We start from the raw sequence: 57,671 nt of genomic DNA, 5'->3' as shown, positions 1-57,671 counted from the left end.
ACGAAATGCGCTCTGCCATGGAGCTACTGGGTGGTATACTCTCTGCACAACTGGAATCTAAGCAGAAAGAAGAGTATATGTCGGTTAGGGTGCAGCTGCGCAGCATTCATGTTAAACTGGTAGAGCAATTATATGCTACCGCTCACTTTGCTGAAGGACTACTGAAAGGAGCCACAAGTATACAGGATCTGCTCTCTCTAAACGGAGCCGCAGTAGTATATGAGGGTAGTATCTGGACGAGTGGAAGCACGCCAGCCAAACAGGAGATAAAGGAACTTGTTTCGTGGCTCCGCCGAAATAAAGGCAGCGGAGTATTTGCCACGGACATGCTACCGCTTGTTTACCCGAACAGCAAGGCTTACAAAGAGACAGCCAGTGGCCTGGTCTCGATGCCTGTAAATGCCAATCAGGAAGAATTTATACTTGGTTTCAGACAAGAAGCTTTACAAACCGTAAACTGGGGAGGAAATCCGGACAACGCCATTCAAATGGAGTCTGACGGTAAGACTTATCATCCGAGAAACTCGTTTGCGACTTACAAAGAAATAGTGAAAAATACAGCGATGCCCTGGCAGCAGGAAGAGATAGAAGCTGCAGAGACTTTGCGGAACGCAGTTCTGGAAAAGATAATTAAAGCAGGATACTAGCTTGTTTTTGGATAGAGAAAAGCACCATAAGATTCAAAGAAAGCAGGCAGATCAGTAATATTACCAATGGCATCATCTAAAGCAGAACCCAGGAAGGAAAACATAAAACCCGTAGCAGATCATTATCTGGTTGCTATTGGCGCCTCAGCAGGTGGTTTAGAGGCTATTCACAAGTTGTTCGATCATTTTCCGAATAACTCCAGCTTTTCCTTTGTCATCATACAGCACTTATCCCCGGATCATAAAAGCCTGATGGCTGAACTTCTGTCTAAGCATACGCAGATGCAGGTTCGGGAGGCAGAAGACAACATGTTTACAAGGCCTAATTGTGTGTATGTGCTTCCGAGCGGTAAACAGCTTACCATAGAGCATGGTCGCCTGCGCCTCGAGGACAAGACCCGTAGCCGTGAGCCTAATTTTGCCATTGATCTGTTCTTTGAGTCAATGGCAAAAAACCGTGGTAAGTATGCAATCGGCATCGTGCTTTCCGGTACTGGTACAGATGGCACGAAAGGAGCAAGGGCAATTAAAAGAGCCGGTGGAATGGTTGTAGTGCAGGATCCTGCTACAGCTAAATTTGACGGTATGCCGCGTAGCGTGATAGATGCCGGATTTGTTGACTACGTACTGGCTCCACAGCACATGCCGGAAGAGATAATAGAATTCACGCGTAAAATTCCGTTAGTGAAGAGTTTAATAGAGCAAAATGAACAGGGAGAGGATGAAGCGATCTTAAAAGAGATTCTTGACCTGGTGTGTACCCACACACAAACAGATTTTACCAACTATAAAGAGGCAACCATTAACCGCAGGATCCGAAAACGCATGGACCACCTGAAGGTGCCTGACCTGAGAGCTTATCTTAATTATCTGCACGAAAACCCGGCAGAGATCAAAAAGCTTTGTCAGGAGTTTTTTATCAACGTCACCAGCTTTTTTCGCGACCCGGAAGCATTTGAGTATCTGGAGAAGGAAGTAATTCCTAATATAATATCCGAAAAGAAAGGAGACGAACCTGTTAAAGTATGGACAGCAGCCTGCAGCACAGGGGAAGAAGTATACTCCCTTGCCATACTTTTTAAAGAAGCATTTGAAAAGCTGGGTCTCGAACCATATGTAAAGTTGTTTGCCACCGACGTCGATCAGCAGGCTATAACACAGGCTTCTAAAGGCAGTTATCCGCTTTCAATAGCCAAGCAGGTTTCGCCTGAAAGACTTAAGCGCTTTTTCTACCAGCAAGGAAACCGGTACATTGTAAATGAGGAAATTCGCAAAATGGTGGTGTTTGCGCAGCACGACTTGCAGAAAGACCCGCCTTATAGCCGTATTGACCTTGTGTCGTGCCGCAACATGCTCATTTACTTAAATGCTGACCTTCAGAACAGAGTGTTGTCTCTGTTTCCGTATGCTCTGAAACAGAATGGCTATCTTTTCCTAGGGCCAAGCGAGCATATCGGGGAAATGAAATCCTATTTTACCGAGGAAAACCGCAAGTGGAAGATATTCAGGAAGGTAAAGGAAAGCAAAGGCATCAAGAAAAGCTATGGGATTACGGACTACACCCAACAGGCAAATTATAGTAACCATCAGGCTGTGACACATAAGAATACACCTGCAGGCCTTTACAATGAATCCTTTATGGACGCCGTTTCGGAGGATTTTAAAGTAACAGGCCTTTATGTAGATGAGAACTACCAGTTGCTGCACGGCATCGGTGATATAGACCGTTTCCTGAAATTCCCGGACAAGCGCCTGCATTTTAACCTGATTAAAATGGTGCCCGAGGAACTTGCGGTAACACTGAGTGTAGGCATCCGGAAAGCCATTAAGCAGGACCGTAAAGTTGTGGCCAGGCAGGTAACCTTAAAGCTTGGTAAAAAAGAGCAGTTGGTACACGTGTCTATACGCCCAATCACTCTGGATAAAGAGCAACCTAAAGTTATACTTGTGCTGCTGCAGGAGATGGGGGAGGTAACTCCTATACCAAAAGTATCAGATCTTACATTTGTTTCGGATTCAGACTATTACCAGCAACTGGCCACCCTTGAGTCTGAGCTTAAAGAGGCACGGGAAGGGCTGCAGCTTACGGTACAGGACCTGAGCACAGCCAACGAGGAACTGCAATCTACAAACGAAGAGCTCATGTCGTCTAATGAGGAACTACAGAGCTCTAACGAGGAGATGCAATCGCTGAACGAGGAGCTGCACACGGTTAACTCCGAGCATCAGCTAAAGATAAAGGAACTGCAGGAGCTTAACGAAGACCTGGACAACTATTTCAGAAGCTCTAACATCGGGCAGCTTTTTGTGGACCACAACCTGGTTATCCGCAAGTTCACGCCTTCCATTAACGGTCTGATCAATATTATCGAGGGAGACACAGGCCGGCCTATTCATCACCTGTCTCATAACTTAAAATACTCCCGCCTGATAGAAGACATACAGCACGTGAACAATACCTCTGCTGAAATCGAACAGGAAGTAGAAGCAAATGGAGGCAAGTTCTACCTGATGCGCATTATCCCATACCTCAAACACGATGGTAACAAGGATGGTGTAGTAGTGAGCTTTGTAGATGTAACTACCCTTAAAACCCTGAGCAACGTGGTGCAGGGAGTACTTAATAGCTCGCTAAACAGCATAATGGCTTTCAGGGCAGTGAGGGACGATAAGCATCAAATAAAAGATTTTACCTGGACACTATTAAACAAGAGGTCAGAAAGCCTGATTGGCCATTCGCAGGCTGAGTTACTTAATTCAAGTGTGCTTTCCACTTCGCCGTTTATGAAGAAAAGCGGGCTGCTTAAAAAGTTTATAAATGTTGTGGAGGGCGGACATTCAATACACATTGAACAGCAGCTGGAGCTTGACGGCAATAAAGTATGGTACGAGATAGCTGCCGTTAAAATGGGTGATGGCGTAACCGTAACCATGGCCGACATCACAGAGAAAAAGGAAAGCGAAGATAAGGTACTGATGGCTTATGAAGACCTGAAAATAGCCGAGGAAAACCTAATAAAACTGAATAATGAGCTTGAGAAACGGGTAACCGAGCGCACCCGCGAACTGGCCTCCAGTGAAGAACGCTTCAGGATGGTGTCGATGGCTACCAACGATGTGATCTGGGACTGGAACCTGGTAACTAACCATGTGTGGTGGAGCGACAGTTTGGAGACAATGCTAGGCTATTCAGCAGCTGAAATGAGCAATGGAGTTGATGGCTGGTTTAAACTGATACACCCCGACGACAAAGAAAGAATAGAGAAAAGCATTGGCAAGGCCATAAACGATGGGAAAGAGCAATGGTCCGGTGAATACAGGCTTTTAAAGTCTGATGGTACGTATGCTTATGTCTCTAACAGGGCGCACATTATGCACAATGAGTATAAGATGCCTTACCGGGTGCTGGGCTCATTTATCGACCTGACAGACCTTAAGTTAACCCAGGAAAAACTTCAGGAGACAAACGAGCACCTGCTTCGCGTTATCGAAGACCTGGACACGTTTGTTTATACTGCCTCACATGACCTGAAATTGCCGATAGCTAACATTGAAGGCCTTATGCTGTTGCTGGAAGAGCAGATCGCCGCTGCCGGGCCTATACCAGGAGAACCTACTCAGCCTGTTTTCGAAATGATGAAAGGGGCTATCAACAGGTTTAAAAACGTGATAAAAGACCTGACAGACATAGCAAAGGTACAGCGCAATATAGACGGTGAGCCTGAGCAGGTGGATTTTCAGGAAGTCTTTAATGATGTAGTAGAAAGTGTAAAGGAATTAGCGGGAAGTGAAGACGCAATAATCAATGCAGATTTTGCTGAAGCTCCGGAAGTAAACTTCTCCAAAAAGAACCTGTACAGTGTGCTTTACAACCTGGTAAGCAATGCTATAAAGTATAAATCTAAAGACAGAACACCTGAAATAACTATAACTACAAAGCGGGTTGATGGCCATGTGTTACTAACCATTTCAGACAACGGGCTAGGTATCAGCAAAGATAATGTATCGAAGTTATTTACGCTGTTTAAGCGTTTCCATACACATGTGGATGGCACTGGCATGGGATTATACATTGTAAAAAGGTTAGTAGACAACGCAAACGGGTATATTAAAGTTAACAGCACTGAAGGTAAAGGCACTGCGTTTGAACTGTACTTTAAGGATTAGCTTCCCGGAGCTACAGTAAAATTGCCGGACAACATAGGCGGAGATTTTACTGTAGCTTATGCTGTTATTATGTTATTCTGACCAGGGCACAGCTCTGCTTAGTAACTCCGGACCTATAGGTTAAGTAGGAGCAGAAGTACCTGGCAGTTTAATGTTGCTAACAGCATTTGTACTGCTTAATATGCCAGATTGGCTATACTTTTAAAATTACTATAAAAGAAGCGGATGAATAAAGTATGCAGTGTATACCTTATGAGCTTAAGACCTGTCTGAGTCGTACTTTATTACAATTTTTTTTCCTGGCTCTCACTCGAAAACATCTGATTAATTGAAAGATGTTTAAGTTGTTGTATATAAGAGTTTTATGTGTTTTTTGTTTTCGCTGTAACTGTTTGCCTGCTGGTAGTGCCGGCTTACCCTTTAACATACACTTTTTTGTATGTTAAGGCCACCAAATAGCTTAAGTACACGTAACAAATAGTGAAACACATTTACGAACTCTAAAAATAATCCAGCGATGGTAGTCAATAATTACCGTCCGGACCTTCAGGATAATATCCAAGAAAAGGCGAAACGTAAACCCGGCAGGGTCTTTAAATGGATACTGCTATGCTTACTGCTCCTCATAATAAGTATTGCCACTACTGTTGTGATCTATGAGGTCCGAACTTCCCGCATTCAGGCAAGCGAGATCTCCGGTTTTGCTGCTACTTTAACTTATAATTTAGAAGCAGGGCCAAGTAATTCCATTGTATACCCCAAAGGCGGCCCCTTTGATAAGCGGTTGGGCTATGCGCATTTGCCAAAGCTTCTGGATCGGGTGCAGGCACATGGCATGAACATCGAATACCAGACTAGGTTTTCTCCGGATCTTTTAAATTATGCTTCACGGGGGTACTTTATCCCTTATAAGGAGAAGACCCAAACAGGCCTTTATATTAAAGACAGTAATGGCACCTCTGTATACAAGTACACTTATCCGGGCCGCATTTATACTTCTTTTGACTCAGTACCAGCATTAATGGTACAGTCACTGTTGTTTATTGAGAACCGTGACTTGCTGGATTCCGGAAAGCATTTTATGAATCCTGCTGTAGATTGGGTGCGGTTTTCAAAAGCCTCACTGCACGAAGCTGGTAACCTAATAGGGCTGGAATATAAAACTATAGGAGGTAGCACACTTGCTACCCAAATGGAGAAATTCAGGCATTCACCTGGTGGAATAACAGTAGATGCCCGTGAAAAGATGAGACAAATGGTATCTGCCAGCGTACGGGCTTACCAGGCAGGCCCGAAAACGCTGCCAGCCAGGAAAGATATCGTTCTTTCCTATCTAAATTCTGTACCGCTATCCGGAGCACCGGGTTACGGGGAAGTTCATGGCATTGGAGATGGATTAAAAGTTTGGTTCGACTCCGACATGGATCAGGTAAACATGCTGCTAAATCAGACCAATGCTTCTGGTGATACCCTATTGGCCAAAGGCCAGGCCCTGCGCCAGGTGCTTTCACTTATGATAGCCCAAAGGAGACCAACCTACTACCTTGGCCCTAATGGACGAGATGAATTAAATGAGCTTACCGGAAGTTATCTTCGTCTCCTGGCGGGCAATGGCTACATCAGCCCGCAACTCCGGGATGCAGGCCTTGCACAGCATGTTAACTTCAGAGACTTTAGCAGCAACCCGGCTTTTGCACCAAGAAGCACCGATAAAGGGTCCTTAGTTGCACGCACTCATCTCTCAGAATTGCTCGGAAAACCACTCTACGACCTGGACCGGATGGACCTGGCTGCCACTACTACACTGCAGAACGACTTGCAGGAGCAGATCACAAATTACCTTAGCAGCCTGAATGACCCGGAGTTTGCCAGCTCGGCAGGCGTGCTTGGTAAAAGAATGCTTTCCCCGGGGCGAACACAGGCCGTGCTTTACAGCTTTACCTTGTTTGAGCGCACACCATACGGTAACCTCGTTCGGGTGCAAACCGACAATACCGATCAGCCATTCGATATAAACGAGGGCAGCAAACTGGAACTTGGGTCAACAGCAAAGTTAAGGGTACTCATCACCTACCTCGAGATCATAGCAGAGATCCATAAACGCTACGCAGAAGCAGCTCCGGATGAGGTACGAAAAGCGCTTAGAGAGCCGCAGGATAACCTTAGCCGCTGGGTATTGCAGCACGTAAGCAGGGCAAAGGACAAGAGCCTGGGAGGTACACTAACAGCTGCACTGGAGCGCCGGTACTCTGCAAACCCCGGAGAATCTTTTTTTACCGGAGGGGGCAGGCATTACTTTCACAACTTTAGCAACGATAATAACCATGAAAGGCCCACTGTGCGCGAAGCCTTCCAGAAATCCATTAATTTGTCTTTTGTTCGGTTGATGCGCGATATCGTGAGCTACACCATGAATCAGCAGGTTGGCAGTACATCAAAACTGCTTGCTGATGTAAGTGACCCACGCCGCCGGCTTTATCTGGAACGATTTGCAGACAGGGAAGGCAAAATATACTTAAGGCGCTTTTGGAACAAGTATGAAGATAAAACACAGGAAGAGCGTTTCAGTAAACTGCTGGATGGATTGTATCATGATGAAGTGCGCCTGGCTGCTGTGCATCGCTACCTGTACCCTGAAACAGATTATGATACCTTTCATAAATTTCTGCACCAGCGCCTGCCCAACGAGAAAATAAAAGATGACAGGGTGTTAGAGCTGTATGAGCGGTATGGACCAGAGGCCTACAACCTTTCTGATCAGGGGTACATTTCTAAAACGCACCCACTGGAGTTGTGGCTGCTGAGTTACCTTAAGCAATATCCGGATGCAACCTGGTCTGATGCAGTTGCAGCCAGCGAGAAGCAGCGCCAGGAAATTTATACCTGGCTGTTCCGGACAAAGTATAAAAGGGCCCGCGACTCCCGCATTCGTACCATGCTGGAATTGGATGCATACGATGATATACAGAAAAGATGGGCCAGGCTGGGCTACCCTTTTGAACGACTCGTACCTTCACTGGCTACTGCACTTGGCTCTTCCGGAGACCGACCTGAGGCGCTGGCAGAACTCATGGGTATTGTAATGAGTGATGGCGTGCGCCAGCGCACCATCCGGATCGAAGAAATTCACTTTGCCGCTCTAACCCCATACGAAACCTCTCTAAAGTTTAAGCCCCTGGAGAAGGAACAGGTAATGGAGCCCGCAGTGGCAGGTATAGTAAGGGAGGTTTTAACCGAAGTAGTAGATGTTGGAACAGCACGGCGGTTGCAGGGAGGCTTTATGATGGCCAATGGCACAGCTTTAAGTATGGGCGGCAAAACAGGTACTGGCGATAACAGATTTTATACGCTTAGTGCCAGGGGATACAGAATAGCTTCCCGTGCAGTAAATCGTACTGCCACTTTTGTATTTTTCCTGGGCGATAGTCATTTCGGCACGCTTACTGCCTTTGTTCCCGGACATGAGGCAGCAGACTTCCGTTTCACTTCTTCGTTGCCAGTGCAGGTGCTGCGTGGCATGGCGCCTATTCTGGAGCCTTACCTGGAAATGAAGCGTAAAACGAACAACCATCAGGTGCCTGAACAACCCAAGGAGAAAGAGCCTCAAATAATTTTAGCAGAGAATAAAGCAGCTGATAAGTCTGGTGCTGCCGTTAATAAAACCCCGTTGCCAACGAAAGAATAAATAAGGCTGTAGCGCTAGCTACAGCCTTAACAACTATGGTTCTATGCCCCTATTAAGCCAGCCAAACTCTAAGGCGAGATACTAACAGGCAGTTTTATAGGTTTTGTTTAATAGCAGGTACGCATCATCCAGTGTACTGGAGAAGTAAAACAGGTTTTCCAGCTTTAGCAGTTTCAGGAGCCTGGTAACTAAGTTATCACACCTGTACAGAACTATGCTTATGTTGGCAGACTTAAGTTCGAGCAACAGATTTACTATGCCACTTAAGCCGATGCTGCTGTACATTAACTTCTTGAGGCTAACACAATCCAGGATCAGGTGTTTTCTTTAAGTCTTTTTCATCTAAAGAACCCTCTGCCAACAGGAGTGCCATATCATCCCGTGTATCTTGCACCTGCCGATAACCATCTGCTCTTAACAAAAAGACAGATGTTGGTGGTAAGAGGGCCACGCGAAAATCAGTTCAGGCCGGCAATTGACCCCTTGTTCCGTTCAGCCGCTGCCTACCATGGTGCTAACTCCATTGGTGTGATCCTGACGGGCTTTATGAGCGATGGTGTACTTGGTATGGAGTTTATCAGGAGAAGTGGCGGTGTTACTGTTGTACAACACCCTGATGATGCCGAGTTTCCTCCGTTACCGGAGAATGTGATGCGGCAGATAAACATAGACTATGTAGTAGCAATAGATGAGATGCGGCAGTTGCTGGAAGAGTTAAGCAGCAAAACGTCTCATGGTTCATTAACAGTGCCATCCGATATCAGGCAGGAGGCCCAAATGGTAGAACGCATTATGAGTAACAGTACAACAACCAACATCGAAGAATTAGAGAAAGCAGGAAACCGTACTGCCTATTCCTGCCCCGAGTGCGGAGGCGGTTTATGGGAGCTCTCGCAGGAGGGTACGCTTAAACGTTACAGATGCCATTCCGGTCATGCATATTCTCAGGACTCGCTGCTGAATGGCATGTCTGCCTCGTTGGAGGAAACGCTGTGGGTGGCGCTGCGCACACTGGAGGAGCTGCGAAATATTTTACAGCACATATCGCGCGGAGAAACTGTTAAGGGCAATCAACGCTGGGCAAGTATGCAGCAACAGCGTGTCGAGGAAATGAAAGTACATATAGAGCGGCTTCGTGAGTTACTTTCAAAATCAGCTGAAGCCGACGAAGAGCAGATAGAAGAAACAGGCTGATGTGAACTTGACCTCATCAAAATAAATCCAAAATGATCGCTAAGACCTACATGAGCTAAAGTATGCGCAACGACCATGCTCGTCAAAGCGTATGTCTCAGCTAAACATGAATTAAAAGTATAGTATGTCATATATTTTCCAGGACTGGAATGCAAATAAGGGTAACCTTAAAGGCCGCATAGTAATGGTGCTCTTCAGGCTTGCCCGCCCTGCTTCCTACAACAAATTATTTAGAATTATCTGGCTGCCTTACCTGGCCTTTTACAAGTTGCTGGTAGAGTGGTTTATGGGCATTGAGCTACCCCATTGGACAACAGTTGGAGAAGGGTTTTATCTTGGCCATGGCCATGCATTGGTTGTAAACGGTTGTACTGTTATCGGTAAGAACTGCTTCTTCAGGCATTCTACCACCCTTGGTAACGTGCGCCGCGAAGACGGCACTTACACCGGTTCACCTGTTATCGGCGATAATGTGGAGCTTGGCTCCAACGTGTGTATTATCGGCGAGATCAGGATTGGCAATAATGTAAGGATAGGTGCAGGATCAGTGGTAGTAAAGGATATACCCGATAACTCCATTGCTGTCGGCAACCCGGCCAGGGTAATAAAAACGTTACAACCACTACAGCAAAAACCAAATTATGAACTGGATTATGAGCATTGCTAGAATTATTTAAGTTCAGTTTATCAGTCCATACTTTCGGAAGCCTCGTAAAATTGCACTGTAACAAAATAGAACATTTACAGGATTTGTAGTTGTTATGCTTAGTTAAAGGATCCTAATAACCAGATAGCAGAGTTATACTCATCATCCTTTAACCTGTGCCAGTCTATTTTTGATTACTTTTGAATTTCATACTGTGCCAAATTCTTTTTAGGCATATTACGAGTATGATGACTTTCTAACTACATCTGATGCATTTACAGGAAATCCTCGATACAATAAAACTGATATCCAAAACTACGGTGGCTGAAGAAGCATATCAGATAGATGAAAAAGGGAAGTGGCCGGAGAATAGTTTACGGGCATTGCAGAAAGCCGGCCTGGGAGGTTTGGTGGTTGCAAAGGAGTTTGGAGGCCAGGGGCAGGGATTATTAGGACTTGCACGAGCCTGTGAGATATTAGGAGAAGTATCCGGCTCGGCAGCGCTTTGTTACGGGATGCACTGTGTGGGTGCCGCCGTAATTGGCGCGAAGGCAACCAAACAACAGCAGGAAGACTTTCTTAAACCAATTGCCGCAGGCGAGCACCTCACAACACTCGCCCTGAGCGAACCCGGAACCGGCGCACATTTTTACTTTCCGCAAACACAACTGCTGGCCCTTTCGGAAAATGAGTTTCTGCTGAACGGAAGCAAGAGCTTTGTAACCAATGGCAGTAAAGCAGATTCTTATGTTATCTCAACAGCAGGCGTAGATCCTGAGGCCGCCCGTGAAGAGTTTTCCTGCTTTGTATTGGAAAACACTACATCCGGCCTGCAGTGGGGGCCGGAATGGCATGGCCTTGGTATGCGCGGAAATTCCTCCAGATCGTTACTTTTAAATGATATCAAAGTACCTGCCCAAAATTTGTTAGGCGATGTGGGAGACCAGCTTTGGTACGTTTTCCAGGTAGTGGCGCCATACTTTCTTACTGCCATGTCGGGTACTTACCTGGGCATAGCACAGGCAGCTTTTAACGAGGCACGGCAGCACCTGCTGGAACGAAGCTACCGCCATAGTGGTGCCACCATCGGGCAGAACAATATTATGCAGCACCGCCTAGGTATGCTGTGGTGTAAAATAGAAAGAACACGCCAACTGCTATACCATGCAACCCGCGAAGGAGACATCGGCGATCCGGCTGCAGTGCTTCCCATACTTGCTTCTAAGGCAGAGGTAGGGCATTGCTGTGTGGATGTAGTAAACGAGGCCATGACAATAATGGGAGGTATCGCCTATAGCCAGAACTCGAGGATGGATGTTTTACTGCGTGATGCACGGGCTGCTCATGTAATGTCGCCAACAACAGATATACTTTACACCTGGCTTGGGCGGGCCCTGCTGGAGCAGCCTATACTGGATAGCTAACCATGAGCACGGTTTTACATATTGGTCTGCATCAAAAGGCGTTATTAGAATTAAAGAGCCATATTCAGGATCAGGATGTCATGTTTAAGGAAGTTCCTGGAGAGGCGTTCAGGGAGGTCTGTAAAACCCTCCAGAAGTTCGATGTGCTTTTGGTAGGAGAGAATGTAGAACACCAGATCCAGTTAGCGCAAGAGGCATATTCCCACGATAAAACCATCTCTGTGCTGTTGTTTAATGACAGCAGCAACCATGAGAAGATGAAACAGGCCCTACGTTTTTCTCCTTTTATCGGCCCAACTGTACAGTGTGTTTCCAGCGAAGCACCACAACGTATTGCTCCTATTGTTGAGGATGCACTGCAGCGTACGAAACAGCGCAGAAGCTTTACCAAATTAAAAAACAATGCACTCTCAGGGCAGCACTTTGCCCCTAACGTACTGGAGCGGGTACGAACCGACTTTACCTCAAAAGTGCTTGAGGAAGCTCCTATAGGAGCAGTGCTTTTATCTGACAGTGGTATTGTATTCAGCATGAACAACTATGCTTTGGGGCTATTCGGCAAAATGGAAAAAGAAGTACTGGGCACACCGCTTGCAGGGCATTTCCCGGAGAAAATGCAGGATGAAATAAAGCACTTTTTGCTGGACGGCTATTTGTCTGACCCGAAGCAGGTCTTCGAGATTGTAAAGCCTGGCGAAAAGCAGTACCTGGAATTTTCTGTAGCACCCATAGATAGAACTGGTACTTCCAACTACAAGCTGGTTATCATAAATAACATTACACAAACAGTAGTTGCCCAGCAACACACACAGGCACATTTACATGAGCTGGAAACGCTTAACGCAAACCTGGCGCGTGTAAACGCTGATCTGGACACATTTGTGTATACTGCTTCGCACGACTTAAAGTCTCCGATCCTGAACATAGAAGGTTTGATTTCGTCGCTGGAAGAGGAGCTTGGTCCTGCCAAAGCTGCCGTTGCGATGGAGCTGGAACATATTAAACGCTCCATAAATCGCTTTAAGCAAACCGTAGAAGACCTGACCGAAGTTTCTCGGGTACAGAAGAGTTTTGGGCAGGAGGCTATGTTAGTTGATGTGGCTGAGCTGCTGGAAGATGTAAAGCAACTGCTGGAGCGTGAGATCCGTGAAACCGGTGTTGCAATAGAGCTGCACTGTAGCGAAAGTATAGCAGTGCTTTTTCCGAAACACAACTTAACCAGTATCCTATACAACCTCCTGAACAATGCCATTAAATACCGCTCACCCGATCGTTCTCCGCATATTCAGGTAAAAGCCTGGCGCGATGGCAAAGTTTTCTACATCTCCGTGAAAGACAACGGGCTTGGTATTCCGAAAGATAAGCGTGATCGTGTGTTTCAACTCTTTAAACGCATGCACTCCCATGTAGTGGGTAGTGGGGTAGGCCTATACCTTGTAAAACGCATTGTAGAGTATAACGGCGGAAATATAACCGTGGAGAGCGAAGAAGGGGTAGGTTCTGTTTTTGAAGTACAGCTAAAAGAGGTATAAGAGGACTCGTCTAAAGAGTGCTTCCTTATTATGATGGTAAAGTATAACCAGAAAATGAAGACTTATACTTTCAGATCATGAAAAGAGAAGTATAAGGGCATGACTTTAAAACCTGCGGTAAGTAGTAATACGATGAGACTTATGAATCAGGTGGGATAGGAGCCATTATGTGAGCATCATTATAAACTCTAAGAGAAATTATAAAAAGAGGGATGGAAATTAAGAAAGCAAACCCTACCTTTGCAGCCACAATGACTACAACAACGCTACATACAGGCAATACTCCGGATTGATTTAATCTGATGTAAGGTGGTTTGTATTTCCCTACTTACCTGCCTGATTTTTATTTCTGCCAGGAATAGAAGATGTGCCTACCATTCTGGTACGCACTAAAATACCCTTTTGAATTTTTTTAATAAAACGATACCAAGCTCTGCTACTCAGCATGAGATGAGTTTAGTATAATCCTGACAACATTTGTGCTGTTGCAGGCAAGTAGTTTAAAAGTATAAAAGCAAGGTTTCAAAGCCGTAAGAGGCATTTTTTGTCTGCTGTTTGTGTCGTTGCTTTGCTCAACAAAGAATCAATTTCTCAATAATAATAAACTTATAATGGAAAAGAATGAATTAAGGGGGGCTTCCGAAATAAAAAGCGGCCTCTTTTCACATGTTAAAACTGACCTTCCGTCGGGGTTAGTAGTGTTTCTGATCGCGCTGCCGCTGTGCCTTGGCATTTCACTTGCTTCGGGTGCGCCTTTGTTCTCAGGTATCATTGCCGGAATAGTGGGTGGTATTGTGGTTGGTTTTGTCAGCGGATCGAAGATCAACGTAAGCGGGCCGGCAGCTAGTGTGGCCCTTGTAGTGCTCACCGCCATACAGTCGTTGGGCTCATTCCAGATAGTGCTCAGTGCTACCATCATCGCAGGTATTTTCCAGATCATACTTGGCTATATGCGGGCAGGTACTATTGCTTATTTCTTTCCGTCCTCCATGATCAAAGGTATCCTGGCATCTATCGGCCTTATCCTCATCATAAACCAGATACCTCATGCCTTTGGTTATCGTGGCGAAGGACTTTTTGGAGGTATGGAAGACGGGTTTATAGAAAACGTGTTTGCTGTAATCAGCAATATTGTGGACTACATCAGCCTGGGTGCCACTATAATCACGTTGGTATCTTTGGTTATTATTTTTGCCTGGGACCAGCCTTTCTTAAAAAAGTATACTTTCTTCAGGTTTGTGCCATCTGCTTTGATCGCAGTGCTTGTTAGTATTGGCATAAACCAGCTTTACAAAGTTTACTTTCCTGAGCTGGCACTGGATGCCGGGCATCTGGTACAGTTGCCTGTTGCAGATGGTTTGGCAGAGTTCTTCTCGTTCTTCACCTTCCCGGACTTTTCACAGATCACTAACCCGGAGTTATACACCGTAGCGTTGAGTATAGCTTTTATTGCTAGCTTAGAGTCGTTGCTTAGTACAGAGGCAGGTGATAAGTTAGACCCTTACAAAAGAAAGACATCAACCAACCGTGAGCTTAAGGCTCAGGGTATCGGTAACATCGTATCTGGTTTTATCGGTGGTTTGCCTGTAACAGCAGTAATTGTGCGTACTTCTGCCAACGTTACCTCTGGTGGTAGAACGCCTTTATCTACGATCACGCACGGTACACTTATGCTTATATGTGTGATGACTATCCCATTGATTATAAACATGATACCTTTGGCTTCTTTGTCGGCGGTGTTGTTTGTGGTAGGTTATAAGCTGACTTCTTACGCGCTTTACAAAAGAATGTACAAAGCCGGCAAAAGGCAGTTTATACCTTTCATTGCCACCATCCTGGCTGTTATGTTCACTGATCTGATCACTGGTATCGTTATCGGTGGTGCGGTGTCTGCGTTTATCATCCTGCGCGATAATTACAGAACACCATTCTTTATTGACAAGGAAGCACACCACGAAGGAGAAAAGGTAGAGCTTGTGCTTTCAGAGGAAGTTACTTTCCTGAACAAAGCCAGCATTATGCTTACTCTGGACCACGTAGCTCCTAACTCAGAAGTGGTTATAGATGCTACGCGTTCCGTTAACATTGACGACGATGTGTTGGAGATCATTGAAGAATTCAGAAATACTGCAGCCTATAAGAATATCAGGCTGGAAACGATTGGCTTGGAAAAGCACCTTAAAAAGGCGTCTGCCTAAATCAATACAAGTAATTTAACAACCAAAAAAGCTTAGCCCGCCACAGGCTAAGCTTTTTTCTTTTTGGCGTAGTACATGATAACTGCCTTGCCGGAGTTAGAGTATAAAGTATACTTTACCAGAGATACTGGTACTCAGAAACAAAAAATGCTGGCAATAACTTTTGATATTGATTATTTTACAATACATTAGCCTTCAGAAATGAGAACAGCACAAAACTATACAGCCTATTACTTTTATTACTTTATGTAAATAAGGGTGGCTGAGCTGTATACCATAAAATATATGTAAACGAGAAGCCTCCCAAACGGAGGCTTTTTTATTTATACAAATGCAGGCATTTACAAACACATATTATACTTTTTACTATTACTACTTCTATCTGCAGAAGAAGGCGGGACATCTATAGTAAAAATCTGACAAGCATTTTACGCAAGAAGAGTCCCCGTAAGGCGGACTCTTTTTTATTTAAGGACAAACAGATAAAAGCAAAACATGATAACCATAGCAAAAAGGCTGCAGCACATTGAGGAGTACTATTTTTCGAGAAAGCTCGGGGAGATTGCACAGCTTAATGCTGCAGGGTACGACATTATTAACCTTGGAATCGGAAGTCCGGATATGGCGCCTCCGCAAGACGCAGTAGAAGTACTTTGCGCAGCTGCGAATAATAAAAAGGGGCATGGCTACCAAAGCTACAAAGGCACACCTGCGTTACGGAAGGCTTTCAGTGAGTGGTATGCAAAGTATTATACTGTTGCCCTGGATCCTGATACAGAGGTGCTTCCGCTCATGGGCTCTAAAGAAGGCATTAGCTACATCTCGAATACTTATGTAAACGAAGGCGATGAAGTTCTTGTCCCGAACCCCGGCTATCCGGCTTATGCAGCGGCAACCAGGATTGCAGGTGGCGTGGTCAGGTATTATGATCTTACCGAAGAAAAGGATTGGCTGCCTGACCTGGAGGCTTTACAAGACCAGGACCTGAGCAAGGTAAAACTCATGTGGGTGAATTATCCGCATATGCCTACAGGGGCAAAGGGCACAGCACAGGCTATGGACGGACTTGTGAATTTTGCTGAGCGTAACAACATCTTACTCTGCCACGACAATCCTTACAGTTTTATACTTAATGATACACCACTAAGTATCTTTTCGGAGAGAGGCATTTCTGAATATGTGCTGGAACTCAACTCGCTTAGCAAATCGCATAACATGGCTGGCTGGAGAGTGGGAATGGTAGCTGGCCATCGCAGCCATATCAACAACATTCTGATAGCTAAAAGCAACGTGGATTCGGGCATGTTCCTGGGCACACAAATGGCAGCTGTAGAGGCCTTAAAGCAGCCCCGGGAGTGGTACGACACCCTGAATAATGTTTACAAAGAGCGAAGGGATATTGTCTGGCAGATGATGGATGAGCTGAACTGTACTTTTAATAAAGAACAGGTGGGGCTGTTTGTGTGGGGTAAAGTCAGTGACGAGGTAAAGGATGTGGCACAACTGGTAGATGACATTCTCTACAAGGCCGGTGTCTTTATAACACCTGGGTTCATTTTCGGATCAAACGGAGACAGGTACATCAGAATATCGCTTTGCTCAGAAACAGAACGTCTGAGTGCAGCACTGGAAAGAATTAAAGAGTTTAAAAACATTAATATAAATCAAGCATGATAGTAGGTATAGTAGGAACAGGCCTGATAGGTGGCTCCATGGCATTGGACCTGAAACAAAGAGGTTTTGCAAATAAGATCATTGGGGCAGATAATAACCCGGAACACCTCCGGATAGCTAAAAGTATAGGTATTATTCAGGAAGAAAGTAACCTGGCCGGAATAGCGGAAAAATGTGACCTGATTATTGTAGCCACCCCGGTTGATGTGGCGCCTGGCATTCTTCTAAATCTTTTAGATCGAGTTAAAGATGACACGATTATACTTGATGTGGGCTCAACAAAGGAGCACATTTGTAAAGCAGTAGAGGAGCATTCCCGCCGGAAGCAGTTTGTTGCGTGCCACCCCATTGCAGGTACCGAAAACACAGGCCCTGAGGCTGCGCATAACAAGCTGTTCGATAACAAGGTGAATATCATCTGCAACGCTGCAGAAAGTGATGAAAATGCAGTAAAAAAAGCGGAAGAGTTATTCTCAGCCCTTAAAATGGATACTGTGCACATGGAGGCCAGGGAGCATGACCGACACATAGCCTTTGTGTCGCACCTTTCCCACATCACCTCTTTTGCACTGGGCTTAACCGTGTTAAAGATCGAGAAAGACGAAAAGAGCATTTTTAACTTGGCAGGCAGTGGTTTTGCCTCTACTGTAAGGCTTGCAAAAAGCTCACCGGATATGTGGGCACCTATCTTGGGTCAGAATGCCAGACATGTTTCGGCAGCGCTTGATGCATACATTGAACAGTTGCTGCTGTTTAAAGAAACCGTGGACGAGGGGTTGGTTACCGAAACATACGACATGATCTCAACGGCAAACCAAATAAGCAGGATACTAGATGGTATAGAACTCAAGAACAGGCAGAAGCCCTTTGTAAAGCCTGCATCGAAGGATGACAAAATAGAGATAACCCCAATTTCTGACTGGCTCCCGGGCTTGCAGCGGCCTTTGGTTATAAGCGGCCCCTGCAGTGCCGAAACAGAAGCGCAGGTAATGGAGACCTGCCAGCAACTGGCTGCCACAGGCAAGGTGGATGTGCTGCGGGCAGGTATCTGGAAACCCCGCACCAGGCCGAATAACTTTGAAGGTATAGGAACCATTGGCCTGGAGTGGCTGAAGAAAGCAAAGGAAGCCACCGGAATGAAAACTGCTGTTGAGGTTGCGAATAAGCAGCACGTGGAAGAGGCTTTAAAGTATGGAGTGGATATACTTTGGATAGGTGCCCGGACTACTGTAAACCCTTTTTCGGTGCAGGAAATAGCAGATGCGTTACAAGGCATTGACATACCTGTGCTGGTTAAAAATCCAATTAATGCCGATCTGGAACTATGGATAGGCGCCATCGAACGTCTAAGTGGGGCAGGCATCACAAAGCTGGGTGCCATACACCGCGGGTTCGCAAAGTATGGCGAAACAAAGTATAGAAATGCACCACAATGGCAGTTGCCGATAGAGCTGAAGAGAAGAATGCCTGAGCTCCCGATGATCTGCGACCCGAGCCATATTTGTGGAAACAGGGAATTACTTGCAGAGATCTCGCAGCAGGCCCTGGACCTGAACTATACCGGCCTTATGCTGGAAAGCCACATCAATCCTGACAAAGCATGGAGTGATGCCAAACAGCAGGTGACCCCCGAGAGGCTGGCAGAGATGATTGACGGGCTGGTACTTAGAAACGGCTACTCTGATAAGGTAATAACCGATGATACCCTGCAAGAGCTTCGCAACCAGGTAGACCAGTTTGATAGTGAACTGCTGACTATACTTTCACAGCGCATGCAGGTAGTAGAGAATATAGGCCAGTATAAAAAAGACAACAGGCTGACCATTCTACAGGCGTCCCGCTGGAACGATGTACTGGATAAGTCGTTTAAGCAAGGCGAAAAGCTGGGCCTCAGCCGTGACTTTATTGAGAAATACCTCAAGGCCGTGCACCAGGAGTCTATTAACCACCAAAGTGCGGTTATGAACGAGCCCAAAGTATAGGCTTTTAATTCGCCGGGGCTACAGGAAGTATATGCATTTGTAGCCCTGGCTTTCTATAAGCTTCTGGAGATCGGAATTGCAGTAAGCTATCATGTACAGATTTACCCTTATACTTATCCTTTAGTTTAGTAGCCGCCTCAGGCCGGAATGCAAAATAAATGCAGATAGTTTTAAACTTTTATGAAAGTATAACCCTTGTTTAAGATTTAAATGTTGTTGCAATACAGCTGCCAACCCTGCGTTAAATAAGTGTTTCTGACTATTTGTTTTACAAAAATCCGGAAGTTAGGCTATATTTAGAGTTGGATAACTGTTGGTAGATTTGGGTATGATTTTCTTTAGAGTACAATTTCTTTTGCTTAAATGCATTACGGCATTTCTTTTCTGTCTTTCACTGGCCTCTTGTCAGGAAACAAAAAAGGAAGTTGCGGTAAAGCGTGTTTTGCCTGAAGAGGACACCAGGCAGCGGGTAGCTGTGCCGGCATACTTTACAGCAGATAGTGCCCGTAAGCTAGGACTACACCTCGATTCTATATTTAAACACTTACACAAGCGAAAAGGCTTTAACGGAACCGTGCTGGTTACCAAATACGACGAGGTAGTTTACAAAGGAGCTTTTGGCTTTGCCGATTTCCACCGCAAAGATTCACTGACCACACAAACTGCTTTCCAGCTGGCTTCGGTGTCCAAGCAGTTTACGGCTATGGCCATTATGATGCTGCAGGAGCAGGGCAAACTCCAATACGATGACAGTGTGCAGCAGTACATTCCTTCATTTCCTTACCATGGCATTACCATAAGGCAACTGCTCACGCATCAGTCTGGCTTGCCTAACTATACTTATTTCAGTGATGAGCTCTGGCCCGACCGTAGCAAGCCTATTACAAACGATGATGTACTGAACCTGATGGCAGAACATAAGCCTGCTATTTACCTCCAGCCGAATACACGCTTTAATTACAGTAATACAGGTTATTTTATACTTGCCTCTATCGTTGAAAAAGCTTCAGGTGTGCCGTTCGCCACCTTTCTGCAAAAACATATTTTCGAGCCGTTACAAATGAACAATACCTTTACGTTTAACGATGAGCTAATAGCACAAACGGAAAGGGTAGCCACAGGCCATACAGGCGGCAGACAAAAGCGGTGGCCGGATTACCTGGATACCGTACTAGGCGACAAAGGAATGTACTCAACAGTAGAGGACCTCTATAAATGGGACCAGGCACTTTACACGCAAAAACTTGTTAAGAGAGAAACCCTGGAAGAAGCCTTTACCGGTACCCGCCAGGAAAAGAAAATAAAAGAAGACTACGGATTTGGCTGGCGCATCGGGCATCTTGAAAGCGGCGATACTGTTGTGTACCACGCAGGCTTATGGCATGGCTATACCACTTATCTGCTGCGAAACCCAAAAGACCACAGCGCGCTTATTGTACTTAGTAATCTGCCTAACGGTAGCCTAAGATACCTGAAAGATATAAAGCAGTTTTTATACCCAGCCCAACCTGATAAGCCAGATGATGGTGAGCAAAGTAACGTGGCCAGCGCTGTTTATAAGAACTAACCCAAGTTGCGAATTATTAGATGCTGTGGAGGTGTAAATCCAATGCGGTTAACTTAAACTTTTTGTCATCTCGACGATAGGAGAGATCTTTATAGAATTCTTTCTGCACTAATTCCAGATAGATTTCTCACGGTGTTCGAAATGACAGGTTTTTGCTTAAGGTGACAACACCGGGGAAGGGGTGAGTATCTCGTAAATTTAGTCTATTGCTTGACTTCTCATACTTTCCACACCCTGAACCTGTTCGCAGCATTTTCATCTTCAAGTTTGGCTCTAAATAAAAAGAGGCTCCATACTTGAAGCCTCTCTTTTTATTTTACAACAGATCTGATTTACTGCACAGGCTTATTCAACCAGCGCTCAAAGAACTCATAAGTTCGCAGCATCTGATCGATGCGTTGGCGGTTGTTGCCGCTTCGTGTAATCTCATGCGTGGCTCCCGGGTGGCGCACATACTCCACCGGCCTGTTCATGATTTTCAGGCTTTTGTACAGCATTTCACTCTGGATCACGCCAGTTCTCAGGTCATTCTCCCCATGGAAGATAATAAGCGGAGTGGTAATGTTCTGCACATACGTCAGCGGAGATTCGCGCTGGATCAGGCCTTTCGCATTGTCTTCCCAGGGGTAACCACCAAAGTAGTTTGGTACCAGTCGCCAGGCGTTGCCCTCTCCGAAAAAAGTACCCAGGTCGTAAACGCCACGCTGTGCGCAGGCTGCTTTAAAGCGCTTGTCGTGTCCCAGTATCCAGGAAACCAGGTAGCCCCCGTAAGAGCCGCCCGTAACAACCAGACGCGAGGTGTCTGCCCAGCCCTCGTCTACAGCTCCATCCAGCGCGGTAAGCACATCGTTTGCCGGACCTTTGCCCCAATCGGCAACGTTGGCACGCATAAACTCCTCACCATAGCCACCAGAACCTCTAGGGTTGCTGTATACTACTCCGTAGCCTCTGCTGGCAAAGTACTGGTACTCGTGCCACATGCTGCTCTCGCCAGGTCCCCACATAGCGGTAGGTCCGCCGTGTATCTCCAGCAACAGCGGGTACTTGTTACCCGGCTTGTAGTTGGTTGGCTTCATTACCCAGTATTCTACTACCTGCCCCTTCTCGTTTTTAAAGGTCTTTTTCTCCGGAATACTTAGCTTTTTATCTTTCACCCAGTCATGGTTAAGGGAGGTGATACGCTGCGCTTTTTTAGCATTTTCATTGGCCAGGTAAAGCTCATTCGGGTTAGCCACTTCGGTTTTAACGAAAGCCAGCTTGTCTTTTCGGATGTCAAAGCTGTTCACGCCGCTGTTAAAGTCTGTCAGCTGCTCTACTTTCTTCGACTTTAACTCCAGGCGGTTAAGTATAACACCACCGTTCGATGGCGAAGTAAAGTATAAATGCTTGTCGTTGGAGGCCCAGGTAAGGTTATTTTTATTGCGGTCGTAGTCAATGGTTACCATGTCGGACTCACTGCCATCCAGTAGCATAATAGCCAGTTTAGGTATGCTAACTGTCTGCGTCTTGTTGTACTGGAAAGCCAGCCACTTACCAGACGGCGACAAGGTGGCGCTGTTATAGGCAACCCCTGCCTTGCCAAGTATACGCTTCAGGTTGCTGCCATCTGCATTTACAATATATACTTCAGACTCCAGTGAGCGATTCGGGTGCTCTGTTTCATCGCTGTCACCTTCAAACACCACGCGCTTTCCGTCCGGTGTAAAGCGTGGGTTATAGCTGGTAGAAAAACCGGGCGTGAGGTTTTTTGGTGTAGTGCCTGGTACGGCATCCACAATAAAAATATGAGACAGGCTGATGTTGGCGGAAACATTTGCCTCTTCCTGGAAATTAAGCTGATTGATAACCTTTGCTTTCTGATCTTTCTCGTTCTTATCTAGATAGCCGCGTATCTCTGCCAGCGAGCCATCAGGGTCTACCTTTGCTATACTTACTTTCAGGTGCTCGTTCTGGTAAAAGCCCGGTTTTTCATAAGACCATTTCGGGATGTCATTGTTAGGGTTCAGCAGCGAGTCAGACAATAATTCTTTCAGGCCGAAACCGGAAGTGAACAAAAGTTTGCTGCCGTCGGGGCTCCAGCGTGGGGTGTTGGCGCCATACTTAAATTTTGTAAGCTGCATTGGCTCACCCCCGTTAAGAGGAAGCAGGAAGATCTGCGGCTTGCCATCTGCCACGCGCACGAAAGCCAGCTGCTTGCCATCAGGGCTCCAGGTCGGCTGCGAAGCACCTTCTTTGGCAAAGGTGAGCTGGCGCGGTTTGGTAGCACCACTTGTTGGCGCCAGGTGCAGCTGTGTCTGGTGTTTACAGTCTCCTTTTGCAGCCGGGTCCGGCTCTATGCTGTTTATGGTAAAGGCAACCCAGTTGCCATCAGGACTAATGGTAACTGCACCAGCCTGCTTTATCTTCAGCATGTCTGTTACCTTAATCAGGTTATCGGGTGCCTGTGCCCTGGCAATAAAGACTGCCAGAAAAAGCAGCAGTACGGTAAACTGTTTTTTCATGATGATTGCGTAACGTTATTATACTTATTCTTTTTGATTGATGAGAAGAGTAATCAACCTGATGTTTTTTTACCCATCTAAAGCTACTTATTTTATACTTTATAGCCATACTCCTGCATATTTTTCTGATGAAGTGTTATTCGTTTTGAATATGGGAGCAGGTGATAGCAGAACGTCATTCCTTTTACAAAAAACAGATCGTTATATTAGCAGGAGTAAACTCAAACCAACAGCCCATGAAGACCAGCCTCTGTACCACCATTCTATACTTTTTTGTTTTTTGCTTCAGCTCAACTCTCCAGGCACAGACCATACGGCAATACGTAAGCAAAAACGACAAGCAAATGATGGAGGAATACGTCCGGTTCCTGTCTATCCCCAATGTGTCTACAGATACTGTTAACATCCGGAAGAATGCAGCTTTCATCAGTGAGATGATGCAACGTAGAGGTATAAAAGCAGAGCTGTTAACTGGCACAACAGCAGGCGTTACGCCGGCGGTATTTGGCGAGATAAAAACACTGGGTGCTACCAGAACCATTGGCTTTTATGCGCATTACGACGGGCAACCGGTAAATCCGAAACAGTGGCATGAAGGGCTGGAGCCTTTCAAACCCGTACTCATAACAGCACCGTTGGAAAGTGGTGGTAAGATTCTTGGGCCCTACAAATCAGGTGATGCTATAAACCCCGACTGGCGTATATCGGGCAGGGGAGCAGCCGATGATAAAGCGGGTGTAATGGCTATACTTAATGCCTATGAGGCGCTGGTAAAAACGGGCAAGCGCCTGAATGCGAACATCAAGTTTCTATTTGAAGGCGAAGAAGAAGTAGGGTCTATCCACCTGGACGAGATATTCAAAGCACACAAATCTAAACTGCAGGCTGACTGCTGGGTAATTATTGATGCGCCGCGACATGCTTCCGGAAGAAAGACGATCGTGTATGGAGTTCGCGGAGATGTAAACATGGCGCTAACGGTGTACGGGGCAAAACGCCCGCTCCATAGTGGCAACTACGGCAATTGGGCACCCAATCCGGCCTTAAAACTGGCACAGCTGCTGACCTCCATGAAAGATGAAAAAGGGCAGGTACTCATCAAAGGCTTTTACGACGATGTAACACCCCTCACAGCCACTGAAAAAAAGGCACTGGCACAGATACCCGATCAGGACGCGACGCTGAAGAAGGAACTGGGAGTGCATTCACCTGAAAGCCCCGGAAGGTCGCTTATGGAAGGTATCATGGTGCCCACGTTAAACATCAATGGCATGCAAAGCGGGAATGTAGGGCCGCTTGCCAGTAACATCATCCCCACCAAAGCCGAAGCCGTACTGGACCTGCGACTGGTAAAGGGCAACGACTATAAAAGGCAGGTAGAGAAAGTGATCGGCCACATCAAAAACAAAGGCTACCAGGTAGTGAACGGGGAACCAACAGAAGAGGAGCGGAGCAAGTATCCGAACCTGATCAGGGTAGATGTAAAGCATGGCTACAATGCACAGCGCACCCCTATGGATCTGCCGATAGCAAAAAGTATACAGGCAGCCATCCAGTCTACTACGAAAGAACCTGTGGTTGCAATCCCATCAATGGGTGGCAGCTTACCGCTCTACCTGTTCGAGGAGATACTTGAGTCAAAAGTGATTACCGTTCCGATCGTGAATTACGATAATAACCAGCATGCAGAAAATGAGAATGTGAAGATCCTATACCTTTGGGAAGGTATAGAAACGATCGCCGCCATTATGCAGATAAAGTAAGCTGTTTACGGGTCCGGAAGTATAGATTTTGCCTTTGGACTAACCTCCGGTTTGGAGAATTACTACATAAAACTAAACCAGTTTATCCAGCGCCTTAAAGCTGCCACCCAGCACAGCACCTGCATCTGCCTGCATCCAGTTCTGCAGCAGGGTAGCGTAGATGTTCCTGAAATCTATCTGGTGCTTCAGGTCTCCGGCGTCCAGGTCTGCCAGGTTAGGGGCAGCATTGTAGATACCGGCCTTTTGCAGCTTGCCTCCGATCAGGAACAGGTTATTGGCAGTGCCATGGTCGGTGCCGTTGCTTGCATTCTGGTTTACGCGGCGACCGAATTCAGAGAAGACCACGATCAGCGTATCATCAAAAGCTTGATGCTGGCGCAGGTCCTGCACAAAGCTGTACAGCCCCTCCGATAACTCCTGCAGTAGCCTTGCCTGCTGGGCTTCCTGTCGAATATGCGTGTCAAACCCGCTCAGGGATGCATAGTATACCCGCGACTCTACACCTGAGGTAATGAGTTCGGCAATTGTCTTCAGATTTTTAGAGAACTCGCCCTTCGGATATTCCTGGTTTGAGCGGTAAGCCCGAACCTGCTGGTGCAGATACTCCGCTGACTGCTGTGAGTTGATAAGCGTTTTGTAAAGATAATCTACCTGATGGTGTTCGTGCGCATCGTGGTGGTGGGTTTTAGCCATTTGTTTCAGGAACCTGTCCTGAGAAGCCTGGTAAAAGCGGCGCACATCCTGCACGGCCATACCGTTATACTTTTCTCCTTTAAGGGCAAGGCTCAGCGAGTCGTCTATTTCTAGGGCCATGTGTGCGGCCGAGCTGCCAGTGCAACAGGAGTCCAGGTACCGGCCCAACCAGCCTGTTTTCAGGTACTCGTCGGAGGCGCTGGCTGTGTGCCATATATCTGTAGAGCGAAAGTGAGAACGATCAGGGTTCGGATATCCCACACTGTTCATCACTGTCAGGAAACCCTGATCGTAGAGTTGACGCATCTTGTCCAGCGACGGATGAAAACCCAGGCCATTCTGTAGCTGCAATACTTTTCCGGAGTTTATAGCAAGCGAAGGCCGTGCCTTGTAGTATAGATCGTCTTCAAAGGGAATGACCGTATTCAGGCCATCGTTTCCGCCACTCAGTTGTATCACCACCAGCCTTCTGCCATTGGAGTTACCCAAAAGCCCCATGCCCTGAGATGCGTGCAGGAAATTAGGCACAAACAGCATCCCCGATGCCAGCGCCGAAAGTTTCAGAAAGTCTCTTCTTGATTTTGACATCTCTTTGTGTGTATTCTTTGCAGTTGAAAAGAAATCGAATGTGGATTTAAATTAACTTAACTGATACTCTGGCAGCGACACCAGGTGCAGGGCCAGCGTCGTTATCTTTTCTTCGCGTGAGGTCTTGCCTACTATACTTTGCTGCAGAATCGCCAGTTTCTGCTTTTGCAAGGGCACTTGTAACAGGAAAAGGCTCATTTCTTCTGCCAGCTTGTGCTCTGGCACTTTTACCATTTCCTGAATAAACTTCTGAAAGTCTGCCCTGGCCTGAACTACGCGCAACCCATCGGCCCGCCGCTGAACCGGCTTCGATGGTTCACTGTCGTCATCAGGTTTAAGGGCAACTTCCAGGGCTGCATCCTGCAGGAGCGCCTGTCCCATCCGCAACCGGAAAGCTAGCGAGGAGGAGTCGATCCAGGTAAGTCCGCCAGCCCAGCCACTTACATTCGGCGGCTGAAAAAGCACTTGCCCCAGCACTCTTTGCAGCACCAGGGGAGCACGTTTATCAGTATACTCCAGCCCAAACATCCGCTGCATTCCAACCAGTAATTCTACCGGCGATTTTATATGGCTGCCCATTACCTCGGAAGTATAAAACCAATCAGCCGTAAATACTTTTTCCAGCAGGCCTTCCATGTTATAGCCAGAACTATAAAACCATTTGCTTAATTCGTTTACATGGTCCTCGTTTACCTTCTCGCTGACAAAAAAAGTATAGATCTTTTGTGTGATAAAGATAGCGGTGCGCGGATTCTCAATAAGTATCTGCAGGATATCGTCGCCGTTGAAGTTTCCGGTTTTGCCCATAAAGGTTTTACTGCCTGTATCATGCTGGCGTGCCCGGAAAACAAATTCGCCCTGCACATTATACCCCCAGCCGGTAAAAGCGCGTGCAGCTTCTCTAATGTCATTTTCGGTGTAATGGCCTCTGCCCAGTGTAAAAAGCTCCAGCAGCTCACGGGCAAAATTCTCGTTGGGGCGCTGTTTGCGGTTCTGCTGATTATTCAGGAACTGCAGCATGCCCGGGTCTTTAGAGATGGCAGTAAGCAACTCCGGGAAAGGGCTCAGAGCATACTTACGAAGTGTATTGTTTTGTACCTGTACCACACCCGGATAGCGTAGGCGGCAGGCAAAGTGCCCGTGCCAGAAAAGCGTCATTTTCTCCCGCAACTGCGCCTTGCTTGTAGACATCTGGTTTAGCCACTGGCAATTAAGGTCCTGCAACGCTTCGCGCTGCATTTTGGCTGCAGCTGCACGCGCTTCTCCCTGCAGATTGTTTATGTTTTGTAAGTTCAGGTCAGGTGCCGGTAATGGCTGCAGTTGCTTACTTTCCTTAAGTAGTTGTTTAACTGCCTGGGGTATTCTACTGGGCAGGTCCTGACCAGGCATCGGGCCGAAGCCAGCCCGCCATTGCAGGTGCTGCGTTTTCAAGGTGTCTAAGGTGATGGTCATAAGGGTGGGGGCTTAACTCAGTGCTTAGAAGCGGCAGACTGCATAAAGTTAAATCGGTGTTGCCACATTTTTTTCTTTAAGAAAACATAAAAGATGAAGGGCCTCCAGCGTGAACTGAAGGCCCTTCATGATCAGGTGGTTTTTATCCATCTTCACCGAAAAGGAGTGATGTAATCTTTAGCGCTTTAAGCTAGCTTTAGCAAAAAAATATTACCTGCTTTGCAGGCTTTAATGGAAGAAAAGATACGCAATAAAAATAGCTGCTATTACGCCTGCTAAGTCTGCGATAAGGCCGCAGGTTAGGGCATAACGGGTGTTTCTGATGCCAACAGACCCGAAATAAACGGCCAGTATATAAAAGGTAGTTTCTGTAGAACCCTGTATTGTGGAGGCAAGGCGACCTACAAATGAATCCACGCCGTAGGTGTTCAGGGCTTCTACCATCATGCCACGGGCACCGCTTCCACTTAGGGGTTTCATAAAAGCAACGGGCAGGGCAGGCACAAAATCAGTGTTAAGTCCGGTTAGGGCAATCGCATAGCCAATACCATTTACAAGCAGGTCCAGGGCACCGGATGTTCTGAAAACCCCAATGGCAACAAGTATGGCTACCAGGTAAGGGATAATGGTAATGGCAACTGTAAACCCTTCTTTTGCCCCTTCAATGAAGGCTTCATAAACATTAACCTTTCTGTACAAGGCCAGGCCAACAAAGGATATAATGATAGAGAAAAGAATGACATTGCTGGCCACTGTAGATATAATGCTTACCTGCTCCTGCGGAATAATACTGAAGTAATAGATCAGGCCAATCACAAATAGCATAAAAGTACCCAGGTAAGCCAGGATCACAGGGTTCAACAGATTAATACGCTGGTAAAGCGATACCGCGATAAGGCCGGTTACAGTAGAGAAGAACGTAGCCAGAAGTATAGGTATAAAAACATCCGAAGGATCAACAGCACCTAGTTGTGCCCGGAACACCATCACACTGATCGGAATAATGGTGAGGCCCGATGTATTAAGCACCAGGAACATGATCTGTGCTTTGGATGCGGTTTCCTTATGCGGGTTCAGTTCCTGCATCTCCTTCATGGCTTTCAGACCAAGTGGGGTGGCTGCATTGTCCAGGCCCAGCATGTTGGCTGAAAAGTTCATCAGCACCGACCCGAAAACAGGGTGGTTATTTGGAATCTCAGGGAATAAGCGATGAAAAAACGGCCCGACAAGTCTGGCAAAAATAGCAATGATACCACCTTTTTCACCTACTTTCATCAAGCCGAGCCACAGCGTCATAACGCCGGTAAGGCCCAGCGATATCTCAAAACCAAGCTTGGCATTATCGAAGGTACTGGCTACAAGCTTCTGAAAAATTTCATAGTCCTGGAAAAAGATAAGCTGGAACAGTGCTATGGCAAAGGCGATTAGAAAGAATCCTGCCCACAGATAATTTAAAACCATGTATAAATAAGGTTAGGTTAGTCCGGTTGAAACGGTAAGATACAAAGTGATCTCATAAAATCCGCCTGCTATATAGCCGGTGCAGAATTTTTAAAGTATAAGGCCATGGAACAGTGCCGGCTTTTCTTCTTGCAGGTTGTATACAAAGCCGTTCACGATCGCATAGTGTACCTTTCCCGCTTCGTCTTGCAGCACAAAATTGGCGGCATTCTCAAGTACAAGGCTATGGTCAGCTTTGTCTGCGTTGATGGTCACATTCAAAGGCAATTCCCAGGTAGTTATGTCGGCAGGGTAGAGGTTCTCTATCAGAATTGTAGTATAACCCTGGGCCAGTAATTCCAAAGTAGTTTCAGTTGTAAGCGACGCTATACTTTCAAAAGGCTGCGGGTATACTTTGCCCGGTACCAGCGTCAGGCCTTCGGCGTTTACTTCTTCGTACCCATAAAAAGTGCTCATGTCGCCGATCTCTTCCACGGTGCTGCTATAATAAAAACCCTGCGGCGCAGAGGGGGCCTCTACCTCTTCCCGCATAATGCCTACATCAAGCAAAATATGTTTGCCATATTGTTCGTAACGCACATTTCTGATTACCAGGTCGAAAAGGTTAAGTTGGTTTTCAGGGATGTTGTAATAGTCTTCCAAAGTATACTTTGTGTAGCCATGGCCGGTTATCAGGTGCAGTGCAGAAACAATAGCGGCAAAATTCAACTGACGTATTACCTGCTTTTCCGGGTCGCCTGCATAGCCTCCGGACTCTATCAGGATCACACTGGTACCCCATTTCTGGATGTTATCACCAAATGCACGGGGCTCGTGCTCGTCAGAGAATTTGGCCACCTGGCAGGGTATAAGCTGTTGCAGCGCCTCGTTCATTCCCACAATGGTACGCATGGCCCTGGCACGTACGGTGTTTACGGTTTGAGCATGGTCGAAGGGAGGGGCCAGGAAGGAGATGGTTGCCGGTTTAGCGGTGTTGCCAGCAGTGTAGTAGCGACTCTGATCATGCAGGTTAAAACCAAACGCAGGGTTTATACTTTCGCGCATACTTTTAAGCAACCGGGCCTCCGGACTTTGCAGGCGCAGGGCATCCCTGTTGAGGTCAACTTGTAGTGCATTCCGGCGAATAAAGCGTTCAGCTCCGTCAGGGTTCAGCATCGGTATCATGTAAAGGGTGGTGTTCTGCAATATCTCCTGACGAACTGGATCCATGTCATCGCTTTGCTGCAAAAACCTGAACAGGTCGAACAGGGCCATGGTAGCCGTAGCCTCATCGCCATGCATCTGCGACCATAGCATCACTTTTATGGGGCCGCTGCCAGCCTTTACCATGTAAATGTCACGCTGCTCCACCGATTTACCAATTACCGACACCTCGAACAAAGTATGCTGCTTTAGATGCTCCAGCAATGGTACAATATCTTTGTGCTTAAAGCGCCTGTGGCTGATTGCCTTTTCTTTATAAATTCTATGCTGCTCGTATAGTTGCTTTGCCATTCAGGTATAAAGTGTTTTGCTGATTTAGGGCTGATGCTAAGCCATTAGGGTAAACAGGATGATTGAAATGCACTCTTGATTACAGCTTAGTTGCAGCTGTCAAATATAAAACAAGAAAAGCGTTTAGTTTTGCAGCGGTAACAACAGAACGGTAAATTATTGCCAGCAAGAATGAATAAATCAGGGAATAAGGTAATATGACTGTAGATTGGTAATCTATACTGTTACAATTTATACTTATATTTAGTAGCCTATACCTGCACAGGCGAAGCAGCCCCGGTAAAGCAAAATAGAAGATTTATAACCTGATGTTAAGTAAACCTAGAACTATGATTTGTACCCCAGCCAGTCTAAAGAAGTACCTGCCGCTTTGTGCAAGGCTTATACTTTTTGGTTCACTAACACTTACGCAGGTTTCCTGTATCACACAAAGTATGCAAAATAACAATATGGTCCAGAAGATCATGAAGCAACACCCGGAGCAGTTTCAGCAGATACTGGACCAGCCCGAAAAATACCGTGTGCAGGTACTCTATACCCAAATCGACAGAGATGCACAGAACAACCCGCAATTTACATCTTATACTTACCGTCTTAACCCCAAAGAGTATTTTTATCCTGCCAGCACTGTAAAGTTGCCTGCTGCTGCACTTGCCCTCGAAAAGCTTAACGAACTAAATATAAAGGGGGTAGACAAGTATACAGCATTAAAAATAGACAGCGCCTATGCCGGCCAGTCGGCTGTAGCCACCGACAGCAGTTCCGAAAATAATTTACCTTCTATTGCGCACTACATCAAAAAATTGCTGCTGGTAAGCGACAACGACGCTTACAACAGGCTCTATGAGTTTCTGGGGCAGAAGCAGCTGAACGAGGGTTTGCACGAGAAAGGATTTGAAGATGTACGTTTATCACATAGGCTTTCTATTTTCCTGTCACCGGATGAGAACAGCCATACAAATCCGTTTACATTCTACAAAGGAGAAAAGATATTATACCAGCAGCCACTCACAAATAACCAGAATCCTAAACCGAGCCCATTGGCAGAAGTGTTCCTGGGCAAAGGGTATATGCAGGGAGATGAGTTGGTAAACAAGCCTATGGATTTTTCGGCTAAAAATTATATTTCGGTAGAGGCCCTGCAAGGGATATTAAAAAGTATACTTTTTCCGGAGGCAGTTCCTGCGCAGCAGCGGTTTAACCTGAAGCCTGAAGATTATACTTTTCTCTATAAATACATGTCGATGCTGCCCCGCGAAAGCGACTATCCAAAGTATGAAGAACAGGAGTATCCGGACAGCTATGTAAAGTTTCTGATGTATGGGCAGGACAAAGAGCGTATTCCAGATAACATCCGCATTTTTAATAAGATAGGGGATGCCTATGGTTTTATGATCGATAATGCCTACATCGTAGATTTTGAAAATAAAATCGAGTTCATGCTTACGGCTGTTATCTATGTAAATGAAGATGAGATACTGAACGATGGCAAGTATGAGTATGACGAGGTAGGGTTCCCTTTCATGAAAAACCTGGGCAAGGCCTTTTACCAGCATGAGCTGAACCGCAAAAAGCAATACCTTCCGAACCTTGAAAAATTCAGGGTAGATTATTAGCAGACTTCAGCACAGTAAAACTACAGAAGCCGCTCCAGTTAATGGGACGGCTTCTGTAATTTTGTAGTTTATACTTTAGACTAAGATTAATCTACCCTTAGCCCCCTCTCAAGAGTAGGGTATTTCATTCTCTTTTTTCTGTCATCCTGAAAGGATCTTGGTTGCTGGGAGGTTAAGCTATCCTCCCAGCAACCAAGATCCTTTCAGGATGACAAATGTTTTTATTTAACTTTTATAAGAATGAAACTAACCTGCCTTTAAATTGACGGCATTGGGTTTACGCCTGCATAACATTAGCAGATCGTAACTTGAGTTTTATAACTCAGCTTACATTACCTATCCCACCAGAGTGGCTCAGATAGTGGTGCGCTGTCCGGTGTATTCGGGTTTTTGGAGGTTTCTCCTACAGGGTAAGCCACCCTCCTGATAAATGTGTTCAGGGCGGCTCCTACTGGTAACGTAAAACCAGCATATTTATAATCATAACGTCTGGCATCATTCCAGGCTTCAGGGTTCAGGTACGTGATCACATACTTTTCCTTAAAGATCAGGTCGAGGGTAAGGTTGGCAGCACCAACTGCTACGGCCGGGTCTGTTACATAAGTATTAGCCGCTGCCGGGTCAACCTGTAGCAACCGCATACTTGCCCTGATGCCTTCCAGGTACGCATTATAGGCTCTTTGTCTCTGATCGTCTCTCAGCGCTGCTTCTGCCTCGATCATCTTCACCTCAGGGTATGATACAATGATGAGAGGAGCTTCATCAGATGTAAGCGGTGAGTTACGCGAAATATAGGACTCATCTTTTACAGTGCTGCTGGCCGGACCCACGTTTCCGGCACCGTTAGGTGTGCCAATAAAAACACCATTTACAGTTCTTTCAGTTATTTGCTCAATCCTTGGGTCAAAGATTCCTGTTGTTGTACCTTTAAGGTGCTCAATAAGCTGCTCTGAAAGCCAGCCACCTAGTACGAGGAGTGCATTATTCTGCGCAACAGCCGCCCACGGGTTAATTGTAGTGAACACACCCATGTCTGCATTGTCAGCATTGGAAGTATAAGAGTTTTCCACTGCGGCCAGAACAGCCTTAGGATCATAGGATGATGTTTCGCTTACCTTGTTCAGTTGCCTGGCCTTTAAGGCATAAGCCGTCTTTATCCAGTTACTTGTGTTACCGTTATGTATCAGGTCGCTCTCCGCATTCAGCTTCACTCTTGAATCTGTTTTGGATAGCTCTGCGATGGCCTCATCCAGCAGGGTTAACGATTCGTTGTACAACTGTTCTGCTGAGTCAAACTCTGGCGTCAGGGTAGTGCTAACAAAGGCGTTTGAATACGGCGCATCTCCCCACATGTCGCTTACCAGCATCAGGTGGTAAGCCATCATAACATTTGCCACCCCAACATACTCTGAGGCACCTTCTGTTCTGGCTTTTTGCTTCATGTCATGAATATCTGCCATAGCCAGGTACAGCGCATCCCAGGTGCCTGTGTAGTCTGCAATCTCATACGTGTCTGTGGACCCGCCGGCGGTAGGGCCTGCCAGGTACTGCACAAAGAAAGAAGTAATACTGGCAACGCGTTGGCTGTTGAGTCCGGTTTTTTGCGTAGTAGTGGAGAGCATGGTTTGCAAAGGTGGATCATTTACCAGGTTAGGGTTCTCATCCAGGTCAAAGTAATCTTCGCAGCCTTGTAAACTTATCATGGCCCCCATCATCATAAAAGCAACCGTATATCTTAATATCTTTTTCATACCTCTTCTGTTTAGAATCCTACATTAAGGGTGAACAAATAGCTTCTGACAGCAGGATAAGTAAATCCGGCAAAGCCAGTTACGTTGCTTCCGGCTGGCGTTGAGCTGTTCTCAGGGTCAAAGCCAGAATAGTCTGTAGAAAGCCACAGGTTATTGCCGGTTAACGAAACCCCGGCGTTACGGATAAACAGGTTCTCAAACCACTTGTTCGGAAGGCTATAGCTCAGGGTAAGAGAACGTAAGCGCACCCAGGAGGCATCTTCTACAAAGTTCTCTGACACGCCGCGGTACACGTTTCGGTAAAAACCATTCGTATAGTTTACGCCATCAGGCCCGATGCCCTGGCCCAGAAATACTGGCTTCGTGTTAGGAGTGCCGTCTTTCAATACACCGTCAAACACAATCGTCTGGTTGCGGTTCTCGGTATATTCAGCAATACCAAAGGCAGCAAAGAAGTTACCCATCTGGTTATACTTTTCATGCCCTATCTGTGCATCAAAAAGGCTGGTCAGGCTCAGGTTCTTATAAGTAAAGGTGTTTGTAAAGCCGGCTATCCAGTCAGGCTGTGCATTGCCCAGTATCTTTTGGCTGGCTAAAGGTGCCCGCACCGGGAAACCGTTAGCCCCGATAACTATGGGTCTGTCTTCATCAATAAAAAGGGGATCTTCCTCTTCGCCCGGGCCATAATAGCGTTGGTAATGCGAACCGTAGATATTACCGTAAGGCTGGCCTGGTATTAATTTCATGGTAACAGTAGCACCAACATAACCAAACTGAGAAGCATAGGCAATTTCCTCCAGCCCTTCGCGAATGCTTAGTATCTTATTCCGGTTTGCTGAGAAGACCAGCCTGGAGTCCCAGCTAAAGTCATTAGTTCTTACAGGAACGGCATTCAGCACAATCTCAACGCCTCTGTTGCGCATACTGCCCGAGTTAACGGCAGCCCTTACAAAACCTGTCGTGGTGGCTACATTTATATTAATGATCTGATCCTCGCTTAGAGAATAATAATAGGTAAAATCGAATCCCAAGCGGTTATCCAGGAAAGACATCTCCAGGCCTGCCTCATAGGTGTTGGTGAACTCGGGGCGAAGTTCTGCGTTACCCAGCAGCGCCGATCTTGTAAAACCGGTAAACCCTGTAGGCAACCCTGTGTAATTTGCAAAACCGGAAGATGTTGAATAAGGCGGTGCATCTTTCCCGATCTCAGCATAAGATAACCTGAGCTTGCTTTGGTTGATAAAAGCAGGGAGGTCTAAGTGCTCAGAGAATACATAGCTAAGGCTTACCGATGGGTAGAAAAAGGATCTGTTGTCTCTTGCCAGGGAAGAGGTAATATCATTTCTGCCGGTTAATGTCAAGAACAGGAAGTCCCTGTAATCAACAGAGGCCTCTGCGAAGATACCCATCAGCCTGTAATCTTCTTCCCGCTGCACAGGTGACAAAAAGCGTGCATTCGTTAAATTGAAATAATCAAATAAAGCCAGTTGTTCGCCTTCCACACCAAAGCTTTTTATACTTCTGTCGTATACTTCATGGCCCAATCTAAATGTTCCGTTAAAGTTTTCCCCCAGTGATGAGTTTAGTGTTGCTATAAAGGTCGAGTTAATGGCTCTGAACTTTGTAGTATACTCATTTACAAATCCTTGTCTGTTGTCTTCATATGTGATCTCATCCGGAACTCCTCTTGGCCCTGGTGCGGTACGCGTACGATCATCGTGATAGGTATCCACACCGATACGATAGTTTAGGTCCAGCCAATTTAGTGGCTTGTATCCGAAGTTCAGGCCGCCTATAAACCTGTTCACATCATCCTCCAACTGGTTAGTGGCAGCGCCATAAATAGGATTGTTGTTACGGTATGTTTGCATGGTGCCGTCAGGTTTCCTGAAATCCGTTACATCCCAGCGTGGCGACCAATAACTTAGGCTTTCGTTAAAGCGATCGGCGTTGTAGCGCTTACCTCCGGATTTGGTAAAGGTAAAATTGGCGCCGGTACTGAATTTATCGCTTAGCTTAACATTGGTGTTTAACTGTGCAGAATAATTTTCGAAGTCTGTAAAAGGCAGCACGCCTTCATGTTTCAGGTGAGAGAGCGAAGACTGAAATGTAATGGCCTCACTGCCTCCTGAAAAAGATAGCGTGTTCCTGTACTGGTGTCCTGTTTCATAAGCGTCCCGGAAATGGTTGTAAAGTTTGTCAGGGTGCGTAGGATCAATCTGGCGTGCTTCAGCCACTGTCGGACCCCAGGACGGCCAGAAGCTGTTAGGGTCATAAACTCCAAGGTATCCCTGGGTATACGTGTCCTGGATGTCCGGAAACTTGTTTACCTCCTCTATGCCTGCAGTACTTGTAAAATTAACCCGCAGCGCACCCTGCTCTCCTTTTTTAGTAGTGATAACTACAACACCGTTGGCTCCTCTGAGTCCGTATAATGCAGTGGCAGCACCGCCTTTTAATATGTTTATACTTTCAATATTGTCAGGGTTTATATCAGCCAGGCGGTTGCTCATACCCCGGAGTTCCGCACCAGCCCCGAAGGTAGAGGTACTGTTGTCGATCAGTACTCCGTCTATAACAAACAGCGGCTGATTCGACTGGCTTGGGTCAATGGAGTTGATACCCCTGATGATGATGTTTGTGCCCTGCCCCGGAGCACCCCCTGTACTGGAAATATTTGCGCCAGCTACCTTGCCTTGCAGGGCATTTAAAACATTTGGCTGGCGGTTTCTTACCAGGTCCTCAGTTTCTACAGTCTGTGCAGCATAGCCCAGGGCTTTTTTCTCGCGGGTAATACCCAGCGCTGTTACTACTACCTCCGAAAGTTGGCGGGTATCGGTATTTAACGTCACGTTTATAACGGACTGGTTTCCTACATTTACCTCCCTTGTTTCGTAGCCAAGGTACCTGAATACAAGAATAGCATCGCTCCCGGGCACCTGTATCCTGAAGTCTCCGTTTGCGTCTGTTGTGGTTCCGGTAGTAGTGCCTTTTACAAGTACACTAACTCCGGGCAGCGCCATACCCTGTTCTGCCCCCGTAACCCTGCCACTCACATCGGTTTGCTGGGCAACAGCATTAGTAGCCAGGCAAAACAGTAGTAGCAGCATGATCAAAGTAAAATTGTGCTTCATAGTAAATAGGTTAAGTATAGATAAATTATTTAATCGCTTTTGAAGTAAACTGAGGCTGTAGTTTAATTACAGCTAGGAATTCGCACCAAATAAATTGCTATTAATTGAACAACTATTTAAAGGCCAGTGTGATATACGATGATTTATTTTTTATGGATAGCATAAACACAATATAGTTGCTATAAAGTAGTTGAATCCTAAAGCCTTTATGCATACTGTAAACTATATTTGAGGCGAAATGACTGCTATTAATACGGTGATTAGTTATACTTTCTTAAGCAAAGAACTGCTCATAAACTTCTTTTTAAAAGCGGTAAAATCTAAAAGAAAAACGGCACGCCCTTAAGAGCGTGCCGTTGTCTAACCCGGTTAACTTAAATTATACTTATATTATCAATTACAGTGTATCTATTTTTGCTTCTATAACATTTTCGATGCTGTCTGGTACAAGGCTGAAGAAGTCGTAGCCGGTTTTAGCCTCTATTGCATCAACTGTAGTGCGGTAAGCCCTCCAGTCAGAAAGTATAGTCTGGTCGTTTGGCATATCCACGGCAATAACGCGGGTGCTGCTTGTTACACGGGCCGCATCGTTGTTTCCGTCTGGCAAGATCAGGATCACTTTCCAGGTGTTGGATGGTACTGTAACGTTACCGTTGGCAATAGTTGTGGCATAACCGTTAGAGCCTGTTCCACCAACACCGTAGCCGCCAGATATGATGTAGATCTCGTATCCGCCTGTAAGCATGGAGCGGCAATAGCTTTCCAAACTAGCCCATGTCGTCCTGTTATTATTAGGAGCCTGCGGAATCATGTTAGTCATCAGGAAGGTAGAAGAGTTGTCTTCTACTGTCAGTGTTCTGTCTGCCGAAGGTGTTATATGCCCCCTGTCGAAACCACTGTAAGAGTAATCGGTTGCGCCTACCTGGTACCATCCGGAAGGTAAAGTATTATCGGCTCTGAAATCGTCCTGGCGCGGAGTACTGCCCAGCCATGCCTCATCCAGGTGCCAGCTTACCCAGTTGGCTGTGCCTTTGTCGCGGCTATACGACATAACGTATTGTGCCTTCATCAGCAGGTAATTGTTTGGCAGGTTCACATCTGTTGCGGCATTGGAAGGATTGCCCAGCGTCAGGTGCACACTTACTACAGTTGTCGTGTCTGTGCCTCCACCTGGGGTGCCACCGCCAGGTTCACCCGTGCCAGATGAAGAGCCGCTTATGGTAAAATTATCAATATTAATGCGGGTGCCGCTGCCTGAAAGTTTTACTATCCTAAATCGCACCGCAGAAGTATAATTTACTGAAAAGGAAACATCCTGCAGGGTGGTAGAGGCGCTATTCACGTTGCTGCCTACTGCCAACCAGGAGGCGCCATCGTTTGTAGAGGCCTGTAACTGCCAGGTGCTGCCGGCATCAGTGCCGTAAACAGCATGGCTTATGTTTACAGATTGGGCTCCCTGAACGTTAAACTGCATTTCAAGCGTGCCAAGATCGCGGATACGCACTGATTTAGTGCCTGTTTTTCTGTCTGACTCCAGTGAACCTATCAATGCCTCATTAAGTAGCCAGGTGCCGGTGCTCAGATTAACCGAACCAGCCGTGTAACTTCCTTTCGAGCCGCTTTCGAAATCCTCCATAAAGTCGGGAAGAAGCACTGCTGGGTTAGGTTCTACCTGTATATCGTCTATGTTAGCGCGGTTTGAGGTACCGTCTGTCTTGCGCACCTCAAAGCGTACAGGGCCTGTTATGTTTAGGGCATACGTGGTGGAGGTAAGACTTTTAGAGCTAACAGTAACAGATGGGCCTGCACTTATCCAGGTAGACCCGCTGTTTGTGGAATAGAATACCTCTAAAGTGGAATTCTTGTCGCTTCCGAATTTGCCATGGCTCATGGTAAACGATTTGGCACCATCCGGCAGGTCAAAGCTCATACTTATTTTTCCGCTATTGCGAACTCGCGCAGACTGTGTTCCTGTCTTACGATCAGAGGAGGTATTGCCTGTCAAAGCATCATCAAAAAGCCAGGAACCGTTAGAGAAAGCTACCTGATCGGCGGTATAGCTGCTTTTGTAGGCTGTCTCAAAGCCTTCCTCGAAAACAGTAGCCGTAGAAGCGGCGTTATACTTAGCTGTAAGCTGTGGTACTGCCTCATACTCCTTCTCGCAGGCCGACATGGAAAATATTGTCGTCAGGACGAGGATCCATTTAATAAAGTGACTGTGTTTCATGTTTTGGGTTGATGTAAGGTGAGTTAGACAACTCAAAGTAAAGCAAAGTATTTTTATAACACTATATATATTAACAAAATATAACATTGGATGAATGTGGTATAGTGCAAGCGGATTTGCCCCTTTGTAGTAAGGGGGAGGCCTTCAGGAGGATGTTACCAAAACAATTCCTGAACTCCAGGATATTTCAAATATTTTTGACGTTTCTGATCAGTAAATGCATTTTAGCAATGAAAGTGTAGCCCGGTTCTAATACCTTCCTGTGTGCTGGTTTATTCGCAGCCTCTGTGGCAATAGCAGAAATACTTCTTACTTTAGCTGGCAAGTATAAATGTGTAGCTTACTACAACAAACATTCTTAACCTTGCTATAACTTGCAGCTCAGGTGGCCATGCTACTGGTTTCTAAAATAGGGTCATTAAAGCACCAACCTGACAACATTATATATAAAAGCTAGAATAACTTACCTGGGTATTTTGCTCTTGTTTCTAACTGCCTGCGCTGGCTCTGACCCGGAACCTGCAGCCAACTTGCTGCTTACCGAAGTCAAAAGCGATGCTGATCATTTAGGAGCCGTAGACAGGCAGCAAATAGCGTATGGTATTGCGGGACTTCCTGTTTCATATATTGTGGGGCCCTGGTATAATAATGATCAACTTTATGAATACACTATCACCTACAATGCGAACGGAAGCAGAAACGAAGTGGTGTATGATAACAAAGAACATGCCTTTAAGTATACCGCAGTATATAGCTACAATTCAGATAACAGCATCAGTTCTGTAGATATCTATGAGACCAACGTGAATGATAACTGGATGCATATAGCGTCTTTTCCGCACACTTACAACAGCCAGAATCAGCTATCCCGGATAGCCATGCGTATGCCCAAAAATGGAGCAATGACCGATTGCTTAATTTATAGTTATTTCTATAAAGATGGGGTGCTGCAAAAGTATGAATCTTCAGAAGTGGCAAGCAATTCTAAAACAGTTGTAAGCTTAACTTTCGACGATAAGATAAAACCTCAGTATTTAAACCAGCTTCCTGGAGCAGACATCGAAACGTATTACTTGACAGATTTTTTGCTTCCGCACGAACACAACATCTTAAGTCAGCGGATGGAGTTTTACCCATCAAATTATCTTGTGAAGGATTTTACTTTTACAAATTTCTACAACTATAATAAGTCAGGATACCCTGTAAGTCAGAAAATGATTTATGAGAATGGGCGGGAGAGAAATTATACTTTTACCTACAAGCAAAAGTAGTTCTCATTTATTATATGAGCATATAAACCTGTAATACCTGCTATCGGCTTCAACAAACGCTGAGTTGTGGGCACAAAGAGCAAGTTATGGCAAAGGCCAAAAAGCAGAGAAATTAAAAGTGACTTGAGCTGTGGTCCTGGCGCCTTTTGCTGTATGTTTAATAGTCTGTAGGGTGGAACAATCGAACAGTTTTTACAGGGATTTGGTGAACTTAGTTGACTTAGATAATAAAGGAATCAGCTAAAGTATAGAGCCCAATTTATAGCAACCCTTTTAATTTTTTGTAAAAGCTATTACTGTACGTTTCGCTAATTGAAATGATCTGTTCTGCTATCCAAATCCTGTTCTTTTCAATATGATCTATCTTATCAATAGCAACCATAGTATAATATTCCCTATCTTTGACTAATGTCTAAGAAGGTCGCCCTGCTGCTGCTTACCCTTTTTGCCTATACGCTGGTCTTGGTGCATGGCGTTATGCCGCACGAGCATCTCCACCAGACGGACACCAAGGCACAGCACCACGCCGCCCACCAAGACCATCCGCATTCCCACGGCCATGACGAACCGAAGCAGAAGGAAAGCCCTTTCAGCCACTATTTCCACTCGGCTGTGCAGGGAGAGCCGCATGTTTCCACCCGGCACAGTAGCTTACTTTCGGCTCCTCTAGCTGATGCCAGAAGCGAGCAATTCTTTTTCGAACCTGGGACGCCAGTTGCCTATAGAGTACTGGGCAGCACGTTCCATATCATAGGCTTTTCGCCTCCACCACATCAAACCCACCTACCGCAGCGCGGACCTCCGTCTGCCTGACCACCACATTATTGCTCTTGTTGTCCCAGCCGGGTCATATCTGGCGTTAGCGTGTGCTTTATAAGCACGTTTATACTTTGCCGTGAGTAACAAGAGCGCACTTCTATCATTTACCCCAGTACTTACACAATTAAATCTATACAAAAATGAAAAAGGTTATTTTCTCCATTGCCGCGATGGCGCTGTTTACTTTCGGTTGCTCTTCAAACACCACAAGCGAAGAAGGACATGAGCACGGAGCGGACACGCATCAGCACGAAGCCACTTCAGAAGAGGAGCATGGCCATCCGCATGATAGCGAAGGAGAACACCCGCATGAGCAGGAAGAGTTTTCCGTAGAGGGCGACTCTGTTGTAACGGAAACCCACTCACACGACGGACAGGGAAACCACCAGCACTAGTCTGCTGAACCATTAGTGTGCTACCCCGGAAGCACGGCAAACAGCCGCATGCTTCCGGGGTATACCGCTATGTGTAAAGTGTATTGTAAAAATACAGTAACATCAGAACTACCATGTTAAGATCATATATAAGCCTTATGGCTGTTTGCCTGGTGCTCTTTGCCACAGGCTGCAGCCAGAATCAGGAGAACGCCCATGACGGGGCAGAAACCGTAGCGGAACACGGCCATCCCCACGGAGACGGACTGGAGCCGGTCTCCTATACTATCTATACTGACAAAACCGAACTGTTCGTGGAGTTTAAGCCCCTGGTAGTCGGCGAAACTTCCTCCTTTGCGGCACACGTCACCAAACTTGGGGGAAACTTCACGCCCCTAGCGGAGGGACAGCTAACTGTCAGCCTCGTGAAAGGTGACAAAGGCATCCGCCATACGGTGCAGGAACCGCGCTCACCGGGCATCTTTGGCCCTGCTCTCCAGCCTCGGGAAGCCGGCAGCGGGTACAAACTTATCTTCGATGTCAAGTCAGGCGACTTCACCGACCGTATCGTCATCGACAACTTACAGGTGTACCCGAACGCGGCAGCCGCGCTGGCCGACACCAAGGAGTCGGCCGCACCGATGGGTGAGGAGGTGCCATTCCTGAAGGAGCAGGCCTGGAAAGTAGAGTTTGCCACGCAGCAGGTCATGCCACAGCCTTTCCACAACATCATCAGAACCTCCGGCCAGATCATGCCGGCTCCGGGAGACGAGACCATGGTCACGGCCAGCGCAAGTGGGGTAGTGTCTTTGGCTGGTAACGACGTCATTGTCGGATCGCCGGTCAAAGCACAGCAGAGGCTTTTCACCATTTCCGGTGAGGGCGTGGCCGAGGGCAACATTGATACCCGTGTGAGGGAGGCACGCACCGATTTTCAGCGTGCACAGGCTGACTACGAGCGAGCCAAAGAACTGGTAAAGGACCAGATCATCTCCCAGCGGGAGTTCGAAAGGCGCAAGGCTATCTACGAAAATGCTGCGTCGGCATACCGCACCCTTGCCGGCAACTACGGCCCGAAGGGCCTGCGTGTGTCCGCACCGCAGGGCGGGTTCATCAAATCCGTGTTGGTATCTGACGGGGAGTTCGTGGAGGCGGGGCAGGCGCTGGCCAGCATCACGCAGAACCAGCGCATGGTACTACGGGCCGAGGTGCCGCAGACGGAGGCTTCCCAACTAGCCAACGTGAAGTCTGCCAGCTTTAAAGTACCGGGTGGGGATGTATACGACACCGAAAACCTGAACGGCAGGCTGCTGGCCTACGGCAAAAGCGCCGGCGCCGACTCCTACCTGATTCCCATCACCTTCGAGATAGCCAACTGGGGCGAGCTGGTTCCGGGATCTTTCGTGGAAGTATACCTGCGCTCTATACCCTTGCCCAATGCCTTGACGGTTCCTGTCAGCGCGATCATGGAGGACCAGGGCACGCACTACGTGTACGTGCAGACGGCAGGGGAGACCTTTGAAAAGCGGGAAGTAAAGCTGGGTGCCTCCGACGGTATAAACGTGCAGCTGCTCTCGGGCGTGAAGCCGGGCGATCGGGTGGTGACGAAAGGGGCCTACCAGATCAAACTATCCTCGGCATCGGGAGAGGTGCCGGCCCACGGGCACGAACATTAACCATGTAGGGTGAGAGCTTTTACGAGTCCTGCCCATCCGTATCAAAAAGAGAAGAAATGCTTAACAATGTCATAAAGTTTTCGCTGCATAACCGGCTGCTGGTTATCGTGGCCTCCTCGCTGCTGCTCGTCTTCGGCGGGATCACGGCCTCCCGTATGGAGGTGGACGTGTTCCCCGACCTGACGGCTCCGACGGTGGTGGTTTTGACCGAGGCCCACGGCATGGCGCCGGAGGAAGCAGAGCGCCTGGTTACCTTTCCCATCGAGTCGGCCGTGAATGGGGCTACCGACGTGCGCCGCGTGCGCTCTTCCTCCTCAGCCGGTATTTCCATTGTCTGGGTGGAGTTTGAGTGGGGCACCGATATTTACAAGGCCCGCCAGATAGTGACTGAGAAAGTGGCCACTGTGGCCGAGCGCCTGCCGCAGGGCGTGGGGACTCCCACGCTGGCCCCGCAATCCTCCATCATGGGCGAGATTATGCTCATTAGCGTGACCGGCGACAGCACCAGTATGATGGAGCTGCGCACGCTTGCCGACTGGAGCATACGTCCGCGGCTATTGGCAACGGGCGGCGTGTCGCAGGTGGTGGTGATCGGGGGAGAGTACAAACAGTACCAGGTGCTGGCTTCCCCGCAAAAACTAAAGTATTACAACGTGTCGCTGCATGAGTTGCTGCAGGCCGCCGAGGAGGCCAACCAGAATGCCTCAGGCGGCTTTATGCAGGAGTACGGCAACGAGTACATCGTGCGCGGCATCGGGCGTACCAGCGATTTGGGGGAGCTGGCCAACACGGTGATCAAGGTGAATGGCAATGCGCCCGTTCGGATCGGGGATGTGGCCGACATTAAAGTGGGTGCTGCCGTGAAGATCGGTGACGGTTCACTGAAAGGCGAGCCAGCCGTGATCATGACCGTGATGAAGCAGCCCAATACCAATACCCTGGAGCTGACCGAAGAGATAGACGCGGCCATGGCCGACCTGAGCCACAACCTGCCGGAGGACGTGAAGATCAACACGAAAATCTTCCGGCAGGCAGACTTCATCAACGCCTCCATTAATAACATACAGAAAGTGCTGCTGGAGGGCGCCGTGTTTGTGGTGGTGATCCTGATCCTGTTTTTGATGAACATCCGGGCCACCGTCATCTCGCTGCTCGCCATACCTATCTCGCTGATGGCGGCTATACTTACCTTAAAGTGGCTTGGCTTTTCCATCAATACTATGAGCCTGGGCGGTATGGCCATCGCCATCGGTGACCTGGTGGACGACGCCATCATTGATGTGGAGAATGTGTTTCGTAGGTTGAAGGAGAACGCGCGAAAGCCTGTGGAGGAGCAATTGGGTAAGTTGCACGTGATCTACGACGCCTCTGTGGAGATTCGCTCTTCTGTGATCAACGCCACCTTTATCATCATCGCCGCTTTTGTGCCGCTCTTCTTCCTGTCGGGTATGGAGGGGAGGCTGCTGGCACCGCTGGGCATCGCCTTTATCGTGTCGCTATTCGCTTCCCTGATCGTGGCCATTACCCTGACGCCGGTGCTGTGCAGTTACATGCTCACCAGCGATAAAATGCTGCTGAAGCAGCACCGTGAAAGCTGGCTGGTGCACCGCCTGAACATTTTTTACGAACGCACGCTGCGCAGCGCCATGCGGCATAAGAAGGTGATTCTGGGTGCTGCTGTGCTGCTGCTGGTGGGGGCACTCTTTGTCATGACCACGCTGGGGCGCAGTTTCCTACCAGAGTTCAACGAAGGTTCCCTGGTGATCAGCACCATCAGTAAACCGGGCATCTCGCTGGAGGAAAGCAACAAGATCGGCACGCAGGTGGAGAAGGCGCTGCTGACCGTGCCCGAGATACAAATAACGACCCGCAGGACGGGCAGAGCTGAGCTGGACGAGCACGCGCAAGGGGTGAACGCCTCGGAGATCGACGCACCCTTTCTGCTGGAGGATCGCAGCCGCGAGGAGTTCATGACCGAGGTAAGGGAAAAGCTGGCGGGCATTACCGGCGCTAACATCACCATTGGGCAACCCATCGGCCACCGCATCGACCACATGCTGTCGGGCACCCGGGCCAACATCGCCATTAAGATCTTCGGGCCCGAGCTCTCAAAGATGTTCTCCATCGCCAAGCAGGTGGAGCAGCAGGCAAATGCTGTTGAGGGGCTAGTAGATGTGAGCGTGGAGCAGCAGATTGAGATTCCACAAATACAGATCAGGGCAAGGCGCGACATGCTGGCCAAGTATGGTATCACCACCGGTGCGTTTGCTGAGTACGTGGACGTGGCCTTTGCCGGCGAGAAAGTGTCGGAGGTATACGAGGGGGCACGCAGCTTTGACCTTGTGGTGCGTTATGACGAGAGCAGCCGCGGGGAGTTCGAGAAGATGAAGAACGCCCTGATCGACACCCATGACGGGCAGAAGATACCACTGCACTATGTAGCGGACTTCGTCTCGACCAGCGGGCCGAACACCATCAACCGGGAGAACGTGCAGCGCAAAACGGTCGTGTCGGCCAACGTGGCCGGCCGTGACCAGCGCAGCGCCGTGGAGGAGCTGCGGGAGAAAGTACAGGCGAATGTTTCTCTGCCGGTGGGGTATCGCATCGAGTACGGCGGGCAGTTTGAGGCGGAGGAGGAAGCGTCCAGCACCTTGCTGTTCGCCTCACTGCTTTCTCTGCTGGCCATTTACCTGATACTTTTCCATGAGTTCAAGTCCTTTAAACTGTCGAGCATCATTTTACTAAACCTTCCGCTGGCCCTGATTGGTGGAGTGGGGAGCATCTTCTTCACTTCGGGCATCATCAGTATACCGGCCATCATCGGCTTTATCACGCTCTTCGGTATCGCTACGCGAAACGGTATACTGCTGGTGTCGCATTACCAATTGCTGTTGCAGCAGGGGCACAGCTTGTATGAGAGCGTGATTTTAGGCTCCAGGGACAGGCTCAGCCCTATCCTGATGACGGCGCTCACGGCAGGACTGGCGCTTATTCCGCTGGCCCTGGCCGGCGATCTTCCGGGCAACGAGATCCAGAGCCCGATGGCCCAGGTGATCCTGGGCGGTCTGCTCAGCTCAACCTTGCTGAATCTGTTCATTGTGCCGGCGGTGTTCCTGATGTCTAATCAAAATGAGAAAGACAATGTATAGATATATGATAACTATCCTTTGCTTTTGCCTGCTTGTGGCGGTGCAGGCAAAGGCACAGCAATCCGTTGCCGATGTGCTGCAGCAGGTGGCGGCCAACAACAAAACCCTGCAGGCGGCGGCGCAGTACCGTGAGGCCCGGAAGCTGGAGTATAAAACTGGCCTAAATCCGGAGGACCCTCTTATAGAGTATGACTACTTTAACGGACAGCCCGCAGAAGCCGGAAACCAGAAGGAGTTTGCCGTGACGCAGCGCATCGACTTCCCGACGGCCTACGGCAGGAAAAGGCGCGTGGCCAACCTGCAGGAGGCTCAGGCGGATTACCAATATGCCCAGCAGCGGCAGAACATTTTGCTAGAGGCCCAGCAAACCGCGCTCCAGCTAATCTACCTTAACAAGCAGGCAACGGAGCTGGAGAGGCGCTACCAGGATGTAGAGGCCCTGTACCGCAGGTTCCAGAAAAGCACACGTGCCGGAGAGGGCAATATGCTGGACGAGAACAAGGCACGCGTCCGGCTGCTGAACATCCGCACCACGTTGCAGGCAAACAAGGCCAGGCGCAGGGTGCTGGAGGAAAAGCTCACGGAGCTAAACGGCGGCCAGTCCATAGCCCTCCCTGATACAGCCTTTGCCGCTATGACCTCAGTTCCCGCTTTTGAGGTGCTAGACAGTTTGATTGAAGTATCGGACCCGCGCCTGAAAATGATGGAGCAACAAGCGAAGGTGCAGGAGGAGAAGGTGAAACTGGCCAAGGCTTTGGCCCTTCCTAAACTAGAGGGCGGCTACCGCTACCAAAGTATACTGGGGCAAACATTTCAGGGGGTTCACGCCGGCATTTCCATACCACTGTGGGAGCGCCGCAACACTGTGAACACGCAGCAGGCCTACAGCCAGTATGCGCAGGCGCAGCTGGAGGCTGAGCTAGTTTCGCACCGGCAGGAAGTGAGGCAGACATACGAAGAGTACCAGGTGCTGCAGGAGTCGCTGCGCAATTACCAGGAGCTGATGGCAAGGCCAGAAAACCTGCGCCTGCTGGAAAAAGCCCTGCGGCTGGGGGAGATCTCGGCTACCGAGTACTTCATGGAGCTCAGCTTTTACTACGACACGTATGACAAATACCTGGAGCTGGAGGCTGAGGCGCAGCAGAAGGCAGCCGAACTGTTGCGTTATACGCTGTAGCGCTTGAGGGTAAAGTATAAGCTATCGGTTTTATACTTTAGGAGGTATAGTAGTAAGTGAAGGCAAGGGAATAACCTTGCCTTCTTTCATTTTAGAACGATTTTAACAATAGTGTGTAAGGTAAAAGCAGTATACTTTCTAAGTCATTCTTAATGCTTCATCATGTCACGTTTGCCATGCCGACCTAACTCATTGAGCGCCGCCCGAAACCCCTGAGCCAGCTGCGGGGCAGGTCCTTGCCCGTAGTAGTGCAGAAAGACCATGCGCGGGTCGTCGCCCAGCATGTGGTTGTGCACCGCCACTACCTCCAGGTTGTTCTGTCGCAGCGCTTTGATGACAGGATTCACCTCCTGCTCCAGCATCGCGATGTCCCCGGCTATGTGCGCCTTATCCTGTGTCCCTGCAAAGGAAGCCCACGAGTTCAGGCCCATGGCAGTAGTCAGCTCGGCACCCATGGCCATCACGTTTAGGTCGTCGCGGCCCACGGTATACTTATAGGTGGGGCCGTTCACCGTGCCTTTGTGCTTCACGATGGCATCCAGTTTGGGTAAGTCAAACAGCTCTTTTCCTGTTTTCTGGGAGGCACCGGTTGTCTTGGGTTGGTTAGCAGGAAGCAGCTTTGTGCCTTTGATGGCCGCGGCGTATCGCTTCGCCAGATCAGTCGGCTCTCCCATGCCGTGCACATGCATATAGAAGATGCGGGGCTCCTCATAAAAGAAGTGGTTATGGATGGCGCTCACCTCCAGTCCGTTGGCCTGGGCAGCCGAGATCAAAGGGTTGACCTCTTCCTGCAGCAGCACCGTGTCGCTCATGAGCACAGCGGACTTGCCGTCAGTGGTTTTCTTGATGGCTACCCAGCCGCCGAAGCCGAACGGTATAGGCACAGGCTCTCCCTTTACCGTTACCTTCAGGTCGTTGCGGGGAAGGGAGATGTTGTGCACCGCCTGCTCCTGAATGTAGTTTCCCTTTTTGCCTAAGGCGGTCTCAATGGAAGTTATTTCCTGGGTGCTCAAAGGAGGCGTTTGGCCTTGTGGTTTGGGGGAGGCAAACAGCTGCCTGTAGTCCAGAAGACTGGCGGTGCCTACCAGGGCAGTGGCATAAAGTGCCTGCCTGCGGTTAAGTTTTGCTATGTTCATACCTAAAGTGTTTTATGGCTGTACATGAAACGTTTGTTTAGAAAAATACGGATCAATGGGATTGTTGTCCATGTTCGAAGGCCACTTCTTTTTAGCCTATCAGGTACCGGGAAAACCCGATTAGCCCGGCGCCCAATATCACGAATACCACCGTAAACTTGGACTTAATGCGGTAGAGCACCAGCATGGACAAGACAAACACCAACAGGGTGAACCAGTCTGTGATAGTTGCTCTGAAGAGCTGCAATGCCGTCATTGCGATTAGTCCTATCACGCCGGCCGTCACGCCGTCCAAGAAGCTGTGCAAAGCCTTGTTATCGATCACTTTCTCCATCAGGCTATGGCCAACGAGCGTAAAGGAGAAAGCCGGCAGGAAGATGGCAAAGGTCATGATAAGGGTGCCTGACCATCCGGCCCCGAAGTATCCTACAAACGTGGAGAAGATGATAAGCGGAGCGGGAAGTATGCCGGAAAGTGCAATTCCGTCCAGGAACTGCCTGTTGGTGAGCCAGCCGTTGTTGATGACAGCGTCCTGTTGGATGAAGGGGATGACGGTATAGGCACCGCCGAACGTTAGCAGCCCGGCTTTCAGCCCTGACCAGAAAACTGCAAGTGGCGACTGGTTGCCAGCGTTTGCGGGTGAATAGGCTTCCGGGGCTACTGCAGTATTTTGGAGTTGCAGCACCTCTGGATTGAAAAGTAGCACACAGGCCGCGGCGAGGGCAGCCGCGCATAGGGCCACATAGGCTGTTTTCTCCTTCATCCAGAACACGTAAGCGAGTCCGGCAATGGGCAGTACAACAAAAAAGCCAACTCCGCAGAAGTAGGCTACAAAGGCAGCTGCTGCAATTGCAAACAGTCTTTTGTTTACCAGCGCATGCTTACCGATCCGGTGGACAGCCGCGAAGATAAGCGCAATAACAGCGGCCTGAAACCCGATGAAAATAGCTTTGAGCGCCGGAGTGTCTATCCCTATGGTGGTGTAAAGCCACGTGAGCAGCAGCATCAGGATAAAGCCGGGAAGCATGAACCCGAAGCCCGCCAGGAAGCCGCCCAGTCTCCCGCCCGCGACCATCCCGAAATAGACGCACAGCTCATGTGCCTCCGGGCCAGGCAGCACCTGGTAAACGGCCAGCACCCGGTTAAACCGCTCTTTGGACACCCACGCTTCCTCTTCCACCAGTTCCCGCTTCAGCATGGCTATCTGGGCCACGGGGCCTCCCCAAGCGAGAAAGCCGAACCTCAGGAAACGGAGGAAGATCTGAATCTTTGTTTGGTGCAGAACTGTAGTGCCAGTTGGTTCCTGCATTTGCTTAGGTTAAGTTAGTGTAGAGGCAGTGCGAGAGCTATGCCAATGCTAATACGGTCCTGTACTGTTAACGTTCGGCGGTGCCTATACCGTCATCCCTTTCATCCAGCGCTAAATCTAAAATCAAGATGAGTTTACTAGAAACAAAACCAGCCACACTCTAACTATAGGAAATATGATGGGGATTTCTTCTTATCCTGTCTTAATACAAAGTAGGGGAGCAGAAGATTTTGGGAAAACGGGGAGAGTAACAGAAAATATTTTCTGTTACTCTGGAAAATAAAAAGTAGCTTGTTTTGATAAATAAGCCGCTTTTTGCTGTTTACTCAGTAGGCCGAAGTAGTGAATTATCAAACATTCTCCAAAGGAATTTGGCTCTACTGATGGAGTATATGGCAGTAGGAGAGGTGTGGTTTAGTTGTCCCCACATGGATTAGTAACCTGTCATCAGTTCCTGTAGCAATGGTATGGGTTCCATGGTCCAGCATAATGTTTTCATGCTGCTTTCCTTTTCATGGAAGCCTTTATTTGGCACGCCTGAGCCTTGGCGACTCAGAAGCCGGTGGAGCCACAGCTGATCCATCTCTTCTGTCTCAGGGAAAGGTTTTGATGCTGCCTGCCCTTCGATAGCCCCTTCGAAAACGTATGTTCTGCTTTTTTTGAATTCCGGCAAGGTAGCTGCAACTTTCATTTCGGGTTAGGACAAAAAATCGCACCTATTCTACACGCCACTCCTCAGAGAAGTGTTGAGCGTGATGCTGTGCCTGGCTGCACCGGTGGAGGAGTTGTACACTTTCTTTCCCAGCTGTTTTAAAAGCGTGGTGGTACGGACTCCCAAAGGAAAGTGGTCTGCGTTTTTTCTTTACCCTGTAGACTGTGCTTTTCACTACGGGCAGCAAAAGATTGAAAAAAATATTACCTTGCCTGCTTATATAAACAGAAGCGACTGGGGGTGGGAGTCTGCGGGAAGACCTTGATGCAATTGGAATGTGGAAGCCTGTAGCTGACAGCGCCTCTCCCATACTTTGTAAAACAAGGAAAGAAACATAACCGGCCGTGCTGGCTAGGCTGATTAGTCGCTTAAACTGCCTTCTGCGGGTGGCGGAAAGCTGACATTGCATAAAAGCAAAAACAGGATGAATAGGATACAGCGCATAGAACACGAAATCTCTGGGTTAAGAAACGAATTGCGGACCCACAAGCTTTATGGGAGCCTGAAAAACATAGATGACATCAAAACCTTCATGGAAGGCCATGTATTTGCCGTCTGGGACTTTATGTCACTGTTGAAGAGCCTTCAAGCAGACCTCACAAGCGTTCAAATCCCCTGGATGCCGTCAAAAAAAACAAGGCTGTCAAGATTTATCAATGAGATTGTTCTTGGAGAGGAAAGTGACATCAATGAGCTGGGAGAACCGAAAAGCCACTTTGAGATGTATTTGGACGCAATGTCACAGGCAGGTGCAAACACCGGTAAAATAAACGACTTCCTAAAGCTTATAGCGTCAGGGTGCTCCGTTGAGTACTCACTGAGTGAAATCAGCGTTGATAAAAGGGTAGCTGATTTTGTGAAGTTCACATTTTCAATCATTGAGACAGGGCAAACACACCTTGTCGCTTCTGCATTCACGTTCGGGCGGGAGGATGTCATTCCAGACATGTTTATAGCAATCCTTGGAAACTCGAAGTCGGAAAGCAAACCCTATGGCAAACTGATACACTATCTTGAACGTCATGTAGCGCTAGATGGAGATGAACACGGGCCTCTTTCACTTGAGATGATTTCAGAGCTGTGCGAAAATGACGACTTGAAATGGGATGAGGCATTGGTCATAGCAAAGCAGTCCTTGGAGAAGAGGATATCACTTTGGGATGCAATCGACGATTTGATTCAAAAAGGAAAGCCCGAACACAATAAATAGCTGGGTAGAAGATTAACTTGACAACTCTTTTGTCCATTAGTTGCAGGCAACCAAGCGATGGCCCAAGTCGAAATAGGGAGTGCTTTACATTAATAACGTCCCGGCATTGGACTCACTTAAGTGTCAATTGAGATAGTCAAGATCTAATCTGACAGTTTAAGTAAATTAAAAGCAGTCAGTGCCGTCGATAATCCGCCGCTATGCCGCTTTATTATGCTGCTGCTGTTTTGAGGAGCAGCACTGTGTAGGGTTAAGGGTATTTCCGAGTAATAAAACATAGAAAGAAGGGATACCTAGTCAGTTTCGCCCTCTTTCTATGTTTCATGCATGACTTGCGATGAGGTGTTAAAACGGTTACCGCTGGATGTGAATGCTTTGGTGTTCTCCAACGCCCGGTTGCCTGGCAATCTTGTTTCTTTTCTCCTCCAGCTCTTCCATGACAACGGCAGCCAGTCCTTCCAGTAATGTCTTATCCTCAGAAGAGAATTCCCTTGGCTTAGTGTCCCCAATGCCAACGACCCCTATGTTGAAGCCATCCGATGTTCTCAGCGGAGCGCCCGCGTAGAACTGGAGGCCGAAATCATCATGGACAAAGGGGTTGGAAAACAGGCACGGCTCCTGCTTTGCGTTCTCAAACACAGTCACCTCGTCTTTGAGGATTGCCTGAGAGCATAGGGTTACTCCCCTGGCAAGTTCGCAGACTCCGTCCATGCCTACGCTGGAGTTTACCTTAGTGACTTCCCTGTCAACAAAGTTCACAACCGCTATCGGCACATTGAAAACATGCGCCGCCATACTCACCACATGCTGGAATGTGCCTGTTGTTTCATATTCATCCAGACTTTTGTAGCCGACCAGCCTTCTTAGCCGACGCTCTTCTTTCTCTAAGATGGGTGAAGTCTTTAGTAAATTTTCCATAAGTAAAATGGTGCTACTAGTTTTGTGTGCTACTGAGTAAAACTTTGATCCAGTAAGGGGTGTTGTGAAAAGATAAATTTAATCTCTTCGCTCTTGATAGGCTTGTGTATGAGGCCCGATACAAGCGGATATCTCTCTGTTTTCAAAGTGTCTGCCAGATCAAGGGAAGAAGTAAGAATGTAGATGCTGCACTTTGCCTTTATCTTTGAGTTGAGCTGAGCCGCCGCCAGTGCGTCCAGAAAGCCCCAACCGTCCATGACAGGCATGTTCAAATCCAGAAAGATCAGATCAGGGACAGCATCGTCTCCCCCTGAACCCAAGGCCTCCAGGGCCTCTGCAGCAGATAAAAAAGATTTAGTTTCATGTGTAAAGCCTTCTAAGGCCAGCATGCTCTCTGTCAGGAATATGCTCAGCCTATCATCGTCAATGAGAAAAATCCTCATACTACACCTTGGGTAAATAAATCAGAAACTTAGTACCTGTCCCCACCTGGCTTGTCACCTCCACATGGCCGCCTATTGCCTCCAGGTGTGTTCTGACAAGGTACAGACCTATTCCCCTGCCTTTCTTATCAGTGTGGAAGCGCTTGTAGAGCTTAAAGACGCTCTCCCTGGCCTTTTGCAGGTCAAAGCCTAACCCATTGTCAGCAAAAGAGAGGAGCATTCCTTTATCAGAACTGCTGAAGCACTTAATGGACACAGCAAGGGTACGTTCCTCGGATCTGTACTTGATGGCGTTTGACAGCAGGTTATAGAATATGCTGTAGAGATAGGCTTTGTTAGCGCTGACGCAAAGCTCCTCCGCTAAATTATCCGTGACAACACCACCGCAATCTTTAAGAGAGGTGCTTAAAGAGGACACTACCTGCTGTATGACGAGCTTTATACTGACCTGCTCTGTCTCCAGATTCCCTTTGCTGTCCCGTATGCTAAGGATAGTGTTCATGTCCTTCATGACCGTGTCGAGCCGGACAATGCTCTCCTGCAGGTTAGCCAGCGACTTATCGAACATGTCTGCTCGCTTGTCGATCCTGGTCAGCATATTTGCAAGCCCAAGGGCATTGGCCACTGGTGCCCTGAGGTTATGTGATACGATGTAAGTGAACTGCTGCAGATCATTGTTTTGCCTGTATAGATCCATTGTCAGCCTTGAGAGGTCCAGCTCCTTTTCCTTCAGTAGTGTTATATCCGTGTGTACCTCTATAAACCTTGACGGCTCCTCCTTCTCATCAAGAATAGCTGTTATGTCCACACTCACCCATGCTTCCTCCCCGGTTTTCTTCTGGATGAGTTCCTCAAAAGAGATTGATTCTCCCTTCAGAAGCTTTTCTTTCAGCACCTCAAATGCCTTGTTCCCCTTGCTGTGATGGTGCAGCAGCTTAGACGGGGTTTTGCCTGTGGCCTCTGGCAGGGTGTAGCCTGTCAGTTTTGTGAATCCCTCGTTCACCCACTCAATCCGCCAGCCTCTGTCGGCTATGAGCACGCTGTTGTTGGTCTTGCTTGCCACCAGCGAGAGTTTTTCCAGTTCCTGCTGTATTTTTTTCCTTTCAGTGATGTCCTTTTGGATGGCAATAAATCTTACAACCTGGCCTGAATCACCACATACAGGCGTGATGTCCATAGAGAACCACACCTTTTCCCCGGTCTTTTTGTAGTTGATGATGTTGGTGTTGAAGGGAACCGCCTTCAGAAGCATCTCACGCATGAACACAATCGTCTCTTCGTCCGTTTCGGGCCCCTGCAGAAGCGCGCCGGGCTTATTGCCTGCCATCTCGGAGGGTGAGTAACCGGTGAGCCTTGTAAAGCCCTCGTTCACCCACTCCGTCAACCCGTCTGCACCTGTGATGACAACCCCATGTGTTGTTTTACTTGCCACCAGGGAGAGCACTTCAAGCTCCTGCTGATACCTCTTTAAGTTTGTAATATCAGTTTGCACACTGACAATGTTTACTAAACTCCCATCCTCCCCAAATATTGGGTTCTCTTTAATAGACAACCACAAGTCTTTTCCGGTTTTTGTCTTATTTAACACCTCAAAGGCGGCAGGCTGGCCACTGTTCATCTTCTCATTCACGGAAGCCAATGTGGAAATGTCTGTCTGGGCGTGCCCAAGCAACTCGATCGGTCTCTTCCCCACTGACTCCTCCAAGTGGAAACCTGTCATTTCGGTGAAGCCTTCGTTCACCCACTCTATCCTGCGGTCCATCCCCATAATAACGACACCATTTGTGGTGGTGCTTGCTACCAGCGAAAGCCTCTTTACTTCTTGCTGTGCCTTAACTTTGTCTGTGATGTCACTGAAGTAAACAGAGAGCCCTTCTTTCGATGGGAAAACTTTGACATCGAACCATTTCCCATGTTCAGGGGAGTAGGCATCGAAATGTACAGGATTTCCTGTCTCCATTGCCTGCCTGTAGTTCCTGAAGAACTCCGGATTACCTTCACTCGGATATAAGGCAAATAAGGATTTACCCAACACATTCTCTCTCTTAAAATGCGTCAGTTGCTCGAATTCACTGTTGACGTAGGTATACTTCCAGTCCCTGTCTATGGTGCAAAAGGCATCGGTGATACTCTCCAGAATAGTGTTCAGCCTTTTTGCCTGCCGTTGGATGGTCTCATAGGATTCTACCAGAGGGGTGATGTCCGTTACCACTGTGTGAGCACCGACCACTTCATTCCTGACGATGATAGGGTGCTTTGACGTGTCGTAGATCCTTACCTCCCCTTCAAGCTCAAGCTCCAGGTCAAACCTCGTGGGGTTTCCCAGCAGCGCCTGCTCCAGGTACCTTGTGTTGAGAGCAGCCGTGTCGGGAGACAGAAAGCAGGAAACAGGTGATCCGATTACTTGCTCCTCACTTTTTCCGAAGGCTTTAAGGAAGCGCAGGTTAGTCTCAGTGACAAGCCCTTCCCTGTTTTCAACAAAAACAATTTCAGGGCTGTTGTCAAACAAAGCCTTGTAGCGCTGCTCTCTTTCCTCCAGCCTATTCTGGAGGGCTTTCTGCTCCGTCACATCACGACCCACGCAGTACAGGAACCCGTCTCCTTCTGACCAGACTCCCATCCAGTGCATAGGCACCGCATGCCCCTGCCGGTGGATGTAGCGGTTCTCCAAGCTAGCTTTAGTGCCACTCTTAAGTGCCTCCTGAATAGCCTGGTGGGTGCTGGCCAGGTCGTCTGAGTGCAGAAACTCCGCAAAGTTCCTCCCTTCCAGTTCCTCCCGCTCATAGCCCAGGACATTTCTGCACGCCTCGCTCACATACAGAATAAAGCCATCTTCATCTATGGTCCCAAAAACATCCGGGGAGTTCATTACTATCTTCTCAAAATCAATCAGGCTTCGCTCCGGTTTCATCCTCTAAAGTTTAGTTGGCCAACATTGCAAATCTTGTCGTCTCGGGGGTGGTTAAAAATAATTGATTGTAAATATATGAATATAATAAGTTGACACACAAGCAAAACAGGTGTTTTTTCTGATTTCTTTGTGTGTTGGCTATGCAATTATTCCAATACTGTTAAATTAGTGATTAAAGTTCCTGCCCCGTTCCAGGGCAACCCCTGATCTCCTTGCTCGCACGTTGCCTTCACCCTCTGTTATGAATTGATGTGTATCTGCCCTTTTCTCTGCTGGCTCCTGATTCATGCCATTCACCAGAGAGCAGAGTTTAGGATGTGGTAAGGATACCATCAGAAATCGTATGCCGCGCTGTCTGGGCACGTTTATGGGGAAGTAGTCGCTCTCAGGTCCAAGGGGACAAAGGCAGAGAGGCTGCCAAGCAATTAGCCTCAGGTACAGAAGAGCTTCCACCCCACCGCAGAGAGGGCCTTCACCCTCTCTGCAAACTCAGAGCTAGACATTCATACAGTATACCACAAGGGTGGTGGTGATCAAAAAAAGAACAGCCGGTATAAGAAGGGCCTTCCTTCTTATACCGGCTTCTGTATGCTTCTTGGTATAGTTTGTTTATTGCATGGCTTTGCAAGGGAAAAATTAGAGCTATGAAATTATTAAGCACCTGTCATCAATGCAGCATTATCCAATTCTACATTCATGGAGGTTTTTGGAGTCTGAAAACTAGTTTTTTATAAATAATCAAAGAAGAACCAATGCAAGGTAAATGCCCTGACTTCTTTTAGGTAATGAAAGTTTAGAATAAAAGCCCAAGTACCGACAACAAGATGAATAGGATGAAGCGACATGCTCTTCTATGTAGAGAAGTGTCCTAATAGTCAATGCCAGTCATTATTTGCTGGTCCGCTTGCCTCTCAAACGGTTTCTCTTGAAACTATATATGGAGTATCAGTTCCGCATATCCGCTGCAGTCAGGTAAAGGCAATACAGGAAAAATGGTACCAAAACAATAAGAGCGGCTTCAAGCATTGTGTTCTTAGTGAATTTTTAAATTGCAACGGTTTACTGTAGGGTTTTTCTCAGGCAGCCATTCTTTGTTTGTATAGTCTTTCCTCATACTGGCAGGGTGTGAGGTAGCCCAGCGCTGAGTGTCTCCTTTCCCGGTTGTAGAAG

35 protein-coding genes (1 of these 35 running past the window's edge) are annotated in these 57,671 nt (G+C 47.6%); 19 read left to right on the top strand and 16 right to left on the bottom strand.

Features of this window, described 5'->3' with window-relative positions:
- The 3 genes from K0O23_RS15105 to K0O23_RS15095 all read left to right on the top strand — a co-directional run.
- On the top strand, positions 1-647 hold the end of the coding sequence (locus tag K0O23_RS15105; protein ID WP_219878279.1) for a GAF domain-containing protein. 904 nt of this gene lie to the left of the window's left edge; the window shows 647 of its 1,551 coding nt (coding positions 905-1,551); its start codon lies off the left edge, out of view; the stop codon is at positions 645-647.
- A gap of 66 nt (positions 648-713) precedes the next feature.
- A complete protein-coding gene (locus K0O23_RS15100) occupies positions 714-4,814 on the top strand; it encodes a chemotaxis protein CheB (RefSeq protein ID WP_219878278.1) in 4,101 nt (1,366 codons plus the stop codon).
- Positions 4,815-5,331: 517 nt separating this feature from the next.
- Positions 5,332-8,499 carry a transglycosylase domain-containing protein gene (locus tag K0O23_RS15095; protein WP_219878277.1) on the top strand — a complete coding sequence of 1,056 codons (3,168 nt, stop codon included), beginning with the start codon at positions 5,332-5,334 and terminating at the stop codon, positions 8,497-8,499.
- 81 nt (positions 8,500-8,580) lie between these two features.
- Here the strand turns inward: K0O23_RS15095 and K0O23_RS20520 are convergent, their stop codons facing one another.
- On the bottom strand, positions 8,581-8,811 hold the full coding sequence (locus tag K0O23_RS20520) for a hypothetical protein (protein WP_354353574.1): 231 nt from the start codon (positions 8,809-8,811) through the stop codon (positions 8,581-8,583).
- 6 nt (positions 8,812-8,817) lie between these two features.
- Between K0O23_RS20520 and K0O23_RS15090 the strand changes: the two genes are divergently transcribed.
- The 8 genes from K0O23_RS15090 (at position 8,818) to K0O23_RS15055 (ending at position 20,716) form a co-directional block, all read left to right on the top strand.
- Entirely contained in the window at positions 8,818-9,693 is an 876-nt protein-coding gene (locus K0O23_RS15090; RefSeq protein WP_317195700.1) for a chemotaxis protein CheB, read from the top strand.
- 124 nt (positions 9,694-9,817) lie between these two features.
- A complete protein-coding gene (locus tag K0O23_RS15085; RefSeq protein ID WP_219878275.1) occupies positions 9,818-10,360 on the top strand; it encodes a serine acetyltransferase in 543 nt (180 codons plus the stop codon).
- Between the two features lie 248 nt (positions 10,361-10,608).
- Positions 10,609-11,763 (top strand): acyl-CoA dehydrogenase family protein, encoded by a 1,155-nt coding sequence (locus K0O23_RS15080; RefSeq protein WP_219878274.1) that lies wholly within the window; start codon positions 10,609-10,611, stop codon positions 11,761-11,763.
- A 2-nt stretch (positions 11,764-11,765) separates the two neighbouring features.
- Entirely contained in the window at positions 11,766-13,295 is a 1,530-nt protein-coding gene (locus tag K0O23_RS15075) for a sensor histidine kinase (protein ID WP_219878273.1), read from the top strand.
- Positions 13,296-13,906: 611 nt separating this feature from the next.
- A complete protein-coding gene (locus K0O23_RS15070) occupies positions 13,907-15,493 on the top strand; it encodes a SulP family inorganic anion transporter (RefSeq protein ID WP_219878272.1) in 1,587 nt (528 codons plus the stop codon).
- Between the two features lie 495 nt (positions 15,494-15,988).
- Positions 15,989-17,167 (top strand): pyridoxal phosphate-dependent aminotransferase, encoded by a 1,179-nt coding sequence (locus K0O23_RS15065; protein WP_219878271.1) that lies wholly within the window; start codon positions 15,989-15,991, stop codon positions 17,165-17,167.
- Entirely contained in the window at positions 17,164-19,149 is a 1,986-nt protein-coding gene (locus K0O23_RS20415) for a prephenate dehydrogenase (protein WP_219878270.1), read from the top strand. Before K0O23_RS15065 ends, K0O23_RS20415 begins: the two co-directional genes overlap by 4 nt.
- A gap of 442 nt (positions 19,150-19,591) precedes the next feature.
- Positions 19,592-20,716, top strand: coding sequence for a serine hydrolase domain-containing protein (locus K0O23_RS15055; RefSeq protein ID WP_246597139.1), 1,125 nt, complete (start codon positions 19,592-19,594; stop codon positions 20,714-20,716).
- A 332-nt stretch (positions 20,717-21,048) separates the two neighbouring features.
- Here K0O23_RS15055 and K0O23_RS15050 read toward each other — a convergent pair whose 3' ends face one another.
- A complete protein-coding gene (locus K0O23_RS15050) occupies positions 21,049-23,217 on the bottom strand; it encodes a S9 family peptidase (protein ID WP_219878268.1) in 2,169 nt (722 codons plus the stop codon).
- 236 nt (positions 23,218-23,453) lie between these two features.
- On the opposite strand from K0O23_RS15050, the gene K0O23_RS15045 reads away from it, so the two are divergent.
- On the top strand, positions 23,454-24,980 hold the full coding sequence (locus K0O23_RS15045) for a M20/M25/M40 family metallo-hydrolase (protein WP_219878267.1): 1,527 nt from the start codon (positions 23,454-23,456) through the stop codon (positions 24,978-24,980).
- A 72-nt stretch (positions 24,981-25,052) separates the two neighbouring features.
- On the opposite strand, the gene K0O23_RS15040 is transcribed toward K0O23_RS15045, so the two are convergent.
- From K0O23_RS15040 to K0O23_RS15025, 4 genes are all read right to left on the bottom strand, one after another.
- On the bottom strand, positions 25,053-26,261 hold the full coding sequence (locus tag K0O23_RS15040) for a DUF1501 domain-containing protein (protein WP_219878266.1): 1,209 nt from the start codon (positions 26,259-26,261) through the stop codon (positions 25,053-25,055).
- Between the two features lie 51 nt (positions 26,262-26,312).
- Complete coding sequence (locus K0O23_RS15035) at positions 26,313-27,713, bottom strand: DUF1800 domain-containing protein (RefSeq protein ID WP_219878265.1); 1,401 nt, start codon at positions 27,711-27,713, stop codon at positions 26,313-26,315.
- 228 nt (positions 27,714-27,941) lie between these two features.
- The gene (locus tag K0O23_RS15030; RefSeq protein WP_219878264.1) at positions 27,942-29,174 is read right to left on the bottom strand and encodes a nucleoside recognition domain-containing protein; all 1,233 of its coding nucleotides are present in this window, start codon (positions 29,172-29,174) and stop codon (positions 27,942-27,944) included.
- A gap of 90 nt (positions 29,175-29,264) precedes the next feature.
- The gene (locus tag K0O23_RS15025; protein WP_219878263.1) at positions 29,265-30,668 is read right to left on the bottom strand and encodes a M14 family zinc carboxypeptidase; all 1,404 of its coding nucleotides are present in this window, start codon (positions 30,666-30,668) and stop codon (positions 29,265-29,267) included.
- A gap of 434 nt (positions 30,669-31,102) precedes the next feature.
- Here K0O23_RS15025 and K0O23_RS15020 point away from each other — a divergent pair, with 434 nt between their 5' ends.
- Positions 31,103-32,284 (top strand): serine hydrolase, encoded by a 1,182-nt coding sequence (locus tag K0O23_RS15020; RefSeq protein ID WP_246597138.1) that lies wholly within the window; start codon positions 31,103-31,105, stop codon positions 32,282-32,284.
- Between the two features lie 332 nt (positions 32,285-32,616).
- Here the strand turns inward: K0O23_RS15020 and K0O23_RS15015 are convergent, their stop codons facing one another.
- The 3 genes from K0O23_RS15015 to K0O23_RS20190 all read right to left on the bottom strand — a co-directional run bounded on the left by K0O23_RS15015 (position 32,617) and on the right by K0O23_RS20190 (position 39,396).
- Positions 32,617-34,035 carry a SusD/RagB family nutrient-binding outer membrane lipoprotein gene (locus tag K0O23_RS15015; RefSeq protein ID WP_219878262.1) on the bottom strand — a complete coding sequence of 473 codons (1,419 nt, stop codon included), beginning with the start codon at positions 34,033-34,035 and terminating at the stop codon, positions 32,617-32,619.
- A gap of 11 nt (positions 34,036-34,046) precedes the next feature.
- Positions 34,047-37,169 carry a SusC/RagA family TonB-linked outer membrane protein gene (locus tag K0O23_RS15010; RefSeq protein ID WP_219878261.1) on the bottom strand — a complete coding sequence of 1,041 codons (3,123 nt, stop codon included), beginning with the start codon at positions 37,167-37,169 and terminating at the stop codon, positions 34,047-34,049.
- 397 nt (positions 37,170-37,566) lie between these two features.
- Positions 37,567-39,396, bottom strand: coding sequence for a DNA/RNA non-specific endonuclease (locus K0O23_RS20190; RefSeq protein ID WP_246597137.1), 1,830 nt, complete (start codon positions 39,394-39,396; stop codon positions 37,567-37,569).
- 476 nt (positions 39,397-39,872) lie between these two features.
- Between K0O23_RS20190 and K0O23_RS15000 the strand changes: the two genes are divergently transcribed.
- From K0O23_RS15000 to K0O23_RS14980, 5 genes are all read left to right on the top strand, one after another.
- Complete coding sequence (locus tag K0O23_RS15000; RefSeq protein WP_219878260.1) at positions 39,873-40,667, top strand: hypothetical protein; 795 nt, start codon at positions 39,873-39,875, stop codon at positions 40,665-40,667.
- Positions 40,668-41,626: 959 nt separating this feature from the next.
- On the top strand, positions 41,627-41,881 hold the full coding sequence (locus tag K0O23_RS14995) for a hypothetical protein (protein ID WP_219878259.1): 255 nt from the start codon (positions 41,627-41,629) through the stop codon (positions 41,879-41,881).
- A 137-nt stretch (positions 41,882-42,018) separates the two neighbouring features.
- A complete protein-coding gene (locus tag K0O23_RS14990; protein ID WP_219878258.1) occupies positions 42,019-43,536 on the top strand; it encodes an efflux RND transporter periplasmic adaptor subunit in 1,518 nt (505 codons plus the stop codon).
- Between the two features lie 56 nt (positions 43,537-43,592).
- Positions 43,593-46,685: an efflux RND transporter permease subunit gene (locus K0O23_RS14985; protein ID WP_219878257.1), complete on the top strand. Its 3,093-nt coding sequence runs from the start codon at positions 43,593-43,595 to the stop codon at positions 46,683-46,685.
- 4 nt (positions 46,686-46,689) lie between these two features.
- On the top strand, positions 46,690-47,862 hold the full coding sequence (locus K0O23_RS14980) for a TolC family protein (RefSeq protein WP_219878256.1): 1,173 nt from the start codon (positions 46,690-46,692) through the stop codon (positions 47,860-47,862).
- A 149-nt stretch (positions 47,863-48,011) separates the two neighbouring features.
- Here K0O23_RS14980 and K0O23_RS14975 read toward each other — a convergent pair whose 3' ends face one another.
- The 3 genes from K0O23_RS14975 to K0O23_RS14965 all read right to left on the bottom strand — a co-directional run bounded on the left by K0O23_RS14975 (position 48,012) and on the right by K0O23_RS14965 (position 50,998).
- Positions 48,012-48,998, bottom strand: coding sequence for a DUF1259 domain-containing protein (locus K0O23_RS14975; protein ID WP_219878255.1), 987 nt, complete (start codon positions 48,996-48,998; stop codon positions 48,012-48,014).
- A 91-nt stretch (positions 48,999-49,089) separates the two neighbouring features.
- A complete protein-coding gene (gene chrA, locus K0O23_RS14970) occupies positions 49,090-50,307 on the bottom strand; it encodes a chromate efflux transporter (RefSeq protein WP_219878254.1) in 1,218 nt (405 codons plus the stop codon).
- Positions 50,308-50,740: 433 nt separating this feature from the next.
- Positions 50,741-50,998: a hypothetical protein gene (locus tag K0O23_RS14965; protein ID WP_219878253.1), complete on the bottom strand. Its 258-nt coding sequence runs from the start codon at positions 50,996-50,998 to the stop codon at positions 50,741-50,743.
- A gap of 445 nt (positions 50,999-51,443) precedes the next feature.
- On the opposite strand from K0O23_RS14965, the gene K0O23_RS14960 reads away from it, so the two are divergent.
- Positions 51,444-52,229, top strand: coding sequence for a DUF3050 domain-containing protein (locus tag K0O23_RS14960; protein WP_219878252.1), 786 nt, complete (start codon positions 51,444-51,446; stop codon positions 52,227-52,229).
- Positions 52,230-52,583: 354 nt separating this feature from the next.
- On the opposite strand, the gene K0O23_RS14955 is transcribed toward K0O23_RS14960, so the two are convergent.
- The 4 genes from K0O23_RS14955 to K0O23_RS20515 form a co-directional block, all read right to left on the bottom strand.
- Positions 52,584-53,147 carry a GAF domain-containing protein gene (locus tag K0O23_RS14955; RefSeq protein ID WP_219878251.1) on the bottom strand — a complete coding sequence of 188 codons (564 nt, stop codon included), beginning with the start codon at positions 53,145-53,147 and terminating at the stop codon, positions 52,584-52,586.
- A gap of 29 nt (positions 53,148-53,176) precedes the next feature.
- A complete protein-coding gene (locus K0O23_RS14950) occupies positions 53,177-53,590 on the bottom strand; it encodes a response regulator (RefSeq protein ID WP_219878250.1) in 414 nt (137 codons plus the stop codon).
- Position 53,591: 1 nt separating this feature from the next.
- On the bottom strand, positions 53,592-56,501 hold the full coding sequence (locus K0O23_RS14945; RefSeq protein ID WP_219878249.1) for a PAS domain S-box protein: 2,910 nt from the start codon (positions 56,499-56,501) through the stop codon (positions 53,592-53,594).
- Positions 56,502-57,577: 1,076 nt separating this feature from the next.
- On the bottom strand, positions 57,578-57,671 hold a 94-nt coding region (locus tag K0O23_RS20515; protein ID WP_394371704.1), incomplete at its 5' end, for an IS3 family transposase.

It is taken from the genome of Pontibacter aydingkolensis, assembly GCF_019443125.1.
GTDB classification, from domain to species: Bacteria; Bacteroidota; Bacteroidia; order Cytophagales; family Hymenobacteraceae; genus Pontibacter; species Pontibacter aydingkolensis.
The sequence above is the reverse complement of the archived record's forward strand: the minus strand, read 5'-3'. Positions and strand labels throughout refer to the sequence as shown.

Bases quoted from the DNA above. Each gene is read 5' to 3' on its own strand.
- K0O23_RS14945 (WP_219878249.1), bottom strand. From the start codon at position 56,501: ATGAAACCGGAGCGAAGCCTGATTGATTTTGAGAAGATAGTAATGAAC.
- K0O23_RS15045 (WP_219878267.1), top strand. From the start codon at position 23,454: ATGAAGACCAGCCTCTGTACCACCATTCTATACTTTTTTGTTTTTTGC.
- K0O23_RS15080 (WP_219878274.1), top strand. From the start codon at position 10,609: ATGCATTTACAGGAAATCCTCGATACAATAAAACTGATATCCAAAACT.
- K0O23_RS14980 (WP_219878256.1), top strand. From the start codon at position 46,690: ATGATAACTATCCTTTGCTTTTGCCTGCTTGTGGCGGTGCAGGCAAAG.
- K0O23_RS15065 (WP_219878271.1), top strand. From the start codon at position 15,989: ATGATAACCATAGCAAAAAGGCTGCAGCACATTGAGGAGTACTATTTT.
- K0O23_RS14960 (WP_219878252.1), top strand. From the start codon at position 51,444: ATGAATAGGATACAGCGCATAGAACACGAAATCTCTGGGTTAAGAAAC.
- K0O23_RS15085 (WP_219878275.1), top strand. From the start codon at position 9,818: ATGTCATATATTTTCCAGGACTGGAATGCAAATAAGGGTAACCTTAAA.
- K0O23_RS14995 (WP_219878259.1), top strand. From the start codon at position 41,627: ATGAAAAAGGTTATTTTCTCCATTGCCGCGATGGCGCTGTTTACTTTC.
- K0O23_RS14975 (WP_219878255.1), bottom strand. From the start codon at position 48,998: ATGAACATAGCAAAACTTAACCGCAGGCAGGCACTTTATGCCACTGCC.
- K0O23_RS15075 (WP_219878273.1), top strand. From the start codon at position 11,766: ATGAGCACGGTTTTACATATTGGTCTGCATCAAAAGGCGTTATTAGAA.
- K0O23_RS14990 (WP_219878258.1), top strand. From the start codon at position 42,019: ATGGCTGTTTGCCTGGTGCTCTTTGCCACAGGCTGCAGCCAGAATCAG.
- K0O23_RS15100 (WP_219878278.1), top strand. From the start codon at position 714: ATGGCATCATCTAAAGCAGAACCCAGGAAGGAAAACATAAAACCCGTA.
- K0O23_RS15050 (WP_219878268.1), bottom strand. From the start codon at position 23,217: ATGAAAAAACAGTTTACCGTACTGCTGCTTTTTCTGGCAGTCTTTATT.
- K0O23_RS14965 (WP_219878253.1), bottom strand. From the start codon at position 50,998: ATGAAAGTTGCAGCTACCTTGCCGGAATTCAAAAAAAGCAGAACATAC.
- chrA (WP_219878254.1), bottom strand. From the start codon at position 50,307: ATGCAGGAACCAACTGGCACTACAGTTCTGCACCAAACAAAGATTCAG.
- K0O23_RS15030 (WP_219878264.1), bottom strand. From the start codon at position 29,174: ATGGTTTTAAATTATCTGTGGGCAGGATTCTTTCTAATCGCCTTTGCC.
- K0O23_RS14950 (WP_219878250.1), bottom strand. From the start codon at position 53,590: ATGAGGATTTTTCTCATTGACGATGATAGGCTGAGCATATTCCTGACA.
- K0O23_RS14955 (WP_219878251.1), bottom strand. From the start codon at position 53,147: ATGGAAAATTTACTAAAGACTTCACCCATCTTAGAGAAAGAAGAGCGT.
- K0O23_RS15010 (WP_219878261.1), bottom strand. From the start codon at position 37,169: ATGAAGCACAATTTTACTTTGATCATGCTGCTACTACTGTTTTGCCTG.
- K0O23_RS15020 (WP_246597138.1), top strand. From the start codon at position 31,103: ATGCAAAATAACAATATGGTCCAGAAGATCATGAAGCAACACCCGGAG.
- K0O23_RS15035 (WP_219878265.1), bottom strand. From the start codon at position 27,713: ATGACCATCACCTTAGACACCTTGAAAACGCAGCACCTGCAATGGCGG.
- K0O23_RS20415 (WP_219878270.1), top strand. From the start codon at position 17,164: ATGATAGTAGGTATAGTAGGAACAGGCCTGATAGGTGGCTCCATGGCA.
- K0O23_RS15070 (WP_219878272.1), top strand. From the start codon at position 13,907: ATGGAAAAGAATGAATTAAGGGGGGCTTCCGAAATAAAAAGCGGCCTC.
- K0O23_RS20190 (WP_246597137.1), bottom strand. From the start codon at position 39,396: ATGAAACACAGTCACTTTATTAAATGGATCCTCGTCCTGACGACAATA.
- K0O23_RS14985 (WP_219878257.1), top strand. From the start codon at position 43,593: ATGCTTAACAATGTCATAAAGTTTTCGCTGCATAACCGGCTGCTGGTT.
- K0O23_RS15040 (WP_219878266.1), bottom strand. From the start codon at position 26,261: ATGTCAAAATCAAGAAGAGACTTTCTGAAACTTTCGGCGCTGGCATCG.
- K0O23_RS15095 (WP_219878277.1), top strand. From the start codon at position 5,332: ATGGTAGTCAATAATTACCGTCCGGACCTTCAGGATAATATCCAAGAA.
- K0O23_RS15015 (WP_219878262.1), bottom strand. From the start codon at position 34,035: ATGAAAAAGATATTAAGATATACGGTTGCTTTTATGATGATGGGGGCC.
- K0O23_RS15025 (WP_219878263.1), bottom strand. From the start codon at position 30,668: ATGGCAAAGCAACTATACGAGCAGCATAGAATTTATAAAGAAAAGGCA.